Here is a 56,312-nt window from a genome sequence, read left to right as displayed (position 1 = left end):
GGACATCCTCAAGGCGGGCGAGCACTTCCAGCGCAACATAGAACTGCTGGGCGGCAACGGGGAACCGCAGCGCGTCCCCGACCTCGGGTACAGCTTCACCTTCGAGTTCGTCGACAGCGCGGGACTGCGCTGGAGCCGGCGGGACGACGCCGAACCCCAGCGCGTCCTCGCCGCTACCACTGGTTGACGTGCAGCACCTCGTCGAGCGGCTGACGCGGGGCGGGCTTGAACGTGGTGCCCGTGTAGTGCGCGGTCGGGAGCAGCACGCCCTGGTGCACGTCCTCCGGGATGCCCAGGACGTCGGCGACCTCGCGCTCGTAGGTCAGGTGCAGCGTGGTCCACGCCGTGCCCAGACCGCGCTCGCGCGCCGCGAGCATGTAGCTCCACGCCGCGGGCAGCACTGAGCCCCACAGCGCGGACTGGTTGCCGGGGGAGAGCGACGCGGAACCCGTGCGTGCGCACGCGATCACCTGCACGGGCACCTGGCCCATCACGTCGGCGAGGTACGCGACGCTGTCGTGCACGCGCTGCTGGACCTTCGAGCGCTCCGCGTCCTCCGCGTGCAGCTTGCCCGCGGCGCCGGGGCCGTCGAGGTACTGGTGGCAGGCCCGCTGGTAGATCTTGCCGATGGCGGCCCGCTTCTCGGCGTCGGTGATCACCACGAAGTGCCAGCGCTGCGCGTTGGACCCGCTCGGCGCCTGCAACGCGATCTCCAGGCTCTCCCGGACCAGCGCGAGGTCCACGGGCCGTTCGAGGTCGAGCCTGCGCCGCACCGACCGGGTCGTCGTCAGCACCTCGTCGGCGGAAAGCCGCTGGTAGGTCATGTTCTCGCCCATCTCGAAACGATATTGTCAGACCCCCTGTCTACCGTTGTGGCAGTCGCGTCGGACAGCGTTTCGGGAGGGGAATATCCGTGGGACGCAGGGTGTTGAGCCTCGTTCTCGCACTGGTGCTGGGCAGCGGTCTGCTGACGGTCCCGGCGGCCGCGAGCCAGGGCGTGTGGCTGGGCACGTGGTCCGCCGCGATGCAGCGGCCCACCACGGGTTTCGCGCCGAACTGGTCGGAGAAGGGCTTCGCCGACCACACGGTGCGGCAGGTCGTGCGGACCAGCGTCGGCGGCGCCCTCGCCCGTGTTCGACTGTCCAACCACTTCGGTGCGAAGCCGTTGCGCGTCGCGGGCGCCACGATCGCGCGCACGGCCGAGGGGGCGGCGGTGCGGCCGGGTTCGGTGCGCCCGTTGACGTTCCGGCTGTCCAAGATGGTGGAGATCCCGCCGGGCGGGCAGCTGCTGAGCGACCCGGTGCCGCTGTCCGTCGCGCCGCTGGAGCGGCTGACCGTGACCCTGTACCTGGCCGAGCCGACCGGCCCGGCGACGACGCACCTGTTCGCCACGACCACGAGCTACCGCGCGAGCGGTGACCACGTCGGGGACGTCGGCGCCGCGGCGTTCACCGAGAAGGCCACGTCCTGGTTCTACCTCGCCGGTGTCGAGGTGACCGGGCCGCCGCTGAGGCGGGACGCGGTGGTGGCTTTCGGCGACTCGATCACCGAGGGCGCCATGTCGACGGTCGACGGCTTCAACACCTATCCCGACGAGCTGGCCGAACGGCTCGGCAACGCGCGGGCGGTGCTCAACACCGGCATCGGTGGCAACCGCGTGCTCAACGACTCCGCGTGCCTGGGGGAGAGGGCGGGCAAGCGGTTCCAGCGCGATGTGCTCGACCAGCCCAGGGTGCGCACGGTGATCGTGATGGAGGGGATCAACGACATCGGGATGAGCGAGATCCCCGGGGAGGCGTGCGTGACGCCGAACCCGAAGGTGACCGCCGCGGAGCTGATCGCCGGGCACCACGATCTGGTGAAACGCGCGCACGCCAAGGGAATCCGGGTGATCGGCGCGACGATCACGCCGTTCAAGGGCGCTGGCTACTTCACCGAGCGCGGCGAGGCGGTGCGGGACGAGGTGAACACCTGGATCCGCACCTCCGGCGTGTACGACGCGGTGCTCGACCTCGACCGCGTGATGGCCGATCCGGCGGACCCGGACGCACTCCGCCCGGCCTACGACAGCGGCGATCGCCTGCACCCCAGCGACGCCGGCTACCGCGCGATGGCCGCCGCCGTCGACCTCAGCACCCTCTGACCCGGCTCCTCCGGCGGACGGGGCACGTGGGTTGGCCGGTCTTCAAGTACCCCCAACCCCGCCCTCAGCGGTCGCAAACGACCCCCAACCCCGCCGTTCCTCGGTGAGCCACAGAAGCAGCCGTCCAGGCCCTGTCCCGCAGATCCTTCAAGCACTCGCACACCAAGTAAACTGTGCTCATGCATCCCAACCGCCCCCAGACCCAACGCAGGGCGGCCGCAACCTAGAGAGCCCCGTTTCGTACTCATAACGGGAAAAAGAGCGCTCCCAAAGCCCGTTATGAGTACGAAACGGGTTCTTTGGGCTGCGCTGGTGATGTTTCGGGGGAGGGCGAGTGCGGGTGGCGTCTGCTAGTGCCTGATGCTGAACTCACGCGACTCGGCGAGGACCTTGCTCCCACGGCTCTCGACGAATTGCAGACGGAAGTTGGCGCCGACCGGGAAGCCGCCCTTGCGGGGATGAATGCGAGTCTTGAGCAAGGTGCCGTCGACGTTCACCGCCACGATGTGCGCGTACGGCGGTGACGAGCGCTTGAGCACGATGTCGAACGTCGGCGGATCGGTGGCGGCGCGTTTCCAGGCCACGTCCTTGGGGGTGAACGGGCCTTTCCAGTCGATGCCGGGCCGTGTCACCTCGTAGGCGTTGGCGACCGGGGTCATGACGAACATGAGCAGGACCGCTGACAGGAGTGCTGTGCGCACCGGGCATCTCCTTCGGAGTGGTTCAGTGGTCGGCCGCGTCAAGCGCGGGGGCCACGTGGCCGAGCGCCTCGCGCATGAGCTCGGCCAGGGAGCCTTGGGGGACAACGAGAAGCGGGTTCCCGGGGGCGGGGCTGACCCAGTTCTCCAGTGCCACGCGGGCCGCCGCCGAAACTGCCGCGGCGAGCACGGTGGGGGCGAGGCCGCGCGTGCCGGTCCTGGCTTCGATAGCGGCCGCCAAGGGCTGCTCGATCTCGGTGAGGGTCTGCACGAAAGCCTTGCGCAGCGCGGGATTCGACGTGATCAGCGTGAGCGCGTCACCGCTGGGCTCGTCGGTGGACGTGCACAGGTCGAGCACGGCGGCCACCACGGCGTCGGCGAGGGGTTCGTCGGCGGGCCGAGCGCGGAGCGCGGCGCCGACGCGGAGGGCTCGTTCGGCGGCGAGCGCGGCGACGATCGCCTGTTCGCGACTGGAGAAGTAGTTGTTGTAGGTCCGCGGTGAGACGCCCGCGGCCTCGGCGATGTCGTCCACGCGCACGTTCTCCGGGCCGTGCTCCAGGGCCAGGCGCAGGGCGGCGGCGCTGAGGGCCTCGCGGGTCGCGAGCTTCTTGCGTTCGCGCAGCCCACCGGGCTCGTTCGGGCTCATGCGGGCCAGTCTAGCGGCTGAGTTGCGTGCGCGCATTTTTGCGTGCACGCACTTTTGTGTACGCTGCGGTTGGCACTCGGGACGTGCGAGTGCCAGGCAGGGTGGTCGGCGCCGGTGGTGCAACGCCGTCGCGGGCGGCGGCGCCGATCACCCCTGAGCAGCAAGGGAATCCGCAATGGCCAAGATGATCGCGTTTGACGAGGAAGCCCGTCGCGGTCTCGAGCGGGGCATGAACACCCTCGCCGACGCCGTCAAGGTGACGCTCGGGCCCAAGGGTCGCAACGTCGTTCTTGAGAAGAAGTGGGGCGCTCCCACGATCACGAACGATGGCGTCTCCATCGCCAAGGAAATCGAGCTTGAGGACCCGTGGGAGAAGATCGGGGCTGAGCTCGTCAAGGAAGTTGCCAAGAAGACCGACGATGTCGCGGGTGATGGCACCACGACCGCGACGGTGCTGGCGCAGGCGCTGGTGCGTGAGGGTCTGCGTAATGTCGCGGCGGGTGCGAACCCGATCGCGTTGAAGCGGGGTATTGAGAAGGCGACTGAGGCGGTTGCCGAGCAGTTGCTGAAGAACGCCAAGGAGGTCGAGACCAAGGAGCAGATCGCTGCCACGGCTTCGATTTCCGCTGCTGACTCCACGATCGGTGAGTTGATCGCTGAGGCGATGGACAAGGTCGGCAAGGAAGGTGTCATCACCGTCGAGGAGAGCAACACCCTGGGTCTTGAGCTGGAGCTCACCGAGGGCATGCGCTTCGACAAGGGCTACCTGGCCCCGCATTTCGTCACCGACACCGAGCGGCTGGAGGCGGTGCTCGACGATCCGTACCTGCTCTTCGTCTCCGGCAGGATCGCGGCCGTCAAGGACGTGCTTCCGGTGCTGGAGAAGGTGATGCAGACCGGTCGGCCGCTGTTGGTCGTCGCCGAGGACGTGGAGAACGAGCCGCTGGCCACGCTCATCCTCAACAAGCTGAAGGGCACCTTCAAGTCCGTCGCGGTCAAGGCGCCGGGCTTCGGTGACCGCCGTGAGGCGATGTTGCAGGACATGGCGATCCTGACCGGTGGTCAGGTCATCTCGGAGAAAGTGGGGCTGCGCCTGGAGAACGCGGACACCACGTTGCTCGGCTCCGCCCGCAAGGTCGTCATCACCAAGGACGAGACCACGATCGTGGAGGGCTCCGGCGACGCCGAGGCCATTCAGGGCCGGGTCAACCAGATTCGCGCGGAGATCGAGAAGTCGGACTCCGACTACGACCGCGAGAAGCTGCAGGAGCGCCTGGCCAAGCTGGCCGGTGGCGTGGCCGTGATCAAGGCGGGCGCGGCCACCGAGGTCGAGCTCAAGGAGCGCAAGCACCGCATCGAGGACGCGGTGCGCAACGCCAAGGCCGCCGTCGAGGAGGGCATCGTCGCGGGCGGCGGGGTCGCGCTCGTGCAGGCCGGGGCGGCGCTCGCCGGGCTCTCCCTGGACGGCGACGAGGCCATCGGCGCGCAGATCGTGAAGATCGCCCTGGACGCTCCGCTGAAGCAGATCGCCCTGAACACCGGATTGGAGCCGGGCGTGGTCGCGGAGAAGGTGCGCGGCCTGCCGCCGGGGCACGGCCTGGACGCGGCGGCCTCGCGCTACGTGGACCTCGTCGAGGCCGGGATCATCGACCCCGCCAAGGTCACCCGTTCCGCGCTGCGCAACGCCGCCTCCATCGCAGCCCTCTTCCTCACCACCGAGGCCGTCGTCGCCGACAAGCCCTCGCTCCACGCGCCCGCAGACCCCGCCGCCCCCGACTTCTGACCCCCATCGTCGCCCGCCCGCCAATGCCGTGTTTGGGGCGTTGAGCGCCCTGAACGACCCGTTCAGGGAACCCAACGCCCCTAACGACCCGTTCAGGGGGAAAGCGGGGGGTGGGAGCGGCCGTGGGGGGTGAGACCCCAGGGTTTGCGGACGGAGAGCACGGCGACGGCGACCGCGAGGGCGGGGGAGATCAGCGAGAGGTGGGGGACGGCGCCGAGCGCGGCCTGGACCGAGCCGAGGGAGGCGCCGTCGGCGAGGAGTTGACTGCCGTGCTCGGGGACGTCCTGCCAAGCGATGACGGGCAGCATCATCAGCACGAGCACCACGCCGAACTTGACGGCGAGCCACCACCTCCGGAACAGCCCCCAGCGGGTGCCGAGCGCGAGCGCCAAACCGGAGAAGAACGCCAGGAACGCCATGGGGCCGAGGAAAACGCCGTCGATCACGAGCATCGCGGTGAACATCGACTCGGCGATCGGCCGCGAGGCGGTGGTCGCGGCGGTCACGCCCAGCACGCCCTGAACGGTGATCATCCCGATCCAGGCGACGGTGGTGACGGTGTGCAGGGGAAGGAGGATTCCGCGCAACCGCAAGGAAATCTGCCCGCGCGTGACCGGAGCGGGCAGCAGCGCCAGCACCGCGCCGATGACGTGCAGCGCGACCGCGGTCAGCATCACGTCCACAACGACGGCGGGCCGCTCGAACGGCTCGATCAGACCGGGGGAGCGGTGGACGAGCACGGGCAGCTGGAGCAGCACGAGCCCGACGAGCGCCGCGAGCGTCACCCGTCCCCACAGCCTGCCCTGGAACGTCATGGCGGCGAAGAACCCGAGCAGCAGTGCCCAGAACGCGGGCCACCCGACGTGCCGCAGCGGAGCACCGGCGGCCTGCTCGATCAGCATTCCCGTCAGCAGGAGCGCGGCGGCTGCCGTCGTGCACGCGGCGGCGGCCGTCAGCGTGACCGGTCGCCGCCGCACCTCATTGATCACCATGCCGCGACGCTAGGGAGCCCGACCCGAGCCGGGCTTGGAGAAATGTGCTCAGAACGGGACGACGAGCCCGGTCGCCCGGCGGAAGAACTCACCAGGCGCGCAGCCCGCGATGGCCCGGAACTCGGCGTTCAGGTGCGCCTGGTCGTAGTAGCCGGAGTCGGCGGCGACCCGTCCCCACGACACGCCGGAACCCGCGAGGCGAAGCGCGGAGCGGAACCGGAGAACGCGGGCGAGGCTCTTCGGAGCGAGACCGACCTGATCGTGGAACCGCCTGCTCAGGTGGTGGCGGCTGATGCCGATCTCGGAAGCCAGCGAAGCCACCCTGATCCGCCCGGTGCTCTCCCGCAGCCGCCGCCACGCCCACGCCACGGCCGGATCGGGCACCGCGCGCCTGGTCAGGAACCCGCTCAGCACCCGGCGCCGCGCTGCCCACGAATCCAGTGCCGCCAACTGCTCGACGAGGAGGTTCACGTGCGGCCCGAGCACGTCCGCGAGGTCGGTGACGCGGTGGCTCAGCTCGCGCATCGGAACGCCGAGCAGCTCGTAGGCGGCGAGCGGGGTCAGGTGGAGCTGCATGCTGTGCAGGCAACCGTGGTGCTGAGTCGATCCCGGCCGATCCTTGATGCCGACGACGAGCGCGTGCGCGGTGGTGGGCACCGGCGAGCGCAGGGGGCCCGCCACGGACCGCAGCGGGTCGCCGAACCGGAAAACGATCTTGACGGTGCCGCGCGGGACCCGGTGCCGCCACGTCGGCTCGGCCGCGAACCCCTCGTACCCGAAACACCGCAGGGCCATCAGGTCGGTACCGGCAGGGGTTGCTGGGGGAGTTCGTCCAGGATGAGCACGGTGTGGCTGGACACGACGTCCGGCATGGTCTGGAAGCGGTTGAGCACGAGGTCGCGCAGGCTGGACGCGTCGCGCGCGCGGACCAGCAGCACCAGGTCGTGCTCGCCGGAGACCAGGGCGCCGTGCCACACCTCCGGGATCTCCAAGATCCGCTGGCGGACGGCTTTCCACGAGTGCTGGCTGACCTTCAGGTGCACGTAGGCCGCCACGCCGAAGCCGTAGCGCTCCGGGTCCACCGTGGCGCTGTAGCCGGTGATCACCCCGTCCCGCTGCAACCGCTCCACCCGGGCGTAGGCGCTGCCGCGGGAGATGTGCAGCTTCTCCGCCAGCGTGCGCATGGACATCCGGGCATCGGAGCGCAGCTCGGCCACGATCCGCCGGTCGGTGTCGTCGAGCGGGGAGACCGGTGTGCGCTTTGCGGACACTTCACTGGACATATGGCCGACTCTAACCGTTTGCGTGAGCCATCTGCACAGAGAAGTGGCTCCCATCTGGAAGATCGGCCCTGCAAATTTCACCATGGAGGGAGACGACGGAGTCAGCCAGGTCACACGGGAGGTCCCATGTCTGTCACCGACCTTTCCGCGCGGGAGCGCTCATTGCTGCCCACCGAGCTCCCGCTGGCCCTGCTGGACAAGAACGGCATACCCGTTGACGACCCGGCGCTGGAGATGCCCGCCGACGACGTGCTCCTGGAGCTGCACCGGCGCATCGTGATCGGCCGCCGCTTCGACACCCAGGCCACCGCGCTGACCCGGCAGGGGCGGCTCGCGGTCTACCCCTCCTCGCGAGGGCAGGAGGCGTGCGAGGTCGGGTCGGTGCTCGCGTTACGCGAGCAGGACTGGCTGTTCCCCACCTATCGCGACTCGGTCGCCCTGGTGACCAGGGGAGTGGACCCGGTGCAGACGCTCACGCTGCTCCAGGGCAGCTGGCACCTCGGCTACGACCCGTACGCGCACAAGGTCGGCCCGCAGTGCACTCCGTTGGCCACCAACACCCTGCACGCGGTCGGCCTCGCGCACGCGGCGCGGCTCAAGGGCGAGGACACCGTCGCGCTCGTGCTGCTCGGCGACGGCGCGACGAGCGAGGGCGACACGCACGAGGCGCTGAACTTCGCGGCCGTGTGGAAGGCGCCGGTGGTGTTCCTGGTGCAGAACAACGGCTATGCGATCAGCGTTCCGATGAGCAAGCAGAGCGCCGCGCCTTCCTTGGCGCACAAGGGAGTCGGCTACGGCGTGCCGTCCTGCCTGATCGACGGCAACGACCCCGCGGCGGTCTACGCGACCGTGCGCGAGGCGATCACCGCCGCTGCGGCCGGTGGCGGTCCGGCGCTGATCGAGGCCAGGACCTACCGGATCGAGGCGCACACCAACGCCGACGACGCGGGCCGCTACCGCGACTCCGACGAGGTGGCCGCCTGGCTGGACCGCGATCCGCTCGACCGGATCGAGCGCTACCTGACCGGGCGCGGCCTGCTCGACGACGCCCGCCGCGCGGAGATCCAGGCCGAGGCCGAGGACTTCGCCGCGTCGGTGCGCGACGGCATGAACGCGGAGCCGGAGCTGGACCCGGCCGACCTGTTCGCCCACGTCTACGCCCAGCCGACGAAGGCGCTGCGCGACCAGGCCGCCCTGCTGGCCGAGGAGCTGTCGTCATGACCACCGCGGTGCGCAACCAGGAGCTGTCCATGTCCGCGGCGCTGAACCGCGCGCTCGCGGACGCGCTCGAGGCCGACGAACGCGTGCTCGTGTTCGGCGAGGACGTGGGCCCGCTCGGCGGCGTCTTCCGGGTGACCGACGGGCTGACCGCGCGCTTCGGCGAGCACCGCGTCTTCGACACCCCGCTCGCCGAGTCCGGCATCGTCGGCACCGCGATCGGCATGGCCATGAACGGCATGCGGCCGGTGGTGGAGATGCAGTTCGACGCGTTCGCCTACCCCGCGTTCGAGCAGATCACCAGCCACCTCGCCAAGATCCACAACCGCACCCGCGGCCGGGTCGAGCTGCCCGTGGTGATCCGCGTGCCCTACGGCGGCGGGATCGGCGGCGTCGAACACCACTGCGACTCCTCCGAGGCGTACTACACGCACACGCCCGGCCTGCGCGTCGTCACGCCGGGCACCCTCGGCGACGCCTACCAGCTGCTGCGCGACGCGATCGACTCGCCGGACCCGGTGATCTTCCTGGAGCCCAAGCGGCGGTACTGGTCCAAGGGCCCCGTCGCGCTCGACCGCTCCGGCCCGGCCATGGACCGCGCGCTCGTGCGGCGGCCGGGCAAGGACGTCACGCTGATCGCCTACGGGCCGATGGTCGCCACCGCGCTGGAGACCGCGGCGGCCGCGGCCGAGGAAGGCTGGGACGTCGAGGTGGTCGACCTGCGCAGCCTTTCCCCGTTCGACGACGAGACGGTCACCGAGTCCGTGCGCCGCACCGGCCGGGCCGTGGTCGTGCACGAGGCGGCCGGTTTCTCCGGCTACGGGGCCGAGGTCGTCGCGCGGGTGACCGAGCGGTGCTTCCACCACCTGCACGCGCCGATCCTGCGCGTCACCGGCTTCGACATCCCGTACCCGCCGCCGAAGCTGGAGGAGCACCACCTGCCCGGCGTGGACCGGATCCTCGACGCCATCGCCCGGTTGCAGTGGGACGACGAGGTGGTGGGTTTCGGTGGCTGACTTCCTGCTGCCCGACCTCGGCGAGGGGCTGACCGAGGCGGAGATCGTCAGCTGGCTGGTCGAGATCGGCGACACCATCGCGGTGGACCAGCCGGTGGTGGAGGTCGAGACGGCCAAGGCGGTCGTGGAGGTGCCCTCACCGTTCTCCGGTGTGGTCACCGCGCGGCACGGCGCGCCCGGCGAGACCCTGTCCGTGGGTTCGGTGTTGATCAGCGTCGGCTCGCAGTCCTTCGCCGAGCCCGGCGTCGTGGTTCCCGCTCCGGCCGGACCGGTCGACGAAGGCAGCGGCAACGTGCTGATCGGCTACGGCACCTCCGCGGCTCCGCGGCGCCGTCGCCGGGCACGCGTCCGGCAGTCGCAGGAAACCCCGAGGGCAAGCGCGAAACCAGGGGTGATCTCCCCGTTGGTTCGCCGCATGGCCAAGGACAACGGCGTCGACCTCGCGGTGGTGCGGGGCAGTGGGCCCGGTGGGGTCGTGCGGCGCTGCGACGTCGAGCAGGCGATGGCGAAGCCGGTTGCCTCCGGTGAACGCCGGATTCCCTTGAAGGGACTGCGAAAGACCGTCGCCGACAAGCTCAGCGCCTCGCGCCGGGAGATCCCCGAGGCGACGGTGTGGGTCGACGTCGACGCCACCGAGCTGATGGCCGCGCGCGCCGCGCTCGACGGGGTCGGCCTCCTGGCGTTGTTCGCGCGCTTCGCCGTGCTCGGGCTGCGCCGCTTCCCGGAGCTGAACTCGCGCGTCGAGGGCGACGAGATCGTGGTGCTGGACGACGTGCACCTCGGCTTCGCCGCGCAGACCGATCGTGGACTCGTCGTCCCGGTTGTGCGGGACGCGAACAAGCTCACCACGAAGGAGCTGTCCTCGGCGCTGGCCGATCGCACCGCCGCCGCGCGGGACGGTCGGCTCGGGCCCGCGGAGCTGACCGGTGGCACCTTCACGGTGAACAACTACGGAGTGTTCGGAGTGGACGGTTCGGCGGCGATCATCAACCACCCCGAGGCCGCGATCCTCGGGCTGGGGCGGATCATCGACCGGCCGTGGGCGGTGGACGGTCAACTTGCGATTCGCAAGATCACCGAACTGACGCTCGCCTTCGACCACCGGGTCTGCGACGGCGCGACGGCGGGCGGATTCCTGCGCTTCGTCGCGGACTGCGTGGAATCCCCGATCAGGGCGCTGGCCGACCTGTGAACCCGCCCAGCCCGTGTCCCACAAGCTCCGCCCGCACTCCGCACACCAAGTAAACTCTGCCCATGCACTCCACCCGCCCGTCCACCCCATCCACGGCGGGTGCCGTCTAGAGAACCCCGTTTCGTACTCATAACGGGAAAAAGAGCGCTCCAAAATCCCGACAAGAGTACGAAACGGGGATTTGGGCTGCGCTGGTGATGTTGTGGGGGAGGGGACGGGGGGCGTGCGGTCGTTGGTGACGGCGTGTGGGACGTGGCCTAGGTCCATCCGGCGGGGATCCGCCTGAAATCCTGATCTTGTCGGAGGAGGCCCGCGGCGCAGGCCCTAAGCTTGTCAGGCATGGACGACCTTGCCTGCCTGAGCCCGCCGGAGCGAGTGCGACGGTGGGCCCAGTTGCTGGAACAGGTCGATTCGCGGATCAGGGAGCGCGCGGGCGGGCGGGTGGACTGGGTGCGGCTCAAGCTGAACCTGATCCGCAAGGGCCGCGCCATGGAGGTGTACTCGGCGGCGGAGGCCGCGGTGCGCACGGCGGGGTTCGTCGCCGAGCTGCACCGCGGGGGCATGGCCGAGGAGGTGGCGGAGGTGCTGCCCTCGGCGGAGGAGCTGGTCCGCGCCTGCCTCGCGGAGATCCCGATCCCGCCTGAGCGCGCGCTGACCAGGGGCGTGCTCGACGACCTCGACGTGACCGCGATCCGCAACAGCAGGCAGGCGAGGATCTTGGTGGACGCGGCCGAGCAGCACGCCGCCCGGCTGCGCGATCCCCGGATCGCCGCGCAGCTGCGCCGGTGGACCGCGCTGAAACCCCGGCTGGTCTAACTGTCCACAGTGGACGAAATGGTTGCTGGCAACCTGTCAGCTCCGATCTGCGTACCCTGGCGCGGTGACCGATGTGCAGCCCTCGCCGCCGGCGGAGGACGAGAAGCCCGAGACGACCGAGCAGCCGAGGAAGAAATCCTCCTTCTGGCGTGAGCTGCCGATCCTGATCGTCACCGCCCTCGTGCTGGCGTTCCTGATCCAGACCTTCATCGCGCGGGTCTACGTGATCCCGTCCCAGTCGATGGAGACCACGCTGCACGGCTGCCCCGGCTGCACCAACGACCGGGTGCTGGTGGACAAGGTGGTGCACCGCTTCACCGATATCGAGGCGGGCGAGGTCGTCGTCTTCCGCGGCCCGGACTCCTGGGCGGGCAACCACCTCACCGAGCCGGACTCCGGCTGGGGCTGGCTGCGGGACCTGGGCTCGCTGTTCGGCCTGCCCGCGGCCAACGAGCGGGACTTCGTCAAGCGGGTGATCGCGCTGCCCGGCCAGAAGGTCGAGTGCTGCACGGCGGACAACAAGGTGAAGGTGGACGGCAAGCCGCTGACCGAGCCCTACGTCCACTACCAGGACGGCTTCGGCGACCAGCAGATCGCCTTCGGCCCGGTCGTCGTCCCGCCCGGCCACCTCTGGATGATGGGCGACAACCGCAACAACTCCCGGGACTCCCGCGCGGCGGGCCAGGGACCGGTGCCGATCGAGAACGTGATCGGCAAGGTCCGCGCCATCGTGCTCCCGCCCAGCCGCTGGCAGGGCATCGACCACCCGAACCCGCAGGCGGTGGCCCTCGGAGCGCCCGCGTGGCAGGCCGCGCTCCCGCTCGGGCTCGGCCTCGCGGGCGCCTGGCCCGCGCTGTGGGTGTCGCGCCGCACGAGTCGATCCCTGCGCTCGCGCATGCTCGGCTTTCCTGGAAACTGGCGCGCCCCCTGAACCTGTGACATGGGACCGGGTAGTCCGGTAAGGACATCATCCGGTTCAGGGGCGTGCTCCAGGCTTTTCTGGGGAACTTCACAGGATTCACCGGTAGTTTGCGGCTGCGGTTTCCGAATCGCATTCCACGAAATCTGTGAATTACCTGTGAGAGGTGAACGATCTCCGTGGCACATCGCGAATTCTCCCGCCGCGCCTTCGGGGCCGGTGCCGTCGCGGCGGCGGCGAGCCTGTCGCCGACCGCGGCGCACGCGAGCCAGGAACGGCCGTTCCGCGCCGCGCCGCAACGGCGGTCCGCGCGGCCGAACGTGCTGTTCATCCTGGCCGACGACCTCGGCTGGGCCGACCTGTCCTGCTACGCCTCACCCCACATCAAGACGCCCAACCTGGACGGGCTCGCCGCCCAGGGCCTGCGCTTCACCAGCGGTTACGCGGGGTCCTCGACCTGCTCGCCGACGCGGCTGAGCCTCTACACCGGCCGGTACCCGGGCCGCATCCCGGCTGGTCTCGAAGAGCCGATCAGGGGTGACGGGCCCGGTCTGGAACCCGCCCATCCCACGCTCGCCTCGCTGCTGCGCGACGGCGGCTACACCACGGCGATGATCGGCAAATGGCACTGCGGCTCACTGCCGGACCACAGCCCGACGAAATCAGGGTGGGGGGAGTTCTTCGGGAACTTCGGTGGTGCTCTGGAGTACTACTCGAAACTCGCGGGCAACGGGAAGTACGATCTTTACGAGGGCGAGACGCCATATCAGGATCTGCGTTACTACACCAGGATCATCACCGAGCGGGCGAGCGAGTTCGTCCGGCGCGGCCATGACAAACCGTGGCTGTTGAACCTCAATTTCACGACTCCGCACTGGCCGTGGATCGCCGAGGGGGACACCCAGGAGGCGGCGCGGCTGGCGAAGCTCATCAGCTCGCTCCCGCCGGAGCAGGCGGCCCTCGCGATATCGCACTTCGACGGCGGATCGCTGAACAAGTACCGGCAGATGGTGCAGGACCTGGACAGCTCCATCGGCACGGTCCTGCGCGCCCTCGAACAGACCGGCCAGCACCGCGACACCCTCGTGGTGTTCTCCAGCGACAACGGCGGCGAGCGCTTCTCCTGCACCTGGCCCTTCAGCGGCGCGAAGTCGTCGTTGCTGGAGGGCGGGATCCGCGTTCCGACCATCCTGCGCTGGCCCGCGCGCGTCGACGGCGGCCAGGTCAGCGACGTCCCGGTGTTCACCCCCGACTGGACCGCCACGCTGCTCGAGGTCGCGGGCGCACGCCCGCACGCCGCCCACCCGCTCGACGGCGTCAGCCTGGCCGGTCACCTGCTGCGCGGCGAGGCGGCTCCGGCCCGGGACCTGTTCTGGCGCCAGAACGGCCAGCGCGCCCTGCGCCGGGGCAAGTGGAAGTACTACCGCGCGGAGCGAGCGCGAATCCCGCTCCACAACGGCAAGGACGTCCTGTTCGACCTGGAGCAGGACCAGCACGAGGGCGCCGACCGGTCGGCGCACGAACCGGCCTTGGTGGCCGAGCTCAAGGCGGCGTGGGAGAAGGTCGACGCCACGCTGCTGCCTTACCCGAGGAGGTGAGCTACCTCGCGTAGTGCGCGCCGAGTGCCTGGCCCGCGGCGGACAGGGTGCGCTCGACGAGGTCGGTCGAGGTGCCCTTCCGCCAGCGCTGCGCCCATTCGGCGGCATAGTCCAGGTAGTCGCCGTACTGCTCCGGCGACCACGGGCCGTCGATGCCCCAGTCCGAGCCGCGCAACGCGTTCATCGCGATCACCACGTGCTCGTCGAGGATCAGCGGACCGGTCTTGCCGTCGAACGCCGCGAAGTACAGGACCTTGGTGAAGCCCGGGGCGGGCAGCCTGCCGAGCGCGTGGCTGCCCTTCCTGGTGAGCATGCCGAACCCGGCGACCGGGCCGTCCTCGCGCGTCCTGCGCACCGCGGCGGAGAGGTTCGGGCCGACCAGGCCGGGATTGTGGTCGAAGACCATGCCGAGCTTCACCGCGCCGCGCTGCTTCGGCCCGGACGTCCAGACGTAGGCCGCCACCAGCGTGTGCACGGCGCCGAGATCGTCGTCCGCGCGGCCGGCGATCTGGAAGATGGTGCGCCGGTCCACGGTCCCGGCGTCGAGCTCCGGCGGCCAGAACGCGGCGTCCGGCAGGTGCGGCAGCCAGTGCAGCTTGCTGAAGCCGACCCGCTGGCGGAGGAGGTAGACGCTGTCGCGGGCGGGCGGGGTCCCTCGGAAGACCTTGTCGAAGTCCAGGACGCTCACCGCCGCACGGTACCGAGGCGCACCGGCAGATCGCGTTCGGCCCACTCCGCCATCGTGTCGAGCACTTTCCGCAGCCGCGTCCCGGCCTCGGTCAGTTCGTACTCCACCCGCGGTGGCACCTCGGCGTAGGCGGTCCGCGTCACCAGACCCGTTTCCTCCAGCCGCCGCAGCCGCGCGGACAGCGTTTTCGGACTGATGCCGGGCAGTCCGGCGCGCAGTTCGGTGAAGCGCTTCGGGCCCGGGAGGAGGTCGCGGACGATCAGCGTCGCCCAGGTTCCTTCCAGGACGGCCAGGAACCGCGCGACCCCGCACTCCGGCAGATCGTGATCCAGATCACTCACGGCAGCCCCAATAGTTCATTTGAGGTAACTGATTCCCTGTCGGAAGCATAGGGGACATGACCTACATCGTTCATGGCGCGACCGGCGCCCAAGGCGCTCCTGTCGTCAAAGCCCTCGAAGCCGCTGGTCTCCCGGTGCGCGGCCTGTCCCGTGCCGAGGGCGACCTCGACGACCGCGACGCGCTCACCGCCGCTTATGAAGGCGCGACCGGCGCGTTCATCCACTTCCCGATCACGCCCGACCCGGCAGCCCCGGCGCGCTGGGCGGAGAACCTGGCCGCGGTGGCCCGCCCGGCCCGCGTGGTGATCTCCACCAGCGGCGGCGTTCCTGGCGACGCCTCCTCGCCGTTCGGGGCGCAGCGGCTGACGGCGCTCGGCGACCTCGCCGAACGGCTGCGCGAGGCCGGAGTCCTGGTGACCGTGCTCGCGCCGCGGTTGTTCCTGGAGAACCTGCTGCTGCCGCCCGTACAGGAAACCCTTGCCGCGGAAGGGGTTCTGGCCTACCCGGTGGCGGCCGACCGGCCGGTGGCGTGGGTCAGCCACCTCGATGTCGCCGAGGCGGCGGTGGCCGCGCTCACCCACGCCACCCCACCGTCCTTTGTGGACGTCGGCGCGGTTCCCGGCCTGACCGGGGCAGAACTCGCCGAACAGCACGGGGCCGGTTACCGCGCGATGCCGCCGACGGAGTTCGGCGAACTGCTCGCCCCGATCCTCGGAGCGGGTGCCGCGGCCGGTGTTCAGGGGCTCTACCAAGCGGTTGCGGCCCGGCCGGACGCGTTGGCGTTCACCGCCGAGACCGGGGCCGAGAAGCTGCTCGGGGTGCGGCCGCGGTCCGTGCGCGAGTGGCTGGCGGGATTGAGCGGTACCCCGGTCGGGTAGTCCGGACCGGTGAGTCGGCCGGAGGAGTCCGAGCAGCGGCAGCTCGCCCGCAACCTCAGCGAGCTGCTCCAGGAACTGCGCGTCGCCCAGGGCGGCGTGCAGATCCTGTTCGGGTTCCTGCTGTCCATCGCGTTCAGCGATCGCTACGAGGACGTCAACGGCTACATCCGGGTGCTGCACCTCATCACGGTCGTGCTCGCCGCGGCGGCCGTCGCGCTGCTGACCGCCCCGGCGTCGTGGCACCGGCTGCTGTTCCGGCAGGGCATGCGCAAGGAGATCATCGAGACCGCCAACGTCTTCGCCATCACCGGCATGGTGTTCCTGGCGCTGGCGATGATCGGCACGGTGCTGCTGCTCGGCGAGGCCATCGTGGGCGGCTGGCTGGCGATCGCCATCGGGGTGCTCGCGTTGGTGGGGTTCGCAACGCTGTGGTTCGTGCTGCCGCTGTTGCGCCGCAAGGACTCGTAGTCGCCAGTCCGGCAGCACTGTTGCAATGATTCCAAGAGTGAGGCTCAGCCGTTTCCGCTAGTCAGCGTCGGCATCGTTGTCAGGGTCGTCGTCGCGGGAGATCGCCCAGGCGATGCCCGCGCCGATGCCGAGCACCACCAGCGACGGCAGGATCAGGTCAAGCAACACCCACATGCGTGGTTCTCCTCTTCGGGGATTCGACAGGAATCACGCCTGCGGGGAGGAGGAGGTTGTCTGACCCGGATCAGGTTTTTTGACGTTCAGGCCGGATGCGCCGAAATCAGCAGGCTCGCCGTGCGCAGCTGTGATCACAGCGTTCGGCGCGCTGGCGGGCGGCGCGCTGATCCCTCAGCCCGCGATCGCCGAGACGGTGTCGCGGTAGATCTGCACCTCCTCCCTCGGCTCCACCACGAGCACGCGGATCTTGCCGAGCACGCCGAGCCGGTCCACGATCGCCTCGCGCACTTCCGGCTGGTCCCAACCGATTTCCCCGGTGAAGACCAGCGCGTCGATCCGGTCCAGGCTCGTCGCCGCGGCGGCCAGCTCGCGGCTCGCCCGGTGCGCGAACACCCGCAGCGCCAGGTCGGCGTCCATGTCTCCCTCCGCCGCCGCCTTCACCAGGTCGCGGGTGTCCGGGGAGCCGCCCAGCCCGAGCAGTCCGGAGCGGGTGTGCAGCCCCTCGGACAGTTCGTCGAGGCCGAGCTTGTTCTCCCGCAGCAACCACAACAGCATCCCCGGGTCGACGCTGCCGCTGCGCTTGGCCATGGGCAGACCCTCAAGCGGAGTGAAGCCCATGGACGTGTCGACACTGCGGCCGTCGCGGAAGGCGCACACTGAACTCCCACCGCCGAGATGGGCCAGCAGCACGCTCAGCTCCCGCGCAGGCCGCCCCAGTTCCTCCGCGGCCCTGCTGATCGCCCAGCCGTAGGAGAGGCCGTGGAAACCGTAGCGCCGCAACCCGAAGCGCTCGCGCCATTCCTTCGGCAGCGGGTAGGTCGCCGCCACCTTGGGGAGTCCACTGTGGAATGCCGTGTCCGGGCACAACACATGTGGCACAGCAAGCTTTTCTCGCAGCTTGTCTAGCAGGGTCAGGCTCGCGGGAACGTGCAGCGGGGCGAGTGAGGCGAACTCCCGCACTGCGTCGACCACCGAGTCGGAGACGATTGTCGGCGCGATGACATCGGGGCCGCCGTGCACGATTCGATGGCCGACAGCCTCGATGTTCGTGTTGCGGGACAACAGCTCCTCGAGTTCACGCACCGCGTCATCGGTCTCCGGGCGTTGCTCGACGTGCATGGAGTCGATCACGTGATCGTCGTCGATCACGTGTGCCTGCAAGCTGGACGAGCCTGGGTTGATCGTCAGCACGGTGCTCATGCCGACCACTCCCACTCGGTGATCTCCGGGGAGTCCGTGCCCTCGCGGTAGGCGTAGTCCTTGAGCTCGTCCCGTTTCTCGAGCAGCTCCGGCACGATCCCACCGCCCCGCGAGGACCATCCGGGCGTGCGGCCCACCGCGTCGGCGGCGAGGTCGTACCGGCTCATCTTGTTGCTCACCAACAGGTCGAAGGGCGTGGTCGTAGTGCCCTCCTCCAAGTAGCCGTGCACGTGGAAACGGCTCGGATCGGGCCTGCCGTGCAGCACCTCGTGCACGGCCGAGGGGTAACCGTGGAACGCGAAGATCACTGGGATGCCCTCGCCGAAGCACGCGGTGAACTCCTCGGCGCTCATCCCGTGCGGATGCTTGTCCGGAGTGGACAGTGTGAGCAGGTCGACCACGTTGACGACGCGCACGCGCAGCTCCGGCGCGTGCCTGCGCAACAACCACGCCGCCGCAACGGTTTCCACGGTCGGGATGCCACCGGCGCAGGCGAGCACCACGTCCGGCTCCGCGTGGCTCGCCCACTCCCAGACGCCCGCGCCCGCCCGGCAGTGCCGCTCCGCCTCGGCCAGGTCCAGCCACTGCGGCGCCGGGTTCTTGCCCGCCACCACCAGGTTGATCCGGTTCGTCGTCGCCAGGCAGTGCCGCATCGTCACCAGCAGCGTGTTCGCGTCCGGCGGCAGGTAGACCCGGCTCACCGAGGACTTCTTGGTCAGCAGGTTGTTGAGGAAGCCGGGGCCCTGGTGGCTGTAGCCGTTGTGCTCCTGCCGCCAGCCCTCGCTGGTGAGCAGGTAGTTCAGGCTGGCGACGGGTGCCCGCCACGGCACCTCGCCCGACATCTTCAGGAACTTGGCGTACTGGTTCACCATTCCGTCCACAATGGACGCGAATGCCTCGTAGCAGGGGCACAGCCCGTGCCGACCGGTGAGCAGGTAGCCCTGCAACCAGCCCTGGCACAGGTGCTCGGAGAGCACTTCGAGCACCCGCCCGTCCGGGGCCATGTGCTCGGAGTACTCGGTGAGCGGCCAGGTGAACGCGCGCCCGGTGGCGTCGAGGACGGCGCCCAGCTTGTTGGACTCCAGCTCGTCCGGGCACATGATCCGGAAGTCCCGCCGCCGCTCGGTGACGCGCATCAGCTCCGCGAGCCAGCCGCCCGTGGTCTCGGTGGCGCTCGCGGTGGCACCGCCCGGTTCGGGCACGTCGACGGCGAACTCCGCCAGCTCCGGCAGCGGCAGATCCCGGCGGAGCTCCCCACCGTTGGCCTGCGGCACCCGGCCGAGCCGCAACTCTTCCACAGGCAGGCATTCCAGGAGGTCCTCCATGGGCCTGCCGTCGTCGTGGAACAGCTCCTCCGGGCGGTAGGACCGCAGCCACGCCTCGATCTCGGGGAGCTGGTCGGCGCTCAGCGGCACCTGGTGGGCGTGGAAGGTCCCGCCGCCCGCGTCCTCCGGCAGGCCCCAACCCTTGGGACTGCGCAACAGGATCATCGGCCGACGCTGCTTGATCTCCTTGTGCGCCAAGTCCAGTGTGTCGGCGAGCACCTGATCGGGATCGTCGGTCCGCTCGACGTCGACGATGTGCGGAGTCCAGCCCGCGCCGCGGAAGTACTGCGTCAGCTCGTCGTCGGACATGGTGGCGTAGATGGTCGGCGAGGAGATCTTCGCGCCGTTGATGTGCAGCACCGGCAGGACCGCGCCGCAGGTCCGCGGGTCGAGGAACTTGTTGGCGTGCCACGAGGCCGCGGTCGGCCCGGTCTCCGCCTCGCCGTCGCCGACGATGCACGCCACCAGCAGCTCCGGGTCGTCGAGGGCCGCGCCGAACGCGGTCGCCAGCGCGTACCCCAGCTCGCCGCCTTCGTGGATCACGCCCGGCACCTCGGGGGAGAGGTGGCTGGGGAATCCGCCGGGCCAGGAGAACCCCTTGACCAGGTCGGGGAGCGTCATGCGGGGGTCGACGGCGGAGTGCGTGCCCTCCAGCCACAGGTTCGCGTGCACGGCGGGCGCCCCGTGGCCGGGACCGGTGACCAGCAGCGTCCGCTGCCCGGTGCGCCGCACGAGCCCGTTGAGTCCACTGTAGACAAACGTGATCCCGGGACAGGTGCCCCAGTGGCCCAGCAGCCTCGGTTTGAGGTGTTCGGGGCGCAGCGGCTCGCGCAGCAGGACGTTGTCGCGCAGGTAGATCATGGCCGCCGCGAGGTAGTCACAGGCCCGGCGATAGCGCCGCGAGGTCTCCGTAGCAGATGTCCGCACTGCTCCCGGTTACCCAGTGTTTTCTCCGCCGATGCGCGGGTATCGCATCAGGGAACACGAATCCGCGAGACGACAGGAGACCACATGAGCGTGATCGAGGAACAGGTCGAAGTCCACGTCCCGGTGCGCACCGCCTACGACCAGTGGACCCAGTTCGAGTCGTTCCCGCACTTCATGGAGGGTGTCGAGCGGGTAGAGCAGCGGACGAACACGCTGACCCACTGGCACACCTCCATTGCCGGGGTCGACCGCGAGTTCGACGCGGAGATCCTGCACCAGGTGCCCGACGAACGGGTGTCGTGGAGCGTGCTCTCCGGGCCGAAGCACCGCGGCACGGTCTCGTTCACCCCGGAGGACGCGACGCACACCAAGGTGTCGCTGCGGATCGAGTACGAGCCCGAGGGCGTCGTGGAGAACGTCGGCGACAAGCTCGGCATCGTGCGCGGCCGGGTGAAGGGCGACCTCAAGCGCTTCAAGGAGTTCATCGAGGAGCGCGGTACCGAGACCGGTGCGTGGCGGGGCGAGGTCAAGCCCGGGGACTCGCGGCTGTGACCGAGGTCTGCGGCCGGACCGAGGTCGTCGCCCCGGTCGACTTCGTCCGGCCGCACTGGCACCGCGTGGAGTCGTTCCCCGAGTTCATGCGGGGCGTGCGGGCCGTCCGCCGGACCCTTGGCGAGCTGACCCACTGGCAGCTGGAGGACCAGGAGGTCCCCGTGCGCGTGCGCACCAGCCGCCGGGGGATCTCGTGGTCCACAGTGGATGGACCGAGGTACGAGGTGGTCGTGCTCTGGCGCGCCTTGCCCGGCGGCCGGACGCGCATCACCTGGCGCATCTGGGTTGACCAGGACAGCGAACTGGGCACCCCGAAGGAACTCGCCCTTCGGTTCCAGGGCGACTTGGAGCGCTTCGCCGATCGCATGGTCTCGATCAGGGGACTGCGCATCGACCACGGTGAGGCGTGGCTGAAGGACCCTTACGGCGGACGCCAACCGGTTGCGCTGTGAGGAAGGCCGTTCTGGAGGACGGGGCGCGGGACAACCGCGCCCCGCCCGGCACTCTTCACCCGGAAACCGTTGTACGATAAGCACACCCCGCTTCTCTCCCGCCCGCCCCCATCCTCCGCCAGCGTGGTCGGGAGAACCCCGTTTCGTACTCATTACCGTGAATTAGAGCGCTCCAAAAGCCGTTAAGAGTACGAAACGGGAGAACTCTAGGTGGGTTGGGTTGGGGGGTGGAGGAGGGTGATGAGGGTGGGGAAGTCCTGATCCGCGGCGCGGGGGCCGAGCAGCGCGCGGAGCGGGATGAGCAGGTGGCCCAGGAGGTCCGGGTGCACGCCCTGAGCGGTGCTGGCGGCGCTGATGTTGCCGATGGCGACGGCCTGCATGTCGGACGGGGAGTCGGAGTCGTCACCGCCGGTAGCGGACAAGCCTGCCGTCGCGCTCAGCCATGAGGGCAGGAGTGCGGACAGGGCCTCTGCGTGATCCGGGCCGACCAGGGCCAGCGCGTGGCTCACCCCGGAGAACTGGCCGTACATCGCGCTGAGCAGGGCCAGGTCGTACAGCGAGGCCAGCCCGGGATCAGCGCCCACGAACTGGGCCGCGCCGAGGCCGTCGAGTGCCCGCGCGTGCTGGTCGAACGAGGACCGCGAACCGCTGTAGAGCACCAGCGACCCGGGCTGGCCGATCATCGGCGGCACCGCCATGATCCCGCCGTCGAGGTAGTCGGCGCCGATCTCAGCTGCCCACGCCGCGGTCTCGCGGGCCTGGTCAGGGGTGCCGTTGGTCAGGTTCACCACGGTGCGACCGGCGAGCGCGGCACCGGCGCCGCCGAGGACGTCGTGCAGGGTCGGGTAGTCGAGAAGGCAGATGACCACCAGCGGGCTCGCGGAGATCGCGTCCTCGACGGTGGCGGCCCGCACGGCGCCGTTCGCGACGAGGTCGTCGGCCTTGCCAGCGGTGCGGTTCCAGACGGTCGTGGGGTGTCCGGCTTTCAGGAACGCGGCGGCCAGCGCCTTGCCCATCGAGCCCAGTCCGATGACGGTCACCGGGACGTTGTTCGTATCCATGGCGCCCACTCTGCGAAAACCCGGTCTAGGTCCGGTCTAGGTACGGTGTTGCCGTGCGTTTCGGAGTGCTCGGTCCGCTTGAGGTGTGGACGGCGGACGGGACTCCGGTGGTGGTCCCGGAGTCCAAGGTCCGCGCGTTGCTCGCCGACCTGCTGCTGCACGAGGGCGAGTTCGTGTCGGCGGATCGGCTCATCGACGACCTCTGGGGCGAGCGGCTGCCGGTCAACCCCGCGAAGACCCTCCAGACGCGGGTCTGGCAGCTCCGGCGCGCGCTGGGTGATGCACGAGAGCTGGTCGTCTCGCGCCCGTCCGGCTATGCGTTGCGCGTCGAGCCGGGCATGGTGGACGCGGGGCGGTTCGAGGCCCTTCGCGGGCGAGCGCGGGCGGTGGACGATCCCGGCGCCAAGGTGAAGCTGTTGACGGAAGCGCTGGAACTGTGGCGCGGTCCGGCCTTCGCCGAGTTCCAGGACGCGGAGTTCGCGCGCCACGCCGTCGAACGCCTCTCGGAGAACCGGTTGGCCGCGCTGGAGGACCGGGCCGAGGCGTGGCTGGCGGCGGACGGGCACGACGCGGTGGACCTCCTCGGTGAGCTTGGCGAGCTGGTGGACCGGCACCCGCTGCGGGAACGCTTGCGCGCCGTGCACATGCGAGCGCTCTACGGGGCCGGGCGGCAGGGCGAGGCGCTGGAGGGCTACGACCGGCTGCGCCACCGGCTCGCCGAGGAACTCGGCCTGGACCCGGGGCCGGACCTGGTGGCGCTCCGGCAGGCGATCCTCGAACGCGATCCCGGGCTGAGCGCCGAGCCGCCGACGAACCTGCCCGCCCCGCTCACCGCGCTGATCGGCCGCGTGGCGGCGGTGGCCGAGCTGCGGGCCCTGCTCGGCGACAGCCGCCTGGTGACGCTGACCGGGCCGGGCGGCGTCGGCAAGACCCGCCTCGCCGTCGAAACCGCCAGGCAGCTCACGAAAGCGTTCCCGGACGGCGTGTGGCTGGTCGAACTCTCCGGGGCGGACCGCGGGGTGGCCGACCTCGTGTCCACTGTGGTCGGACTCCGCGAGGACACGCCCGGACCTGGGTTGGAGCAGCGGCTCGCGAGCATGCTGCGGACGAAACGACTGCTCCTGGTGCTGGACAACTGCGAGCACGTGGTCGAAGCCGTCGCGGAGCTGGCCGAGCGGCTGTTGCGCGCCGCGCCGGGCGTGCGCGTCCTGGCGACGAGCCGTCAACCCCTTGCCGCGGAAGGCGAAGCGGTGTGGCCGGTTCCGCCCCTGGACCCACCCGAAGCCGCACAGCTCTTCGCGGCGCGTGCCGCTCCGGGGTTCGTCCTGGACGAGGGCGACGCCGAGGCCGTCGCGACGATCTGCCGCAGGCTCGACGGGATTCCGCTGGCCTTGGAGCTGGCGGCGACCCGGTTGCGCGCGCTCGGCGTGCGGGAGCTGGCCGCGCGGATCGACGACCGGTTCGCGTTGCTGGCCGAGGGACGGCGCACGGCACCGAGCCGCCAGCGGACGTTGCGCGCGGTGATCGACTGGAGCTGGGAACTGCTGACGGAGACGGAGCAGACCGTGCTGCGGCGGCTGGCCGTGCACGCGGACGGCTGCACCCTCGACGCGGCGGAGGCGGTGTCCGGCGGAACGCTCGACGTCCTGGCCCGCCTGGTGGACCGGTCGCTGGTCGTGATGATCGAGACGGCGGACGGGCCGCGGTACCGGCTCCTCGAATCCGTCGCGGCGTACTGCCTGGAACGCCTGGACGAAGCAGGGGAGACCGAGGAACTGCGAGCGCGGCACCGGCACTACTACACGGAGTTCGCCGAGCAGGCCGAGCCGCATCTCCGTGGCCGGGACCAGCGACAGTGGCTTCGGCGGCTGGACGCGGAGAGCGCCAACTTCCACCGGGCGCTCGACGGCGACTCCGCGCTGCGGCTGGCCAACGCGCTCGGGTGGTACTGGTTCCTGCGCGGCAGGCTGGGGGAGGCGCGCCGAGCCCTCGACGCGGCGCTGGACCTGGGCGGCCCGGCGCCGGTTCGAGCGAAGGCCGAGGTCTGGCGCGCGGGCTTCGCGTTGCTGATCCGCGACGCGGCCGACCCGGACTCGGTCGAGCCCGGCCCCGCGTTGCTGGACGCCGTCGAGGACCGCGCACAAGGCGAATGGTTCTTGCGTTTCACCCAGAAGGGATTTGGCGCACGTGCTTCCGGCGAAAGACTGCTCGCCGATCTCCGTGCGGCCGGGGACCAGTGGGGCATCGCGGCCGCGCTGAGCACGGAGGCGTTCGCGCTGGCCGCGACCGATCTCGCGCAGGCGCGGCGGATCGGCGCGGAAAGCCTGGCCCTCTTCGAGGAACTGGGCGACCGCTGGGGACAGGTGAAAGCCGGGCAGGTGCTGTCGCAGCTGGCCGAGGTGGCGGGCGACTACGACACCGCGGTGCGCCTGCGCCGGGAAGGGCTGCGCAATGCCGAGGAACTCGGATTGTGGACCGAGGCCGCCCACGAACTGGCCGGGCTGGGCCGCAGCGCGTTGCTGGCCGGCGATTACCCGGAAGCGGAGAAATTTCACACCCGATCGATGCACATGGCCGAGGAGCAGTCCTATCGATGGGGCGTCCAGCACGCCGAGATCGGGCTGGCGCTGGGCGCCCGGCGGCAGGGCAGGTTCGCCGAGGCGGAGCGGCACCTGCTGAACTGGCTCGACTGGTGCAGGCGGTGGGGCGGGGCGCACGGCCTCGCGTTCATCCTCGCTGAACTGGGCTTCACCGCCGAACAGCGCGGGGACGCCGCGACCGCGTTCGCCCGGCACCTCGACTCCTACGCCACCGCGCGCTCGACCGGGGACCCCAGGGCGGTCGCCCTCGCGCTCGAAGGGCTCGCCGGGGCGCACGCCCTTTCCGGCGATTTTCCGCACGCCGCCCGGATGCTGGGCGCGGCGAGCGCCTTGCGGGAATCCGCGGGCGCGCCGTTGCCACCAGCAGAAAGCGCCGACATCGACCGGATCTCGACCGTCATCCGGCGGGCCGTGGGCGAGCCCGCCTTTGCCGAGGCATTCCGGCTGGAAGGCGAATTCGATCCGGACTACATCGTCCGGGTGGGGCAAGGGTTGGAGTGAGTTCTTCTTTTTTGCTAGGGTTGTTTCGTACCTGATATTCAGACAACTTCTTCTTGGGTGATGTCGCATGGCGCAGCGCACTGTTGTGCAGTTGATCGATGATCTGGACGGCACGAGCAGCGAGGACATCTCGCGTATCGAGTTCGGCCTCGACGGTCTGACCTATGAGATCGACCTCAATGAGGAGAACTCGGCGAAACTCCGCGCCGTCCTCGAACCGTTCGTCGCCAGCGCCCGCAGGCTCGGTGGCCGGGCCAAGCGCGGTACCCGCCTCGGCGCGCCCGCCTCGGGCCGCAGCAAGGACGAGACCAGGGCGATTCGTGAGTGGGCCAAGGCCAACGGGCACGAGGTCTCCGACCGGGGCCGCATCCCGAGCACGGTGATCGAGGCCTACGAGGCCGCGAACCCCGCCGCCGCCTGAGCTCTTTTGCGCCGGCCGACCCGGCGGGTGCCGGAGGGCTTTCTTTACCGAAAGCCCTCCGGCGTCCGCCGGGTTTTCGGGTGAGCGGCGTCAGCCGGTGGTGACGCGGATTGTCCCGATGTCCGGATCGGCCGGGTGATGACCTCACCAGGCAGGATCGCCGGAACACCGGGCTGATAGGGACTGATTGTCTCGGCCGCGATACGACCGACCGCCTTATCGGCGTCGACATGCCCGGCCGGGCCGAAGAACGCATCCCTCGGCGACAACGCCTGCTCAAGCTCCAATTCGCCCGGATCGGGCAAGTCGGTCGGTTTCGCCATCGGCTGGTCATCGGCGCGCTGGACCACCGCGCGCGCGGCCGCCACCAGTCCCCCAACGCGGACTCGTCGTCGGCGACCGTGATCTGCGCAGCAAGCTCTTCGTCATCGCCCGGTCGTCGAGGCCGTTCATCAGGATCACATTGGAGACGAAGACGTCCGGGCGCGGGCGGTCACCAGGCCCAGCAACACCATCGCCGCGCCGAGTCCGAAGTGGAGCCAGTCCGCGGCGGCGTTGAACGGTACGAAGTTCGCCGCGCTCGTGTCCTCCGTGAGCAGGCCGTAGCCCCACAGCGCCAGGCACACCGCGCCGCCGCCGATCAGGTACAGCCGCGCCGACGCCGGATTCCGGCCGAACACCAACCCGCCGACGCCGAACAGCAAGTGCACGACGTTGAGCAGCACGGACACCGCGAACACCCCGAACAGCAGTGCGGCAGAGTCCTGCCCCGCCATCCGCAACTTCTCGTAGCCGGTCGTCGCACCCGGGACGAACCCGAGAATGCCCAGCGCCAGGAAGACCGCGCCCACCCATGCCGCGACAGGCTGGACAGGAGCACGGATCTCAAGCGTCATGCGCTTCGGCTACCCGGGCCCCACCACCGCAAACGCCCCCGCTTACGTGCTGAATGAGTCATTGCTGCCCTCATTGCTGACCGACACGAACGGTGCAGCCGGAGCGTGAGGGGCCTGACATGGGGTTCAGCGTGTCTAGGGTGGTTGGGGACGACGTTGAGGGGGGTGGCGTGATCATGGCTAAGCGTGCCCCGAAGCGGTCGGCCAAGCGTGCCCTGAAGCGGGTGCGGGCGGAGAAGCGGCCTGAGATCCCGTTCACGCCGGACAACGACGCGGCGTTGATCTATGCCCGCGAGTCTTACACCCAGGATGGTTCCACGGCGGAGGAAGTTCAGTTCGAGAAGGGCACGCGGTGGGCTAACGCGTTCGATATCCCGATCGTGGACACGATTTCTGACCTGAGTGTGTCGGGTGCGCTGTCTGCGTTCGAGCGTCCTGAGTTGGGGCCGTGGCTGGGCGAGAATCCCCCGGCGCATTGGAAGACCTTGATCGTGACGAAGCTCGATCGGGTGGGCAGGGACACCGAAGATATTCTTGCGTTGTTTCGGTGGGCGCGTGAGAACGGCAAGCGGATTGTGTTCGTGTCTGAGGGCATTGACACATCGATGGAGCTTGCCAAGCTCATTATCACGGTGCTTGCGGCTATCGCGGAGATGGAGCGCGGTCGGATTGCCGAGCGGATTGCCGATGCGAAGGCCAAGCACCGGGAGAACGGTCGGTGGACGGGCGACCGGTACGTGTACGGCCTGATGCCGGTGCGCCGGGAGAACGGTGAAGGGCTCGAAATCGCGGTCGACCCGGTCGCCGTTGAGGTGCTACGGGAGCTGTCCGCCAAGGCCCGGAGTGGCGCGCGGCAGGCTGACCTCATGCGCTGGCTGAACGATCGGGAAATCCCGACTCCGATGGAGCGGACACGGCAGCACAAGGCGGAACGGGAGAACCTTCCGATGCCGTCGCTGGGGGCGACGTGGGCTCTACCGTCCGTGCGGGACATTTTGACGAACACCCATCTTGTCGAGTGGGGAATCTACAGCGAAGCGGAACACAAGGAGATCAAGGCGAACATTCTCCGGCCGGAACTTCAGGCACGGGGAGCGCGCCGGATCATGCCGTTCTCCGGGTTGTTCGTCTGCCCCGAGTGTGCCGGACCGTTGTGGCTCAAGCAGCGAACGAATAAGTACACCAAGAAAGACGGCACGGTACAGGTGTATGCGTCGAAGGCGTGGCACTGCCCGAAGAAACACATCACGTGTGCCGATGTCGACGGCCTTGAGGCGCTGGCGATGGCGGAGTTCACCCGCGCGTTCTCCGCTGTGATTGTCCGGGAGCGTCGGGTGGTGCCACCGACCGATCACGCCAATGACATTGCGAGGCTGGAACGCCGCTATGCCGAAACTATGGCCTCGGTGGTCAAGGCCCAGCCGGACGAGCGTGCGGTGATCATCGCGAAGGCTGAGGCGATGATGGCTGACGTGGACCGTCTTCGGGCGTTGCCGATCGATCCGGGCGGCCTGCGGTGGGTGGACACCGACACCGTGTGGTCGGACAAGGTGCGCGGCCTTGACCCGATGGTCAGGCGGGATGTGTTCCTGTCCTTCGGGGTCCGGTTCGTGGTCATGGCGGCTGATCGTGTCGTGCCCGTGATCGAGGTACCGACCGGGGCACGTGATCGGGACGTGCCGAACATCAATACGCGGGGTGGTGCCGTGATCGAGATCAGCACCGAGACCGGGGCACGGTTCGTCGGGGTGGCGCCCGGCGTGACCGTGACGCCAGATTCTGAGTCCCTGCCTGAGCACGTGGAGATGTTCGAGGAGACGCCGGAGGTCTGGCGGGACGTGGCACGCCGCACCAACCCGATCTAGAAGGGCTGTGGCCCTTGCGCACGGTGCGCAAGGGCCACAGTTTGCCGGGACTGGCCTAACACGGGGTTCGGTGTTGCGGCCATACCGCGTCGATTCTGGCGAACACCTCCTCAAGCGTGGCGCCGCTGACGGCGAACCACACGCCGCAGTCCTGTCCCGCCGTGAGCGTCACCCGAACCCGCCCGGCAACCGGTTCGGTATGCCCGCCGTCAGCTCCGGTGGTGCTCGTCCGTTCCGGATGCTGGTGGGCGTCGGGATCGGTGTCGTTGTCACGGCCGTGCTGGTCATCGTCGCTGCTTTCGTGATCGGTGCGGGTGGATGGCGGTGCGGGTGCGCTAGCTGTCATCGGCACCCCCGCCCGGCTGGGGGAGGGTGCCCGGCGACGGTGCCGGATCACCCGGTTTTCCGGGGTTTTCGGTGCTCGACCGGTTGCGCTGGTTCCGCCTCCCCCGACTGTGTTTCGCCTGGTCAGGCGGGGGAGTTTGCTGGGGGAGTCGGGTGGGGAGAACTCCCCCGCTCCCCCTGGCCTCCCCCGCTGCTTCCCCCTGTGTCTGCGCGCTCGTGTCGCTGTCGCGTCGGGTGATCGCGCGGGCCACTTCCTCGGCGATGACGTACATGTGTCCGCGAATCTTGCGCGGCCGTTCGCCGTGCGTGCCCATCTCCGCTTTCAGGTCGGAGAAGCCCCATGTGCCGTAGACATCCGGGTTACGCGCGGCCAACCGGCTGAGCACGGTCTGAGTCCTCGCACGGGTGTCGCCGTCGAGCACGGCGGCGATGTCGGCGAGATGATCGACCGGTGCGGCTTCGATCACCGGACGGCTAGAGGCCGTGATCTCACGCCCGGTGTGTTCGATGGCAGACAGGGCGCGCGCGATGACCGGGGACACCATGTCGGTGCCGTCCTCGAACGGGATGTAGAAGCCGCGCACCAACTCGAACACGTTGTCCGTCAAGCCGACCGCGACGGCGGTCCCGCGATCCTTGCCCATCCGTAGTTCGGTCGCGCGGATACCGGCCTTGTACTTGCCGGAGCCCAGCAATCCGTCATTCGCTACCTGGTCGGCGACGCTGAAGGCGGCGCCGCACATGACGTTGCGGGTGATCTCGCGGGGGATGCTGTCCTTCGTCGGCGACTGCGTGGCCAACAACAGGACGATCCCGTACTTGCGTCCGCGCTTGACCAACCGCACCGCGAGTACGGCGGCCTGCTTGCCGTACTTCTCGTGCTGGAACAACTCGTGACACTCGTCAATCGCGATGATCAACGGATGCAGTCCGAGCGAACGGCGGTCGGCGAGCTTGCGCGAGACCTTCGGCGGACGTCCCGGCTGCTCCCCGAGCACCTTCCCCCGGCGCTCCATCTCCTCGACGAGGTCCGAGAGGGCTTGCACGGCGGCTTCGGCCACCGTGTCGTCCATGCCCATCCGATAGCGGGTCAGGCGCGGCGCGAACGGATCGAAGTCCGGGGACTCGCCCATGACGAACACCCACAACTCCGCCGTGGGATCAAGAGCCGCACCGAGCAGGAGCGTCCGCAGGGCGGCGGACTTGCCCTGTCCGGGTCGGCCACCGACCAACCAGTTCGCGCCGATCAACGGCGCGTTGATGACCGCTCCGCGCTGGGAGAGTCCGAACGGGACGCCGTCGAACACATCCACGGTGCCGTCGTGCTGCAACGGCCATTCCCCGGCGCCACTGGACAACGCGCCCTTGTCGGCGATCCAGAGATCGAGGATGCACGCCTCATCACCCATGGTCGGCCACACTTCCAGGGTGGCGCGGCCGATGTTGGCGGCCAGGCGGTCCCGCCGATCCGCGACATGATCAGCCGTGACCCCGACCGCTGGGAGCCGGATTTGCATGGCGGTGCCGTCTCCGTCCTTGCGCGCGGCGATCGTGTAGTGCAGTTGGCCGCCGGTCTTGAAGAACTGGGCGAGCGGCGCGATTCCCAAGTGTGCCAACGCTTTCGACACCATCCGCTCATCCACCCACGAATCCGCGTCGTCACGATCCGGTCGCACCAACCAGCCCGCACCCGGTGAGGTGTCCCGCCCCTCCACGGTCGCGGCCACCAGCACCCCCACGAGTCCGGCGAAGGCCAGCCACGGGCCAACGGTGGCGGTGATCAACACGAAGGCATCGATCACCTCGTACACCGTCGCCAACCAGTCCCACATGTCGGCGCGATCGAGGAACGAATCGATCAGCCACAACAATCCGCCCAGCACGGCCAGTACTGCGGCCGTGGTCAGGCCACGGGTGAGCACGAGCCCGAGCCGCGCCCATCGCGCTTGCGCGTCGGCACGGATCAACTCCTGAGCCTGACGGCGTGCCTCCGCATCCCCCGCGACACGAGCGGTTCGGGCGTCGGCGCGGAGGTCGCCGTAGGTGAACCACGTCCACGCCTTGGCGGTCCACCGCCACACACCCCGCACCGTGAACCACACCAACCGCACCGCATCCACCGGGGCCTTGCGCACCCGGTAGACGGCCACTGACCACGCGTGCCGGACCGTGTCCGATGTGGACACCGCCGCAACCGCTCGCCTCCACTGCGCAGCGAGCCACATCCACGCCGCACGGCTCAGGTACCGAACCAGTGGGCGTTGTGCACTCGCGCGCGGCTCAGGCGCACGGGAGCCACTGACGAACTCAGCGTCGAACACCTTGCGCACCAACCCGTTGCACGCGTTCACGTCGCCGTTCACGGCCCGGTTGTTCTCAGGAGTCTTCACGGGCACCCCCCGCGACGTCGGCCGCGAGAGCGGCAGCCAGACGGGAGGACAGGCCACGGGAGCAGTTCGTCACCGACCGCACCCACGCCGGAGTGACCTCTGTACCGGGCGTCCACGCCTGTCGCGCCTGGTTGAGGTAGTCCGCGAACGACGTCCGTGGGGACGGGCGTTCACGGCGCGGTTGCGCCGGTTCATGAACGTCCGCCTGGTTCACGGCCTCGATGTAGGCGACCTGCACGGCTTCGGTGAGCTTGTCCCGCACGTCGGTGACCGCTTCGGCGGCCACGAACACCACCAACGGCGGCACCGAGTGCAGCACCACCCCCGCCGCAGACCCGGCAGCCCACGACGACCACGTGTTCATCACGTACGTGGCAGCGAGGGTGAACCACTTCGCGCGGCGCACCCACGGCCCAGTCCGAACCTGGTACCGGGCGGTCACCTGCTCCGCTCGCAGAATCGCCAACAACACCAGGGACACGGTCGGATCGAGCAGCCACGCGGCCAGCCACGGCAGCGACCAGGCCGCCGAACCAGCGGCGGCGAAGTGCTGCACGTTGGACATCGTGAACGCCAACCCGAGCACGATCCCCGCCCAGCACAACCGGTCCACCTGGGCGCGGATGCGCTCCACGCGCATCGCCACCACGTCCGGATGGGCCAGATACGCCCGGAATTGAGCTGCTTCGGCGGCGTCCGCGGCTAGCCGCGGAGCGCGTGATTGTGTTGTCTGCCAGGCACTTTCACTCTGTCCAGTGTGGACATAATCGACAGTCGGGGTCATCGGCGACCACCCCGCCGAGGGTCCAGCGCGGTCACCGTCAACGACCGCACCAACACGAACGAGGCCAGCAACGCGGGCAGTCCCAGCGCGGCGACCACGGTCCAGAAGTTCCGCCCCGGATGCGTGATCACCACCCACTGCACCGCCACGATCAACGCGGCCGTGAAGAACACCCGCCCCGCCAACGACAACAACCGGACACCCGACCGAGCAGCCTCCCGAGCCGCACGCGCCTTGCGCACACCCGTCAGCCACAACACGAACAGCGCGAGCAACACCACGCCAGCAACAACAAGCTGAGCGCTCGTAACGTTCATCGGCGTCACGGCTGCTCACCCCCGCCCCGGCGATCCGCCCAGGACAGGAACACCCGACGCCGGTCGTCCTCGTCGAGTACGCCCCAGATCCCGGACGTGGTCTCACCAGCGGTGCGCAGCTCCCACTCCAGACACTCGGCGGAGACCGGGCATTCCGCGCAGATCCGCGCCGTCTTCAGCCGGTCCGCCCGGTCGTCGCCGGACCACTCCGGGGCCTGCCCGGACGTGTACAGCCACTGACACAACCCATCCCGCGACACCGCATCCCGCAACTCGCCGGTGGACGCATCGGCGAACCGATCCCAACCGGCCGCCACCTCGTCGGCGAACTCCTCATGCTCGTTCACAGCGACACCCCGCCTTCAGCGGCGGCGGTGTCCACGGCCACGTGAGCCAACGCGTGCGCCGGAACCAGCATCCGGGACCGACGCCGCACCACCGGCAGACGACCGACCCGGATCAACTGGCACACATGCGAGTTATCAACACCCAGAAGCCACGCGACCTCTGCGATAGACAGCAACACAGAATCAGAGGAATTCATCATTGTTTGGTCCTTTGCTCGATGACTGCGACTCGTCGAAGTGCGAGCCGCTGCCATTGAGTTAAAGACCAAGCAACGGGCGAACCCAGTAAAGTCGCGCATAGCTTCCATGCGCGACTGGGATCAAATTAGTGCAGCCCGCGCATAGCAACTATGCGCGGGCTACATGGAGGCCAAAGCAGGGACTTACGCGGTCATCAGTTTGAGAGAGTCATTGAATGTCTCAGCTAGACTTTCAAGCGCTGCCGCGCCCTTTTCTGCGGTTGCAAGGGACGGCTTTCCGATTATTCCGTTGTCGGTGTACTCGCGCATGCCCAGCATGAGCAGATGCGGCCGATCGGGCGCATCATGGTCATTATGTGCATAACTTTCACCAACGAGGTCCGGGAAGGAATGCAGAAGTATGGACGTTTCCCATTCGCCGCCGTGCATGTCATCGCTGGCAGTCGTTAACATTCCAGCGCGCGCCCGCGCACGATCGATGTCCTTACGGGAAGGGAAGAGTGCCAAGCACGTCTCGCGCACATTGGCTTCTTGGGCTATATTAGATAGAACATAGTTGCCGCCATGGCCATTTACCATAACCAAGCGATTGACGCCGGTCCGGGCAAGTGATTCTCGAATATCCGAGATCGTGTCGATCAACGTGCGCGCCGTAATACTTACCGTTCCGGCAAATCCTTCGTGCTCATGAGAGCATGAAATCGTGATGGGCGGAAGCAGGAGCAGGGAGTATTGATTAGCTATTTTTTGTGCAATTACGCACGCCACGATAGTATCTGTCGCAAGAGGCAAATGGTTGCCGTGTTGCTCGAAACTGCCAACGGGCAGTACGGCTACCTTTGCAGCACGCTCTGACTCTTCTACTGACGTAGCGACGGTCAGCAAATGCACAGTTCTCCGGCCTCCGTTCTATTTTCGTAGAGACTTCACCCAAAGGTCGAACTGTCGCGCCTCGTCCGTGGCACCGTGGGCAACAAGAATGGACGGTATTCGAGCGAGCTGCTTTTCTGTCCTGAATGAGCCAGTTTCCCGCGCAATCTGAAGAGCATGCCCGGCGACATCTATGGAGTGCTCAACTTGTTCTCCGGCTGCATAGGCGACGGCGAGTCGCGCTAGTCCTAGTCCCAAATCGCGACGAAACTCGGATGGCCAGGTCGATAGGCCGCGCTGCAACGCGTCAATTGCCTTTTGCGCCTGCCCTAGCTCTATCCAGCAATGCGCGGCTTCCATCTCGATGTACTCAGGAGTGCAGTACTGTGCAATGTCGTTGTCATCCACTATCTCGCTACCGGCGCACTCATGCGCTTCCTCTAGCGCACGTGTGCACGCGTCCGCGTTGCCAAGTAGGGCGTGGGCATGTGCGCGCTGGCGGAGTGCAACCGCCCGCTGGCGCGGCGAAAGTTTGCCCGATTCAGCTAGGGCCTCATCTGCCAGTTTTAGCGCCAATTCAGGGCGACCGGCATCAGTGGCGATGTTACTTCGCCGCATGAGAACATAAGACGAAAGACTCGCATCTTCGCTTTCCCGGGCATAATCGAGAGCCGCGCTCGAAATCTGCATTGCACTATGAAGAGATCCAGTGTCCTGATAAATCCAGCCAGCAAACTCCGCGTATCGTGATCCTGCCCACAAAAGTCGAACTCGATCCTTGCCACGCGCGGTGGCAACAAGCTCGTCAATAAACCGCAGCTGCTCCGGTACTATATTGACAAGCGACTGAGGTCCAGCAAGATTGTCGGTCGCAGAATAGCGATCCAATGTTCCTAGAAGCGAATTTGCAAGCTCGGAACCTAGATGAAGACTTGCCGCAGGAACAAGGGGACCGCCTGGCAGCGGTATAACGCCACTCGCGGGTTTCAGGTTACGATCGGCGAAGCTTTCCGGAAACTTGAACCACAGAAGGTCTTCCGGCATTTTAAGCGCTTGCGCGTAATGAATCAGCTTCTCAAGCGTATCGACTTTATTTCGACCGGACTCGATTCGGCTCAGCTGAGACTGAGTGACAGTTCCCAGCCATCGACTCAAAGTCTCTTGAGAGAGAGGTCTGTGGCCGTGAGTGGGATGATACCTGTAAGCCCTTAGTATTTCTCCCATATCGCGAGTAGCGAATACATCCCGCATCTGATCCGTGTGCCAGAAGTCCGGGCCGAAGTTGGGGGCGTGATCAGAGCCCACCCCGTTGAGCTGGCGGCAGCGGGCGCAGAGGCTTGGGCGGCTCTCATGACTCAGGCGCCCGCCACACTTCATGCAGTAGCGACCGGTCAAGGCCATCGTCGACACCCCCTGTGGCCAGGCGACACGTACACGTCCAGCCTCCATGATAACTCTGTAGAGATCAGTATGCGCGCCGCGCATAAAGATCATGCGCGGCGCGGGCAACTTTCTAGGTTGAGCTTTCGTAACGTCCTGTCACGCCAGCGGTATACGGGCCGCACCCCGCATCGCAGTGACAGGAAGAGCACCAATGCCCGATAAGCTTGTGGAAATCGAGCGACGCGCCATCGCTGACTATCGGTTGGCACTAGGACTTGAGCTGAAGGCGCGACGCATGGCCGCCAGATACACCCTTGCCGAGCTGTCTACGCGCACCCTCATTCCGGCTGAGACTTTGCGGGGCTACGAACACGGTGGTTCTCAGCCGCAGCTAATCAGACTTGCCAGCATTGCCGACGTGTTTGGGGTATCGGCGCTAAGCATTCTGACTTCAACGGCAGAGTGCATATATCGGGCTAACGGTGCACCAATCCCCACCCCGGAGAATGTACCGAAAGACAAGATCGTACTTCGCGCGATCCTGTTCTATTGCGGCGTTCTTCCGTCGCAACTCGCGAAGATCGAAGCCGTTCCGCTAGCGCGACCTACTGGCACTCCGGATATCGACCTTTGACCCGCTGAGTGCCGATCACAAGCTTGACCTTGGTTGGACAGAACGGAATTCGCACAGCGTCTTGATCGTTCGGATTTCTTTCGTCCTCCCATATTACTAGCAACGGACACCCACTCTGCGAGGGTTGCGATGACACAAGAGGGATGGTGGGCATTGGCCCCACTAGCGCTTGTCGCACTCGCAACCGGAACGTGGATACTGATCGATGTTATTCGTGCAGTAGCCCAGCGTGCGAAAGTATCCGAACCCGCGCAGTCAGCGGAGCGGATTTATTGCAACGCGATCACGTGTAGCAAGGACAGGCTAGAGCACCGCGTTACGGATACTGATTTTTACCAGGGACAGCCTAGCGGGCGCTATGCCGCCTTGTGTGGGCATGTCGTAGAACCATTGCCTATGGCGGCGCCGTCTGGCCACCCCTGTGCGGCTTGCCTGGGGGTTCTGCGCACCTTCTCGGATGGTGCGTAATGAGAAGCCCTCTGCCTGATGACCCGAGCGCGCCGAATCAGCTTGCCAAGCCTGTGATCGACAGTCGGGCGAGTGCCGCCCGCGCTCTGTTCGGGTTGTTTATGTCCAATGTGGATGCAGGGAACGACGCGGCTAACGACGAGTTGATAGCGCTCATGGATCAGCGCCGTTATCGCACAGTTGACGATGCGTAGAAAGACAGGCGACGTGAAGCGTGTGGAAGTGACCAGGGGCCAACTGTTGCGCGGTGCGGTTCTCGTGGTTGTTATCGGGATTGAGATAGGTGTCATCGCGGGCGTGGGTATTGCGGTTAGTTTGCGGACTGTTGACGTGTGGGTGGGTGATCGGGATGTTCTGGGCGCTGTCACTGTGGTTTTGCTGATCTTGTTTGGCGCGTTCTGGACGGGATGGCTTGTGCGGCGGTGGTCGGCTCAGCGGCGCGATGCTGTGGGTGGCGGGGGCGAGCCGTCGTGATCCCGTCCTTGTTTGTTGCGGGGGAAGGGTTTCCCGCGCGCACGGTTACTCCTTTCGGTCGTGCGAGCGGGGAAGAAAGCCCTGTCGAATTGGGTGTCGGCAGGGCATGGCGCTGTTGCACGTGCGGCGCCGCGAAGGACACGCGGGCCGCGACGCGGCCAAGATGGGTGGATGGTGGCGTGGCCCGCGTGTCCGTTGTTCGTGCTCGGGATGGCGCTGCCGGAAGCCGCGTGGTGTCCCGAATGACGCGCCCTGTCTGGGCTGCGCGTGGTGCGACAGGGCAGTCAACGAATTCGTGCCCTGTCGCACTCCGCTCGGGCGCCGACTGGTTGGGGCTGTGCCCCTCGTGCGGCGGCACGGTCCAGTGGAACGGCAAGACGGGTATCTGCGAGGACTGCGGTAAGCGGTTCTCCATGCCCAAGTAACACCGGCTCTCGTTCTTCGGCGTACGCCGAGAAGACGTTTCCCGCTCCTGCGGTGAAGCGTCTTTTCGTCGCAGATAAGGGGATTCAGGTATGGGCGATGTGGTGGAAGGGCCTGTGCGCCTGCGCGGAGAGGAGTTGAGTCAGACGGTTGAGCGGTTGTGGGTGACGAAGCGGACCACGGTAGAAATCGCGGTGTTGGTGGGGGTGTCGGCTTCTCACGTCGGCGCGCTCGTTCAGCGATTGAGCTACCACACATGCGCGTGTCGGCACTCGTGCGGGCATGAGCGTGGCGTCATGACACCCCCGGTGGATGCCGCACGAATACGGCGACTGGTCAACGCGGTACCGAAGGTTCCCGAGGGCGAGCGCTACCGGTTCGCTGAGCGGTTCCCGGCGACGGTCACGGCCATGGCGGCAGCGACCAGCGCGGGCGCGACGGCGGAACAACTCGCCGAACGGGTCGGTGTCTCGCGAACGACGATTTCCGCCGCGCTCGCGCGCGAGCAGGTCCAGAGATGCGTGTGTCAGTGCCGGGTTGACCAATCCGACACTCTGCGACACCCCCGCAGACGGCGCCTGAGTCCAGACAAGCGCAACCGCATGGTCACCGAAGCTGGCGAGCTGTACGGGCAAGGGTGGCCACTGCGCGATCTCGCCGACCGCTTCGGCGTCTCCTACACCACCATGCACAACCTGATGAGAGAGGCGGGCGTGCCACTGCGGCGCCCCGGCGGCGACGTCCGGCGACGTCCGGCGACGCAACCGCACATGCCCGTGACGCCGTCATCCGATCGCCCCTCCATGGGCTCGTATTCGTTGCTATACAAGGGATCTGAGACTGTGAACGACAACGCGGACGACAACAACGACGCTGCCACATCGGTCCGCCAACACACGGAAGACAGGGCAATGGCGGCATTCCATGCCTGTGAGGCGGAGCGAGGGGCGAACGAGGAAGAGCGCGCCTACTTGGCTTCGTCGTGGTCATGCTGCTCGCGGCCCTTGCTCCGGTTCTCCGGGTGGTGGGCGGGGTGCGCCCGGTGCGACAAAGTCTCGGCGGTGCAGCCAAAGCGGTTGTGGGAGACGGACCACTCCACCGAAACCGGCGATGAACGAGCACACGACGAACTGTCCGCTACGGGCCTAGAACCGTTGGGGGACAAGCAGACATGAGCAGCGAGCTTGACCCGACGGCATACGCAAAGCTCAGCCGACCGCAACGGATCGTCAGTGCCTTCTACGACTGCGGTCGCAAAGCGTTCGTGGTGGCGAAGGCGTTCGACCTACCCCCCAAGACGGTCGTCAAAGTGTTGACCGCCAACGGTGTGCACGTGTGCGCCTGCCGGTGCAAAAACCACCCGGACAGCGTCGCCGCCCCGCCCGCCCAGCGCTCAGAAAGGACCCTGGTCGGCATCCCGCGCGGGATACACCTAGCCTCGATGTCAGAGCCGAGCGTGCGTCTGTTGGTGGCCGCGAGCATGGTCACCGCGCTCGCGGACGAACACCCCCGCGACGTGATCGCGATGCGGGCGGGCCTCAACCGCACCAACGTCGACGCACTTCTTGCCGAAGCCGCAGAGAACGGCGTGCGCCCCTGCGCCTGTCGTTGCCTGAACCCGGCTCGCTACCCGCCCGCGCCACGTGAGGATGTCAGTAGCGGCCCGGAAACGGTCAACCAAGCGCGGTACGCGATCGAGCAACAACTACGCGACCGCGCAGCACGCCGAATCGGCTTCTAGCGGAAGCCCAGGGGGACCATCTAGGTAGTTCACCGAAGCTAGACGTTCTGAAATCACATGCGGGCGCCCCCAGGGGAATTTTCCTGGGGGCGCCCGCATGTTTCTACCGGGACCACAACCCGGGGGATTCTCCGGTCCCGAGCAGCGGCGGCAACCGCACGAACGGCCTGCGGCGGTGCGGTGCGGCTCTACATGGGGGTGCAGTCGCGGAAGTCGACGATGGACCAGCCAACGCCGTAGCTGGTGCGGCGCGCGTGCACTTCGCCGATCACGATGCCGAACGGGTGCCGAACACGAGAGAAGATGTCGCCGATCATCGCTTCGCACAGAGGCATGACCGCGTTCGGGCCGGATTCCTGAACGGACAGACGCGGCCATGTCGGCCACGTCCAATCGGCGGTAATCGGCATCGGCGTCTTCGGCAGGTTCGCCCGCTCATGGAGCACGCGGATTGCCTCCATGCATCGCGTCGTGCCTCGATCCTGCTCATCGTCGGCGAGACCGTCGCGGCCGATGCCCGCGCGGTCGGCAAGGACGTGACGGGCGTGCGGGGTGATGATCTCCGGTGGGGCACTGCGGCACACCATCGCCCCGGCGTCTTCCTTGATCGCCGCGAGCAACACGTGTACGGCGTGCTCCGGGGACACCGAAAGCCCCTTCGCTCGCTCATAAGCCCAATCGAGGCGGTTCCGGTCAGCCTCAAGCTGTTGCTGCGCGACAAACCGCCACGCGTGCACGCCACTGGAGGTGAGGACCAACACCGCGCCGAGAACGAGGATGTACCAGCGCCCGGGGTACTGGCCAATGCCGACACCGAGCAGCACCAACCCCGCCACAAGGGCGCTTTGAGTCAGCTGATCTTCCGAAGCCCAGACCAAGGTGGCGTTGACCACGGCCAGAGTGACCACGGCGCCGTGGGTCTTCCACCACTGGCCTTGCCCCAGCACCGCCACGCCCAGCCGGAGCACAGCCACCACCACAACCGTGCCCACGGCAGCGGTGAACAACGCCGTCGCGTGCGGGACAAGCGCGAGCAGACACACCAGCGTGAGCAACAACGCGCCACGAAGCAGCGGCAGCGCTGCCCGATACCCGGAACCGGCGTCCGTGCTGTTCACAGCATCGATCGTGCGCCTGACCGGCGCATTCCGCATCCCACGCCTGCTCATCCCGGTCCCAGACGACCACCGCCACCAGACGGAGCCAACCAGGAACCGCCCCACCAGCCCCGCGATCAGTTGATCGCCTGACACGTGCCCACAGCGTTTCCGCTGGTCGCTCGTTTGTGTCCATCAGGGATGATTGCTATGGGGCAGTTGAGCTCCCTCAATGACTCATTCGCTCCGTTGAAGCCCCCAATGACTCATTCAGCACACTGGGGACCGTGAACGCCCTGGTCAGCGCGGTGGAGTTCCCTGAACGGGTCGTTAGGGGCGTTAGGTTCCCCGAACGGGTCGTTGGGGGCGTTGAGGTCCCTGAACGACCCGTTCAGGGCGTTGACGGACCTCAATGACCTGTTCGGGGCGGACGTGCACCTCAATGACTCATTCAGGGCGCTCAGCCACGCCAATGACTCGTTTGGGGCGTTGGGTTCCCTGAACGGGTCGTTCGGGGCGCTCAAGTCCCTGAACGGGTCGTTCGGGGCTTAACCGGCGAGGAGGTGGCGGGGTTGGTAGCTGTAGGGGCTGAGCGGGATGGAGACGCGGGGACTGGTGGTGGACAAGGGTTTCCGCGGTGGGACGAGGCGGGATTCGAGGGCGGTGAGGGTGGCCAGGTGGATCGAGGTGCGGTCCCACGCGCCGCACGGCCAGGCGACCGGGCGGCGCAGCACGGGGGTCCGGCAGCTGGGGCACGTGTAGCCGCGGCTGGGGTGGTCGACGGGGCGGTGGCCGTCGAGGATCGAACGCCACCAGGTGATGCCGAAGCGCAGCTGCTGCCGCAGCGAGGTCACCTCGGGGTCGGTCAGCACGGATCGGTCGGCCAGGGCGTTCAGGGTCGTGTAGACGGCGGCGACCAGGGTATCGAGGTAAGGGACCGGTGGAGTGGACCCGGGGCGATCGGACGAGACCGTCATCGTGCCTCCCTCTGCGGCGGTGCTCCCTGTCGGGATTTCCCGTCACCAGGGGAAAGAATGTCGGAGGAAGGCTGCGAAAGTGTCGCGGCCCCGTCACCGATGGCTAGTCGTAGCGGATCGCAGCAACCTCGGTGAGGCCGGACAGCGTAACGACCTGCTCCACTCCGCCGCCTCGGCGCAGCACCAGCTCCAGCCGCCGGGTGCGCGCGTGCGTGAAGAGCACGCGCAGCCCGGCGCTGTCGAGGTATTCCGCGCGGTCGAGTTCGACGACGATGCGCGCCCCGGCTCCGGTGAGCGCGGTCTCCAGTTCGCCCGCGTTGGCGACGTCGACCTCGCCGACCACTGTGACGGTGCGGATCTCGCCGTCGTCACGGCCGATGAACTTCGCGGTCATGTCGAGCGCCTCCTCCACATTCGGACCGTGGTGCCGTTGTTCCCGCTGTCGATCACGACGTCGTCCATCAGGGCGCGCATCATCCGCACGCCGCGCCCGCGTTCCCTCGGCGCGGGGTCCGGGGTGAGCCACCGGCCCGTGTCGGTCACGACGACCTCGACGCGCGACCCGTCGAGCCGGACCGTGACCCGGACGCGCCCGTCGGGGTCGGCGCTGTAGCCGTGCTCCATGGCGTTGGTGACGGCCTCGCACGCGGCGACGACGATCGGCTCCGCGGCGTCGGCGGTCACGTCGGCCCGGGCCAGCCACGCCCGCAGGTCGGTGCGCATCGATGCCAGCTTCTCGGCCAACGCGGGCAGCTCAAGCGCAAGCGGTGGCGGGGGATGCCGGTAGACGAGCACGGCGACGTCGTCGTCGTGGCCCACCGGGGGCAGCAGCTCGGCCAGCAGGCGGTCGGCGAGTTCGCTGGGCCGCAGCGCCGTGGAGTCGAGCACGAGCTGCTGCGCGGCGCCGATCCCTTCCAGCACAGGCACATCGCGGCGTTCGATCAGCCCGTCGGTGTAGAGCAGCAGCGTGGAACCCGGGCGCAGCTGGGCTTTCGTCTCCTGGCGCGAACGTCCTGGCATCACGGCGAGGGGCAGCGAGCGCTCGGACAGCAGCTCGTGCGTCCCGTCGAGGTGGGCGAGCACCGGCGGCGGGTGACCAGCGTTGCTGTAGCGGAGGGTGCCGTCAGCGGGGTCGATGACCGCGCAGAACAGCGTGGTGCACAGCGCGCCGGGGATCTGCGCCGCGAAGGTGTCCAGATCTTCGAGCGCCTGCGCGGGACCGTTGGCGCGCAACAACAATGCGCGCGCGGAGCTGCGCAGCTGGCCCATCACCGCGGCGGCTTCGAGGCCCCGCCCGACACAGTCGCCGACCACGACGCCGATCCGCCCGTCCGGCAGCCGCGCCACGTCGTACCAGTCGCCGCCGACCTCCAACGGCTGCACGGCGGGCTCGTAGCGCACGGCGAAGCCGGGCGGCAGGTCGGTGGGGCCGAGGATCGCGTGCTGGAGGGTCAGCGCGACCTCGCGGGCCCGTTCGTAGTCCCGTGCGCGGTGCAGCGCCTGCGCGAGGTGGCTGGAGAGCAGGCCGAACAGCGCCTCCTCCTCGGCGGAGAGCAACCGGCCGGTGCCGAGGCCGAGCCACACCGCCGCGTCGTTGCCACCGAGCGGGGCTGCGACGCCAGGCGTTTCGCTGAGCGCCACCAGCACGGTCGCCACCGGACGCGACTTCGCCGCAGTGAGGGCTTCCCGGGCTGCCTGGTGCAGGTCGCCGACCACCAACTCCGGGGCGCCGTCGGCGGAGAAGATCGCCGCGACCGCGTCCGAGACGCCCAAAGCCAGGCGCAGCGCGGCGATCCCCGAGCCCAGGACCTCGCCGACGTCGGTCGCGGCGGCCAGCACCGCGGCGAACCTGGTGATGGTGGTGTCCCGCTCCGCAGCCAGCTTCTCCGCGGTGACGTCGCGCAGCGTGCACACGAACAACCGTTCGCCGCCGTCGTCCGGCACGGTCGTCGTGCTCACCGCCACCCAGATCCGGTGCCCTTTCCGGTGCCGCAACGGAATCCGGAACTGGCCGCCGCTCTCGGCGAGGAACCGCTCGAACGCCTTCTGCTGCGCGCGGTGCTCCTCCGGCCACTCCTCCGCGTCGAAGAGCCACGGGTGCGGCCACGAGGTGGGCAGCTCGCTCGCCGGGTAGCCGGTGATCTCGGTGAACGCCGAGTTGATCTCGATCACCGCGCCGCGCCCGTCGGCGACCAGGAACCCCTCCTGGAGGGAGTCCACCAGCGCCCGCCGGAACCGCGACTCCCGGCTGCGCAGCCGGGCCAGCTCCAGGTTGGCGCGGACCCGGGCGACGAGCTCGTTGCTGGAGAACGGTTTCGGCAGGTAGTCGTCGGCTCCCGCGGCCAGCCCCTCGACGGTGTCGATCTCGCCGGAGCGCGCGGACAGCACCAGCACCGGGATGGGTGCGGTCGCCGGATCCGCCCGCAGCTCCCGCACCAGCCCGAACCCGTCCAGCCCCGGCGTCGTCACATCGCTGAGCACCAGGTCGGGCTGGTGCGTGCGGGCCATCCGCAGCCCGGTCGTGCCGTCTGCGGCCAGCAGCACCCGCCAGTGCGGCTCCAGCAGCCGGAGCAGGAACCCCCGCATGTCGGCGTTGTCCTCCACCACGAGCACGACGGCCGAGTCCTTGACGCCCACGGAGGAGGGCATCGGTTCCGGGGCGCTCCACCGCAACGCCTCTTCCAGGTACACGGTGGAGCCCCGCGGACGGTGCGTCGCGGCGCGGTCCGCGTCGGAGAGGGGGAGCAGCACGCTGAACTCGCTGCCGACGCCGGTCTCGGACGTCGCGCTGACACTGCCGCCGTGCAGCCGGACCAGTTCGTGCACCAGCGCCAGACCGATCCCCGTGCCCTCAGGCGAGCGTCCGCTGCTGCCCTGTACCCGGTGAAAGCTTTGGAACAGAAGGGGAATCTGGTCCTCGGGGATACCGACCCCGGTATCGGAGACGGTCAGCCGCGCGTGGTCGCCGGTGGCCAGCAGGCTCAGCTCGATCCCGCCGGAGCGGGTGTACTTGAGCGCGTTGGACAGCAGGTTCAGCAGCACCTTCTCCCACATGTCCGGGTCGACCCGGGCCGCGCGCGGCAGCGGCGGCGCGGACACGGTGAACTCCAGGCCCGCCCTGCGCACGGCGGGCCCGAAGGACTCGGCGACCTCCCTGGTGAGCGCGGCCAGATCGATGTCGACGGCGTCCGGCTGCAACCGCCCGGCCTCGATCCGGGCGAAGTCCAGCAGGTCGTCGACCAGCCTGCCGAGCCGCCCCGCGTTGCGCCGGATGATCCGCAGCCGCTCCCGCTGTCCCGCCGCGAGCGGTTCCGCGGCGTCGGCGAGCGCGTCCTCGGCGGGCCCGGCGATCAGCGTCAGCGGCGTGCGGAACTCGTGGCTGACGTTGCTGAAGAACTCGCTCTTGGCGCGGTCGAGCCGGGCGAGGGCCTCCGCCCGTTGCCGTTCCGCCTGGTAGTCCAGCGCGTGCGCGAGGATCTGACCGACCTGCCCGGCGACCAGGTCCAGGAACAGCCGGTAGTCAGTGTCCAGCGCGCGCCGTGGGCTGATGCCGAGGACCAGGGCGCCGATCGGCGCGGGCCTGCCGCTCGCGACGAGGGGCTGCACCACCACGTCGTCGCGCCATTCCGCCCGCCCGGACACCATGACCCTGGCCGCCGCGCCGCTCTCCGCGGCCACGTGGATCTCCGCGTGCGGGATGTCCGCGGTGAACTCGCCGAGCACCCGCCTGATCGCCTCGCACGCCGCGTCCGGGTCCACCGCACCCCGCGCCGCGGCCAGCTCGTGCAGCGCCCGCATGCGGCGCTCGCCGAGGACCTGGCGGGTGGTGTCGGTGGTGGCGACGAAGATCCCCAGCACCTCGCCCGCGCGGTCCAGCACCGGGCTGTAGGAGAAGGTCCAGTAGGTCTCCTCGACGTAGCCGTGCCGGTTGAGCAGCAGCGGGTGGTTGTCGGAGTAGGTCGCGCCCTCCCCGTCGAGCACCTTCCTGGCCAGCGGGCCGAGATCGGCCCACGCCTCGGCCCAGCACTCGGCGGCGGGCTGGCCGAGCGAGCGCGGGTGCTTGTCGCCGAGGGTCGGGACGTAGGCGTCGTTGTAGATCTGGAGCAGCTCCGGGCCCCACCACAGCAGCATCGGCACCCGGGAGGGCAGGCAGGTGTTGATCGCGGCGACCAGCTCCGGCGACCACCGTCGCACCGCCCCGAGCGGGGTCGCCGACCAGTCCTTGGCCGCGATCAACCGTCCCATCTCCCCCAGGGAGGCGAGCCGAGGTCCGTCGCGCACGCGCCATCGATACCCCGATCACCGGAAAACCAACCCTGCGGTTCACGACGAACGGCGGGGGTAGCCAGAGGGACACGTTCACGCGCGGCGAAGGAGCCCAGTCATGGATCTTCAACCGGACGACCCCGGACCGCTGCCCGTGGTGGTCAGCGCGATCGGCATGCTCCGCACCGGCGCGGTCGAGGGCACCTCGGATCAGCTGGACGCGTTGGTGGAGCAGGGAACCGACTGGGTGCGCGCGGCCACCGGGATGCTCGCCATCGCCGACGCGGACATGCTCTGCGGGCTGGCCGACAGCACGGAGGACGCGGGGCTGGACTCCGGTTTCGTCGAGGTGCTGGCCGCAGACGGAGAGCAGGTGGCGATCGACGAGGTGGCCCCGCCGCTGCGGGCCGCGCTGCGCACGGTGCTCGCCCACGCCTACGGCGACCCGGAGTCGGCCGACGAGCAGATGCGGCTGGCCTTCCTCGACGGCGACCCGGCGACCGGCAAGCACGTCCTCGCGCACACCGTGCTGTGGACGGCTCAGCTCATGGACGTCTGCGAGGAACGCGCCGTGCCGGTGCCGTCGTGGCTCAAGTCCGGTGGGTTCGCGTGATCTTCTGCTGGTGCGCGGGCTCCAGGATGATCCGCTGCGAGCGCCGCCCGGTGGTGACCAGCCACGCCCACTCGATCAGCACCGCGGCCCGGTTGCGCCAGCCCACCAGGAAAGCCAGGTGCACCACCGCCCACGCGAGCTTGCCCGCGAACCCGGTCAGCTTCAGCCCGCGCACGTCCGCGACGGCGTCGCCGGGGGAGACGGTGGCCATCGTGCCGCGGTCGTTGTAGCGGAACGGCCCCGGCGGCGGGCTCCCGGCCAGCCGCGCGGCGATCGCCTTCGCCACGTACCGGCCCTCCTGGATGGCGGGCGCGGCGACGCCGGGGATCTCGTTCAGGCTGATCATGTCGCCGATCGCGAAGACCTCGGGGTGGCCGGGGACCGCGCAGTCCGGCCCGACCAGGAGGCGGCCCTTGCGGTCGGACTCCGCGCCGGTCGCCTTCGCCAGCTCCTCGGCCAGCGGCGACGCCTTCACCCCGGCCGACCAGATCACGGTCCGCGCGGGCAGCCGTTGCGCCCCGGGCTCGTACACGACACCGTCGCCGTCGACACCGGTCACCTTCTTGCCGAGCCGGACCTCGACGCCGAGCTTCTCCAGCTTCCGCCGGGTGTGCTCGCGCAGCTTCGGCGGGAACGGCGGCAGCACCGAGTCCACGGCGTCCAGCAGGACGACCCGCACGCGGGTGGGGTCGAGCAGCCCCTGGAACTGCTTGCGCAGCGTGCGTTTGGCCATCGCGGCGACCTGCCCGGCGAGCTCGACCCCGGTGGGCCCCGCGCCGACGATGGCGATCGTCATCCAGCGGTCGCGCTCCGCGGAGTCCTCGGCGGCCGCGGCGTTCTCGAAGGCCGACAGCAGGCGGGAGCGCAGGTCGACCGCGTCGGCGAGGGTCTTCATCGGCCGCGCCACCTCGCGCCACTCGTCGTGGCCGAAGTAGCTGTCGGTGGCGCCCGCGGCGACGATCAGCGTGTCGTAGCCCAGTTTCCGGCTCGCCCCGTCGGAGAGGACGACCTCGACCTCCTTGCCCGCGGTGTCGAAGCCGACCACCTCGCCGAGCAGCACCTTCGCGTTGCGCTGCCCGCGCAGCACGTCGCGAATCGCGGGGGCCACGTCGCCCGCCGGCAGCAGGGCGGTCGCCACCTGGTAGAGCAGCGGCTGGAACAGGTGGTGGTTCATCCGGTCGACGACCGTGACCTCGACGGGAGCGCCCTTGAGCGCCCGCGCCGCGGCCAGCCCTCCGAAGCCCGCTCCGACGATCACGACCCGGTGTGCGGCAGCAGTCATGCCACGCTGGTTACCCGTGCCGCTCCCTGCTACTCGTAGTGCGTCTCCAGATCATCCAGCCCGAGTGGATCTGGCGGACGGCCGTTTCCCGACAACCCAAGGAGATCCCGTGTTCACGCTCCGCCGACGACAGCGTGGCCTGGCGGCTGTGGCCCTGGCCCTGGTGGTGGCGTCCGCCCCGGCGGCGTCGGCCGCCCCGGCCACCTTCCAGCTCCCGGCCCCGACCGGGCGGCAGCAGGTGGGCGTCGTCGACCTGCACCTGGTCGACGCGAGCCGCCGCGATCCCTGGAAGCCCGAACGCGCGCGCGAGCTGATGGTCAGCGTCCGGTATCCCGCGCGGGACGCCGATCGGTTCCCCCGAGCACCGTGGATCACCCCCGGTCTCGCCGAGGTGCAGGACGGGTTCGGCGTGGGACTGGGGATTCCCAAGGGTTCGGTCGACTGGACAGCGGCGCGGACGCACGCGCGCTCTGGCGCACCGGCCGCGCACGGCAGGCATCCGGTCGTGCTCTACACCCCCGGTCTCGGCTTCCCGCGCTCCGCGCAGACCGCGATCCTCGACGACCTGGCGAGCCGCGGCTACGTCGTGGTCTCCGTGGACCACACCTTCGAGACGAACGTCGAGTTCCCCGGCGGGCGGGTCGAGGCGCCGGTGCGCTTGGAGATCGTGCCGGAGACGATGAAGAAGATCCTCGACGTCCGGGTCGCGGACACCCGCTTCGTGCTGGACAGCCTGGCGGCTGGGCCGTTGCCGCGGGGTCTCGGTGGCGCGCTCGACCTCGACAGGGTGGGCGTTTTCGGGCACTCCTACGGCGGTTTCACCGGTGGCGAGACGATGGTGCACGACCGGCGCGTCGACGCGGGCGTCAACCTCGACGGCTCCATGGCGTACGGGTTCGGCGAGCTGATGGGCCAGCCCTACCTGCCGGGCGAGGTCACCAAGCGCGGCCTCGACCGCCCCTTCCTGCTGATGGGCTCGGAGGCGATCGACCCGGCCACCGGCGAGCTGGTCCGGCACACCCACCTCAACCAGCACGACCGTTCCTGGCCGGAGTTCTGGGCCAACCAGCGCGGTTGGAAGCGGGATCTCCTGCTCGGGCGCAGCGGTCACATCGCATACACCGACTACCAGGTCGTCCTCCGGCAGCTGAAGCTCCCGGAAGAGCAGGTCAAGAAGCTGGTCGGAACGGTCGACGCCGGTCGTTCCGTCGCCGCGCAGCGGGCCTACGTGGCGGGCTTTTTCGACCTCCACCTGAAGAAGCGCGATACGGGCCTGTTCGCCGGTCCCTCGCCGACGCACCCGGACATCGCCTTCATCACTGATTAGAGCCCGTGCGAGCAGTCCACTGTGGACAGGGGTTGCGGAGAGGAGCGATGGGTATACGGGGTGGAGTCGCGGCACGGGGAGGAGCATGGAGATGGCGGAGATCAGCAGGTTGCCCGCACCGGTGGTCGAGGAGTGGGACTGGCAGCGGTACGGCTCCTGCCGGGGCACGGAGAGCGCGGTCTTCTTCCACCCCGACAACGAACGGGGGATGGCGCGGCGGCGGCGCGACGAGGCGGCGAAGAAGGTCTGCGCGCTCTGCCCGGTGATCGTCCGCTGCCGCGAGCACGCACTGGCGGTCGAGGAACCGTACGGGGTGTGGGGCGGGCAGGATGAGGACGAGCGCCGCGCGGAGGTGCTGGCCCGCAAGGGCCGGAGCCGGACCAAACGGCGGCACCACGCCGCGTGAGCGCACCCGTGCCCTAGGATGTGACACCGGCTGACGATCATGTGGGCTAAGTGTCACATCTGGAGGGTTTGTGGCTGGTCAGCGCGTTGTCGTCGTGGGTGCGGGCATCGTCGGCGCGAGCGTCGCGCACCACCTCACCGAGTGCGGGTTCACCGACGTGCTGGTGATCGACGCCCGCTCGGAGGGCACGCTGCCGGGTTCCACCGGCCTGGCCCCCGGACTGGTCGGCAGGCTCAGCTCCGACCGCGACCTGGCCCGGCTGGCGCTGGACAGCGTCGAGCTGTACGCGCGGCGCCCCGGCCAGTTCCACCCCGTGGGCTGCCTGGAGGTGGCCACCTCCGAAGCGCAGCTGACCGGCTTCGCCGACGACGTGCGCGACGGTGCCGCGTTGGGCATCGACGCGCGGGTGATCACCGCGTCCGAGGCCGCCGCGCTGGCCCCCGGCCTCGTCGACGATTCGGCGGAGGGGGCGCTGTTCATCCCGGGCGACGGAGCGGTGGACCCGGTCGCCGTGACCGCCTCGTTGATCGACTCCGCGCGCGGGCGCGGCGCCCAGTTCCGGTGGAGCAGCCCCGTTCGCCAGCTGGAGGAGCAGAGCGGCCGCGTCACCGGTGTGCGCCTGGACAACGGGGTCGTCCGCGCCGACACGGTGGTGCTCGCGGTCGGCATCTGGGGGCCGACGCTCGCCGCGACCGCGGGCGTTCAGGTGCCGATGGTCCCCGTTGAGCACCCGTACGCCTTCACCGCGCCGAGCGACGACCTCACCGGCGAAGCGCTCACGATGCCGATCGTGCGCTACCCGGAGCACGCGGTGTACTGCCGCACCCACGGCACGCGTTACGGCTTCGGCAGCTACGACCACGAGCCCGTCCCGGCCGCGCTCGGGGCCACGGCCGGGCGGAGGTTCCGGGACAAGGTGTTCGAGCCCGCGCTGACCCGGGCGCGCAAGCTCGTGCCCGCGCTGCGCACGGCCGACGTGGAGAAGCGGATCAACGGCGTGTTCGCGCTGACCCCGGACGAGCTGCCGCTGGTGGGTCCGGCGCCGGAGGTGCGCGGCCTGTGGCTGGCGGAGGCGAGCTGGGTGACGCACGCGGGCGGCGTCGGCAAGCTGCTGGCCGAACAGCTGCTCGGCCTGTCCAGCGGCCTGGTCGACCCCGCGCGCCTCGCCCCGGCCCGCTTCGCGGGCTGGTCGGCGGATCGCGTCGCCAAGGCGGCACTGCCGCACTACCGGGGGATCTACCTCACCCACTGAGCCCGTTCACGGCGAGCGGCGGCAGAGCTGGTCGGCCAGCCGCGTCGTCTGCGGGACGCGGTACTTCGGAGTCAGTCGCAGCGTCAACGCGCACGCGCTGTCCAGGTCCGTCCGGTGGCCGACCGAGACGAAAACCGGCTTCACACCGTCCTGCGTGCGCAACGCGGCGCCGACCTCGCCGCCGTCGTCGTGCAGCAGCGGAGCGCGCTCACCCCGCTTCGGCCCCGGCATCTCGAAGCGGCCCAGCGGGGTCTTCGCGACGCCGATCGCGGCCAGTCCGGTGATCACTCCGAGGTGGCACGCCAGCCCGAACCTCCTCGGGTGCGCGAGTCCTTGACCGTCGCAGACAAGGACATCCGGTGCTTCGTCGAGCCCGTCGAGCGCGGCCAGCAGCGTCGGGATCTCGCGGAACGCGAACAACCCCGGGATGTAGGGGAAGGTGGTCTCGCCCTCCGCGACGCTGGTCTGCACCACGTCGAGGGTGGCCACCTCAAGCACGACCGCCGCCGCGACGATCCGGTCCCCGGTGTAGTCGACGTCCAGGCCGACCGCGGTGCGCGCCGCGCTCACGTCCGGTCCGGCCAGCTCCACCCGGTGCCGCAGCCGCTCCTGCACTTCGACCGCCTCGGCCACGCTCCCCGGCGCCCGCACTCCGCCCACCACTTTTGCCCGTTTCGTACTCATAGCAGGAAAGAGAGCGCTCCCAATTCCCGCTATGAGTACGAAACGGGATTGGTTTGGACCATTGGGCGGGGGAGGGGTGGGAGCGATGTGGTGTGCACGGGGGGATTTTAGCCGGTCGAGGTGCTTCGCGTGGGGCCGAAGGGGCGGCGGTGGGACGTGCGGGCCGCGTTGGATGGAGCGCATGTGGGTTGATCTTCCAGAGGCCGAGCTGCGCGCCTATCGCAGTTCGCAGACCGATCCGGCCGACTTCGACGCGTTCTGGGAGCGCACGTTGAGCGAGTCCCGGCGCTACGACCTGGCGGTCGACGTCGTGCCGGTGGAGTCGGGGCTGCGCACGGTGGACGTCTTCGACGTGACGTTCCCTGGCTTCGACGGGCAACCGGTCAAGGCGTGGCTGCGCCTGCCCGCGCACCGGGACGGCCCTCTGCCCGCGGTCGTGGAGTTCCTCGGCTACGGCGGTGGGCGGGGGCATCCGTTGGAGAGCCTGTTGTGGTCCTCGGCCGGGTTCGCGCACCTGGTGATGGACACGAGGGGGCAAGGCTCCACGTGGACGACGGGTGACACGCCGGATCCGGTCGGCAGTGGCCCGGCGTTCCCGGGCGTGATGACGAGAGGCATCGAGAGCCCCGACACCTACTACTACCGCCGCGTGTTCACCGACGCGGTCCGCGCCATCGAAGCGATGCGGAGCTTGCCGGAGGTCGACAGCGAGCGAATCGCCTTGTACGGCAACAGCCAGGGCGGCGGCATCGCGATCGCCGCGGCGGCGCTGGACGGAGCGGTGTCGGCGCTCGTGGCACGCGTGCCGTTCCTGTGCGACTTCCCACGAGCGCCCGTCATCACCAATCGCGCGCCGTACCGCGAGATCGCGCAGTACCTGAAGATCCACCGGCACGCGGTGCAGCGAGTGCACGACACGCTCAGCTACTTCGACGGCGTCAACTTCGCGCGGCGCGGCACGGCGCCCGCGTGGTTCTCCGCGGCGTTGATGGACGCGACCTGCCCACCGTCCACTGTGTTCGGAGCCTTCAACGCTTACACCGGACCCAAGACGATCACCGTCTGGCCGTACAACGAGCACGAGGGCGGTGGCGTCGAGGACGAGGCGATCGCGCTCGCCGCACTCCGCGAGGTCTTCAAGTACACCTGACCCCCGGGCGGTTCCCCCGTCTTCAAGTACCGCCCACCCCCGCTCCCGACGTCGCCAACCGCAGCGAACCCGGGGGTTGGGGGTGGTTCGCGATGCGCTGGGAGGGGGTTCGGGGGACTTGAAGACCGCCCTACTCCGGGTGATGGGAGGCGTGAGCGTCACTAGCTCGGTGGACATGTGGCCGTGGCGGAGCTGCCTGAAGCTGTTTCACGACCCATCATGGTGGGCACGCAATTGTGGAGGGTTCGCGCGCTAGGGAGGCTGGGATGGCTGGTAAGCACGCCAAACCCGATCCCACCTTGCTCGACGGCCGCTACCAGCTCGAAGAACCGATCGGCCACGGCTGCGGCGCGGACGTCTTCCGGGCCACCGACACGATGCTGGACCGGCCGGTCGCGGTGAAGATCTTCCGCGGCGGCGCGCGGCAGCGGTTCCGCACCGAGTGCTCGGTGTCAGCGCGGCTGAGTCATCCCAACGTGGCCACGGTGTTCGACGCGGGCACGGACAACGGGCGGGACTACCTGGTGCTGCGCCTGGTCGAGGGGCGCACGCTGGCCGACAAGCTCGACTGGGGTCCGCTGGAGCCCGGGTGGGTCTGCCGGATGGGCGGGCTGGTCGCCGAGACGCTGGCGCACGTGCACGCCAACGGTTTCGCGCACGGCGAGGTCGAGCCGACCAACATCCTGCTCGGCCCCAACGAGCAGCCGTACCTCGCGGGCTTCGGCAGCGCACGGTCCACTTCGGACTCCGCTGTGGACAACGCGGCCGATGTCCGCGCGCTCGGGCTGGTGCTGCTGGAGGCGGTCGGTCCCCGGCCGCCCGAGGTGATCAAGGCGATGCTCGCGGAGCAGCCGCCCGGCGCGGCCGAGTGCGCGCGGCGGTTGAGCGCGACCGCGCGGAGGCTCGGCGCCGCCCCGATGCTGCCGGTGTGTTCGGTGCGTCCCCCGTCGGCTGCCCCCGCGCCCCCGCCGGAGCCGGCGCGGCGGCGCGGGCTCGCGATGATTCTGGCGAGCGGGTTCGCCGTCACGTCATTGTTCGTCTTTCCCGCCGGAGTGCTCGACGCGACCACTCCCGCTCCCGTACCGCCGAGTGTCGTAATGCGGTAAAAGACCTGGTCAGAGCGATAATTGTCAGCTCGGTGAGTAATGCGTGACGCGCATTTTGTCATTGTTCTGATAATGCTTTATCGGTAATTTGCCGGTAACCTACCGACGAGTAGATAACCCTGTGCTCTTCTCGCCGTTGGGAGTTCTCCCGTGAACAGACCAGTGATGGCGCTCGGTGTCGTCGCCGGGCTCGGTGCCGCCCTGCTCGGGATCGGCGGGGGCGTCGCGGTCGCCGGCCCGGTCAGCACGACGCTCACCTACAGCTGCGACTTCCCGTTGATCGGCCCCTACGACGTCAGCACCAAGATCGATGTCACGCTGCCCGACTCCGGAACTGTCGGACAGCCTATCCAGGCAACGGATCTGAAGGTCACCGTCACCGTGCCCGAGGACGTGGTGGCCGCGCTCGCGATCTTCGAGGCCGCCACCGTCGCGGGCTCGGCCACCGCGGGCGCCGTGGTCACCGACAGCGGTGGCCAGGCGCAGGACCTCGTGCTCGCGCTGACCGTGCCCAGCGCGGTGATCCCGCCGACCGGTCCGCTGCCCGTGCTCGCGACCGGCACCGTGCCGCCCGCGACCGTGACCAAGGCGGGCACCGCGACGGTGGCGGTCGCCCCGACCTACAAGGCGACGCTGACCCCGAGGAAGGCCGACGGCTCCGAGACCGACCTCGGCACCTTCGACCTGCCCTGCACCGCCAACCCCGCCACCCAGGACCGCACCCTCGGCACCATCGCGATTGGATGAGGACCGCGGTCCTCGCGGTCGCCCTGGTCGCCGTCCTGGTGACCGCGTCGGCCTCGGCAGGCGGCGCCACCCGCCCAGTACCAGTGGCGCCCGCCTGCCCCTCCTGCGAAGCGCTCACCCCGATCGACTTCAAGATCGTCGGGAAGTCGACGATGGCGAAGCTCAGGTCCGACCTGGCGATGGGGCCGGGGGAGATGCGCACCCTGCTCGACGCCAAGACCGGCGACGTCACCGGCGATCTGATCCTGCCGCCGTCGCCGGGCTACTTCATCGTGTTCGGCTTCACCCCTGCTACGTCCACTGTGGACTTCATCCCCGAGGGCAGGACGGTCGGCAAGATCGTCCGTGGCGTGCTCAACACCGTCTCCAAGGTCACCATCCGGCTGCGCGAAGTGAAGGTGGCGGGCGTGCCATTGGACGTCGGCCCGAACTGCCGCACCGCGACGCCCGTGGTGATCGAGCTGACCAGCGGCCCGTCACCGCCGCCGTTCGTGCCACCGCGCCTGCTCAAACCGCTCTACGGCACCTTCACCATGCCGGCCTTCACGGGGTGTGGCGCGAAGGAACCCCTGGACTCGCTGTTGACCGGGCTGATCTCCGGGCCTGGCAACGCGATCCGCGTCGAGCTGACCCACATCCCCCGGTGAGGAACCATGTTCCAGCGGCTGCTCGGCCTGGTGCTGCTGATCGTGTTGGTCGCCGTGCCCGCGCTGACCGTGGCGGTCTACCGCGACGCCTTCACCACCTCCGTGACCGTGACCCTGCGGACCGACCACACCGGCAACCAGCTGTCCGTGGCCTCCGACGTGAAGGTCAACGGGTTGCTGGTGGGAGAGGTCCGGCGGGTGTCGAGCCGCGGCGACGGTGCGGAACTGGAGCTCGCACTGCACCCGGACAAGAGCATTCCCCGGGACTCCACCGCTCGGCTGCTGCCCAAGACGTTGTTCGGTGAGCGCTATGTGGCGCTGCGGCCCGGAACCGGCGCGCCATTGCTTGAAGGGGACGTGATCGGGCAGGACCGCAGCAGTTCCGCCATCGAGCTGGAGCAAGTGCTCGCAGGTGTCATGCCGACCCTGCGAGCACTCCAGCCACAGAAGCTCGCGGTCACGCTGAGCGCGATTTCCCAGGCGCTGCAAGGACGTGGCGCGCAGCTGGGGCGGACGCTGGTGCAGCTGGACGCCTACCTGAAACAGCTGAACCCGCATCTCCCGGAGTTCACCGACGGGCTCGGCAAGCTCGCGGAAGTGTCCACTGTGTACTCAGAAGCCGCGCCGGATCTGCTGGAGGCGTTGCGGGAGTTGACGGTCACCAGTACGACGCTGGTCGAGCAGAAGGCCAACAACGACGCGCTCTTTCGCAGCGTCACCACCGCGTCCAACGACTTCGCGACCTTCCTCGACCGCAACGAACGGAACCTCATCCGCCTCGCTGCCGCGAGCCGTCCTCCGCTGGAGCTGTTCGGCCAGTACTCGCCGTCCTTCCCGTGCACGTTGGAGACACTGGTCAAGCTGAAACCCGTGCTGGACAAAGCTTTCGGCAAGGGGACAGTAAAACCGGGACTGCGCGTGTCGGTCCGGCCCGCGTCATCGAGGGGCGCGTACGTGCCCGGCAAGGACACGCCTCGCTACGACGCCAAGGGTGGACCGAAGTGCTACCCGTTCGGCCAGTCGCGGTTCGTGCCGATCTCCGCGGACGGTGACCTCGGCGTGCCGAACTCGCCGCAGGAGCGGGATGTGGTCGCCGTGCTGGTCGCTCCGTCGTTGGGTGTTACGCCGTCCGAAGTGCCGAACTGGAGCAGCGTGCTGCTCGGACCGATGCTGCGCGGAACGGAGGTGGCGGTCGGATGAGGGGAGTGGCCGCGCCGCTGGTCAAGCTCGCGATCTTCGCCACCGTGACGATCACCATGACCGTGGTGCTCGCGGTGACGATCAACGGGGCGAGCGTTGGGGACGGTGTGGGCTACCGGGCACGGTTCTCCGATGTCACCTCGCTCAACGAGGGTGATGACGTGCGGATGTCCGGTGTCCGGGTTGGACAGGTCGACTCCATGTCCCTTGTGGACGATCGTGTAGTCGAGGTGCGGTTCTCCGTGGCCGCCCGACGAAAGCTGCCCGCGTCCAGCCGTGCGGTGATCAAGTACCGGAACCTGGTTGGGCAGCGCTACCTCGCGCTCGAACCGGGCGACGGCGAACCCGGTGCGCTGCCGCCGGACGCGACGATCCCGCTGGAGCGCACCACGCCCGCGCTCGACCTGACCCTGCTGTTCAACGGGTTCAAGCCGTTGTTCCAGGCGCTGTCGCCCGAGGACGTCAACAAGCTGTCGATGCGGATCATCCAGGTGCTGCAAGGAGAAGGCGGGACCGTCAAGAGCCT

The 56,312-nt window shown here is 68.8% G+C and carries 55 protein-coding genes (2 of these 55 running past the window's edge); 29 read left to right on the top strand and 26 right to left on the bottom strand.

The genetic code is table 11. The features are described from left to right. On the top strand, positions 1 to 187 hold the final stretch of the coding sequence (locus NLX83_RS32065; protein ID WP_254238967.1) for a hypothetical protein. 443 nt of this gene lie to the left of the window's left edge; the window shows 187 of its 630 coding nt (coding positions 444-630); the start codon falls outside the window, past its left edge; it ends in the stop codon at positions 185 to 187. On the opposite strand, the gene NLX83_RS32060 is transcribed toward NLX83_RS32065, so the two are convergent. Continuing rightward, entirely contained in the window at positions 174 to 836 is a 663-nt protein-coding gene (locus NLX83_RS32060; RefSeq protein ID WP_254238966.1) for a nitroreductase family protein, read from the bottom strand. The two genes, NLX83_RS32065 and NLX83_RS32060, sit on opposite strands and share 14 nt — an antisense overlap. A gap of 77 nt (positions 837 to 913) precedes the next feature. Between NLX83_RS32060 and NLX83_RS32055 the strand changes: the two genes are divergently transcribed. Next, positions 914 to 2,143, top strand: a complete 1,230-nt coding sequence (locus tag NLX83_RS32055; RefSeq protein ID WP_254238965.1) for an SGNH/GDSL hydrolase family protein — start codon at positions 914 to 916, stop codon at positions 2,141 to 2,143. A 350-nt stretch (positions 2,144 to 2,493) separates the two neighbouring features. Here the strand turns inward: NLX83_RS32055 and NLX83_RS32050 are convergent, their stop codons facing one another. After that, complete coding sequence (locus NLX83_RS32050) at positions 2,494 to 2,844, bottom strand: GPI anchored serine-threonine rich family protein (protein ID WP_254238964.1); 351 nt, start codon at positions 2,842 to 2,844, stop codon at positions 2,494 to 2,496. Positions 2,845 to 2,866: 22 nt separating this feature from the next. Beyond that, entirely contained in the window at positions 2,867 to 3,487 is a 621-nt protein-coding gene (locus NLX83_RS32045) for a TetR/AcrR family transcriptional regulator (protein WP_254238963.1), read from the bottom strand. A gap of 175 nt (positions 3,488 to 3,662) precedes the next feature. Between NLX83_RS32045 and groL the strand changes: the two genes are divergently transcribed. Continuing rightward, entirely contained in the window at positions 3,663 to 5,270 is a 1,608-nt protein-coding gene (gene groL, locus NLX83_RS32040; RefSeq protein WP_254238962.1) for a chaperonin GroEL, read from the top strand. A gap of 92 nt (positions 5,271 to 5,362) precedes the next feature. On the opposite strand, the gene NLX83_RS32035 is transcribed toward groL, so the two are convergent. From NLX83_RS32035 to NLX83_RS32025, 3 genes are read right to left on the bottom strand one after another with little or no spacing between them, the layout of a single operon-like run. Next, positions 5,363 to 6,262, bottom strand: coding sequence for a hypothetical protein (locus NLX83_RS32035; RefSeq protein WP_254238961.1), 900 nt, complete (start codon positions 6,260 to 6,262; stop codon positions 5,363 to 5,365). A 48-nt stretch (positions 6,263 to 6,310) separates the two neighbouring features. After that, the gene (locus tag NLX83_RS32030; protein ID WP_254238960.1) at positions 6,311 to 7,057 is read right to left on the bottom strand and encodes a helix-turn-helix domain-containing protein; all 747 of its coding nucleotides are present in this window, start codon (positions 7,055 to 7,057) and stop codon (positions 6,311 to 6,313) included. Beyond that, positions 7,057 to 7,545, bottom strand: coding sequence for an Lrp/AsnC family transcriptional regulator (locus NLX83_RS32025; protein ID WP_254238959.1), 489 nt, complete (start codon positions 7,543 to 7,545; stop codon positions 7,057 to 7,059). Before NLX83_RS32025 ends, NLX83_RS32030 begins: the two co-directional genes overlap by 1 nt. Before the next feature lie 126 nt (positions 7,546 to 7,671). Between NLX83_RS32025 and pdhA the strand changes: the two genes are divergently transcribed. The 6 genes from pdhA (at position 7,672) to NLX83_RS31995 (ending at position 14,304) form a co-directional block, all read left to right on the top strand. Then, positions 7,672 to 8,766, top strand: a complete 1,095-nt coding sequence (pdhA, locus tag NLX83_RS32020; RefSeq protein WP_254238958.1) for a pyruvate dehydrogenase (acetyl-transferring) E1 component subunit alpha — start codon at positions 7,672 to 7,674, stop codon at positions 8,764 to 8,766. Further along, positions 8,763 to 9,779 (top strand): alpha-ketoacid dehydrogenase subunit beta, encoded by a 1,017-nt coding sequence (locus NLX83_RS32015; protein ID WP_254238957.1) that lies wholly within the window; start codon positions 8,763 to 8,765, stop codon positions 9,777 to 9,779. Before pdhA ends, NLX83_RS32015 begins: the two co-directional genes overlap by 4 nt. After that, the gene (locus tag NLX83_RS32010) at positions 9,772 to 10,971 is read left to right on the top strand and encodes a dihydrolipoamide acetyltransferase family protein (RefSeq protein WP_254238956.1); all 1,200 of its coding nucleotides are present in this window, start codon (positions 9,772 to 9,774) and stop codon (positions 10,969 to 10,971) included. Before NLX83_RS32015 ends, NLX83_RS32010 begins: the two co-directional genes overlap by 8 nt. Positions 10,972 to 11,310: 339 nt before the next feature. Next, on the top strand, positions 11,311 to 11,787 hold the full coding sequence (locus NLX83_RS32005; RefSeq protein WP_254238955.1) for a hypothetical protein: 477 nt from the start codon (positions 11,311 to 11,313) through the stop codon (positions 11,785 to 11,787). Positions 11,788 to 11,851: 64 nt separating this feature from the next. Beyond that, on the top strand, positions 11,852 to 12,718 hold the full coding sequence (lepB, locus tag NLX83_RS32000) for a signal peptidase I (protein ID WP_374118833.1): 867 nt from the start codon (positions 11,852 to 11,854) through the stop codon (positions 12,716 to 12,718). Positions 12,719 to 12,885: 167 nt separating this feature from the next. Then, a complete protein-coding gene (locus tag NLX83_RS31995) occupies positions 12,886 to 14,304 on the top strand; it encodes a sulfatase family protein (protein ID WP_254238954.1) in 1,419 nt (472 codons plus the stop codon). Between the two features lies 1 nt (position 14,305). Here the strand turns inward: NLX83_RS31995 and NLX83_RS31990 are convergent, their stop codons facing one another. Both NLX83_RS31990 and NLX83_RS31985 read right to left on the bottom strand, forming a co-directional pair. Then, positions 14,306 to 14,992, bottom strand: coding sequence for an 8-oxoguanine DNA glycosylase OGG fold protein (locus NLX83_RS31990; protein ID WP_254238953.1), 687 nt, complete (start codon positions 14,990 to 14,992; stop codon positions 14,306 to 14,308). Next, positions 14,989 to 15,333, bottom strand: a complete 345-nt coding sequence (locus NLX83_RS31985) for a winged helix-turn-helix transcriptional regulator (RefSeq protein WP_254238952.1) — start codon at positions 15,331 to 15,333, stop codon at positions 14,989 to 14,991. The genes NLX83_RS31990 and NLX83_RS31985 overlap by 4 nt, the downstream gene beginning before the upstream one ends. Before the next feature lie 56 nt (positions 15,334 to 15,389). On the opposite strand from NLX83_RS31985, the gene NLX83_RS31980 reads away from it, so the two are divergent. Next, positions 15,390 to 16,211 (top strand): SDR family oxidoreductase, encoded by an 822-nt coding sequence (locus NLX83_RS31980; RefSeq protein WP_254238951.1) that lies wholly within the window; start codon positions 15,390 to 15,392, stop codon positions 16,209 to 16,211. A 9-nt stretch (positions 16,212 to 16,220) separates the two neighbouring features. After that, positions 16,221 to 16,679 (top strand): DUF6328 family protein, encoded by a 459-nt coding sequence (locus NLX83_RS31975; protein ID WP_254238950.1) that lies wholly within the window; start codon positions 16,221 to 16,223, stop codon positions 16,677 to 16,679. A gap of 348 nt (positions 16,680 to 17,027) precedes the next feature. Here the strand turns inward: NLX83_RS31975 and NLX83_RS31970 are convergent, their stop codons facing one another. Both NLX83_RS31970 and NLX83_RS31965 read right to left on the bottom strand, forming a co-directional pair. After that, complete coding sequence (locus NLX83_RS31970; RefSeq protein WP_254238949.1) at positions 17,028 to 18,056, bottom strand: acetate/propionate family kinase; 1,029 nt, start codon at positions 18,054 to 18,056, stop codon at positions 17,028 to 17,030. After that, positions 18,053 to 20,308: a phosphoketolase family protein gene (locus NLX83_RS31965; RefSeq protein WP_254238948.1), complete on the bottom strand. Its 2,256-nt coding sequence runs from the start codon at positions 20,306 to 20,308 to the stop codon at positions 18,053 to 18,055. Before NLX83_RS31965 ends, NLX83_RS31970 begins: the two co-directional genes overlap by 4 nt. Positions 20,309 to 20,392: 84 nt before the next feature. Here NLX83_RS31965 and NLX83_RS31960 point away from each other — a divergent pair, with 84 nt between their 5' ends. Beyond that, positions 20,393 to 20,860 (top strand): SRPBCC family protein, encoded by a 468-nt coding sequence (locus tag NLX83_RS31960; RefSeq protein WP_254238947.1) that lies wholly within the window; start codon positions 20,393 to 20,395, stop codon positions 20,858 to 20,860. Beyond that, a complete protein-coding gene (locus NLX83_RS31955; RefSeq protein WP_254238946.1) occupies positions 20,857 to 21,312 on the top strand; it encodes a hypothetical protein in 456 nt (151 codons plus the stop codon). Before NLX83_RS31960 ends, NLX83_RS31955 begins: the two co-directional genes overlap by 4 nt. Positions 21,313 to 21,518: 206 nt before the next feature. Here NLX83_RS31955 and NLX83_RS31950 read toward each other — a convergent pair whose 3' ends face one another. After that, a complete protein-coding gene (locus tag NLX83_RS31950) occupies positions 21,519 to 22,373 on the bottom strand; it encodes an NAD(P)-dependent oxidoreductase (protein ID WP_254238945.1) in 855 nt (284 codons plus the stop codon). A gap of 53 nt (positions 22,374 to 22,426) precedes the next feature. Here NLX83_RS31950 and NLX83_RS31945 point away from each other — a divergent pair, with 53 nt between their 5' ends. Both NLX83_RS31945 and NLX83_RS31940 read left to right on the top strand, forming a co-directional pair. Beyond that, entirely contained in the window at positions 22,427 to 25,474 is a 3,048-nt protein-coding gene (locus NLX83_RS31945) for a BTAD domain-containing putative transcriptional regulator (RefSeq protein WP_254238944.1), read from the top strand. Positions 25,475 to 25,541: 67 nt separating this feature from the next. After that, positions 25,542 to 25,895: a histone-like nucleoid-structuring protein Lsr2 gene (locus NLX83_RS31940; protein ID WP_254238943.1), complete on the top strand. Its 354-nt coding sequence runs from the start codon at positions 25,542 to 25,544 to the stop codon at positions 25,893 to 25,895. Positions 25,896 to 25,939: 44 nt separating this feature from the next. Here NLX83_RS31940 and NLX83_RS42100 read toward each other — a convergent pair whose 3' ends face one another. Both NLX83_RS42100 and NLX83_RS31930 read right to left on the bottom strand, forming a co-directional pair. Continuing rightward, entirely contained in the window at positions 25,940 to 26,263 is a 324-nt protein-coding gene (locus NLX83_RS42100) for a hypothetical protein (RefSeq protein ID WP_308209415.1), read from the bottom strand. 90 nt (positions 26,264 to 26,353) lie between these two features. Beyond that, on the bottom strand, positions 26,354 to 26,791 hold the full coding sequence (locus tag NLX83_RS31930) for a DUF4383 domain-containing protein (protein ID WP_254238942.1): 438 nt from the start codon (positions 26,789 to 26,791) through the stop codon (positions 26,354 to 26,356). Between the two features lie 176 nt (positions 26,792 to 26,967). Between NLX83_RS31930 and NLX83_RS31925 the strand changes: the two genes are divergently transcribed. Next, the gene (locus tag NLX83_RS31925; RefSeq protein ID WP_254238981.1) at positions 26,968 to 28,656 is read left to right on the top strand and encodes a recombinase family protein; all 1,689 of its coding nucleotides are present in this window, start codon (positions 26,968 to 26,970) and stop codon (positions 28,654 to 28,656) included. A 335-nt stretch (positions 28,657 to 28,991) separates the two neighbouring features. Here NLX83_RS31925 and NLX83_RS31920 read toward each other — a convergent pair whose 3' ends face one another. The 7 genes from NLX83_RS31920 to NLX83_RS31890 form a co-directional block, all read right to left on the bottom strand. After that, positions 28,992 to 31,391, bottom strand: coding sequence for an FtsK/SpoIIIE domain-containing protein (locus tag NLX83_RS31920; protein WP_254238941.1), 2,400 nt, complete (start codon positions 31,389 to 31,391; stop codon positions 28,992 to 28,994). Then, complete coding sequence (locus tag NLX83_RS31915; RefSeq protein ID WP_254238940.1) at positions 31,378 to 32,175, bottom strand: hypothetical protein; 798 nt, start codon at positions 32,173 to 32,175, stop codon at positions 31,378 to 31,380. Before NLX83_RS31915 ends, NLX83_RS31920 begins: the two co-directional genes overlap by 14 nt. After that, positions 32,172 to 32,492: a hypothetical protein gene (locus tag NLX83_RS31910; RefSeq protein WP_254238980.1), complete on the bottom strand. Its 321-nt coding sequence runs from the start codon at positions 32,490 to 32,492 to the stop codon at positions 32,172 to 32,174. The genes NLX83_RS31915 and NLX83_RS31910 overlap by 4 nt, the downstream gene beginning before the upstream one ends. Positions 32,493 to 32,497: 5 nt before the next feature. Next, positions 32,498 to 32,839: a WhiB family transcriptional regulator gene (locus tag NLX83_RS31905; protein ID WP_254238939.1), complete on the bottom strand. Its 342-nt coding sequence runs from the start codon at positions 32,837 to 32,839 to the stop codon at positions 32,498 to 32,500. Continuing rightward, positions 32,836 to 33,036 carry an excisionase family DNA-binding protein gene (locus NLX83_RS41395; RefSeq protein ID WP_256564768.1) on the bottom strand — a complete coding sequence of 67 codons (201 nt, stop codon included), beginning with the start codon at positions 33,034 to 33,036 and terminating at the stop codon, positions 32,836 to 32,838. Before NLX83_RS41395 ends, NLX83_RS31905 begins: the two co-directional genes overlap by 4 nt. A 186-nt stretch (positions 33,037 to 33,222) precedes the next feature. Next, entirely contained in the window at positions 33,223 to 33,930 is a 708-nt protein-coding gene (locus NLX83_RS31895) for a creatininase family protein (protein WP_254238938.1), read from the bottom strand. Between the two features lie 18 nt (positions 33,931 to 33,948). After that, positions 33,949 to 35,310, bottom strand: a complete 1,362-nt coding sequence (locus NLX83_RS31890) for a helix-turn-helix domain-containing protein (protein WP_254238937.1) — start codon at positions 35,308 to 35,310, stop codon at positions 33,949 to 33,951. A gap of 193 nt (positions 35,311 to 35,503) precedes the next feature. Between NLX83_RS31890 and NLX83_RS31885 the strand changes: the two genes are divergently transcribed. The 3 genes from NLX83_RS31885 to NLX83_RS31875 all read left to right on the top strand — a co-directional run bounded on the left by NLX83_RS31885 (position 35,504) and on the right by NLX83_RS31875 (position 39,032). After that, a complete protein-coding gene (locus NLX83_RS31885) occupies positions 35,504 to 35,926 on the top strand; it encodes a helix-turn-helix domain-containing protein (RefSeq protein ID WP_254238936.1) in 423 nt (140 codons plus the stop codon). 1,457 nt (positions 35,927 to 37,383) lie between these two features. Beyond that, on the top strand, positions 37,384 to 38,466 hold the full coding sequence (locus NLX83_RS31880; protein WP_254238935.1) for a helix-turn-helix domain-containing protein: 1,083 nt from the start codon (positions 37,384 to 37,386) through the stop codon (positions 38,464 to 38,466). After that, positions 38,463 to 39,032, top strand: a complete 570-nt coding sequence (locus NLX83_RS31875) for a hypothetical protein (protein WP_254238934.1) — start codon at positions 38,463 to 38,465, stop codon at positions 39,030 to 39,032. The genes NLX83_RS31880 and NLX83_RS31875 overlap by 4 nt, the downstream gene beginning before the upstream one ends. Before the next feature lie 188 nt (positions 39,033 to 39,220). Here the strand turns inward: NLX83_RS31875 and NLX83_RS31870 are convergent, their stop codons facing one another. The 4 genes from NLX83_RS31870 to NLX83_RS31855 form a co-directional block, all read right to left on the bottom strand. After that, a complete protein-coding gene (locus tag NLX83_RS31870; protein WP_254238933.1) occupies positions 39,221 to 40,150 on the bottom strand; it encodes a hypothetical protein in 930 nt (309 codons plus the stop codon). Between the two features lie 527 nt (positions 40,151 to 40,677). After that, entirely contained in the window at positions 40,678 to 41,106 is a 429-nt protein-coding gene (locus tag NLX83_RS31865) for a hypothetical protein (protein ID WP_254238932.1), read from the bottom strand. Positions 41,107 to 41,209: 103 nt separating this feature from the next. Beyond that, positions 41,210 to 41,500, bottom strand: a complete 291-nt coding sequence (locus tag NLX83_RS31860; protein ID WP_254238931.1) for an STAS domain-containing protein — start codon at positions 41,498 to 41,500, stop codon at positions 41,210 to 41,212. Further along, entirely contained in the window at positions 41,497 to 45,387 is a 3,891-nt protein-coding gene (locus NLX83_RS31855; RefSeq protein WP_254238930.1) for a SpoIIE family protein phosphatase, read from the bottom strand. The genes NLX83_RS31860 and NLX83_RS31855 overlap by 4 nt, the downstream gene beginning before the upstream one ends. A gap of 103 nt (positions 45,388 to 45,490) precedes the next feature. Here NLX83_RS31855 and NLX83_RS31850 point away from each other — a divergent pair, with 103 nt between their 5' ends. After that, entirely contained in the window at positions 45,491 to 45,985 is a 495-nt protein-coding gene (locus NLX83_RS31850; protein WP_254238929.1) for a hypothetical protein, read from the top strand. On the opposite strand, the gene NLX83_RS31845 is transcribed toward NLX83_RS31850, so the two are convergent. Continuing rightward, on the bottom strand, positions 45,963 to 47,267 hold the full coding sequence (locus NLX83_RS31845) for an NAD(P)/FAD-dependent oxidoreductase (protein WP_254238928.1): 1,305 nt from the start codon (positions 47,265 to 47,267) through the stop codon (positions 45,963 to 45,965). The two genes, NLX83_RS31850 and NLX83_RS31845, sit on opposite strands and share 23 nt — an antisense overlap. 109 nt (positions 47,268 to 47,376) lie before the next feature. Here NLX83_RS31845 and NLX83_RS31840 point away from each other — a divergent pair, with 109 nt between their 5' ends. The 3 genes from NLX83_RS31840 to NLX83_RS31830 all read left to right on the top strand — a co-directional run bounded on the left by NLX83_RS31840 (position 47,377) and on the right by NLX83_RS31830 (position 50,252). Then, positions 47,377 to 48,594, top strand: a complete 1,218-nt coding sequence (locus NLX83_RS31840; protein ID WP_254238927.1) for an alpha/beta hydrolase family protein — start codon at positions 47,377 to 47,379, stop codon at positions 48,592 to 48,594. A 91-nt stretch (positions 48,595 to 48,685) separates the two neighbouring features. Continuing rightward, complete coding sequence (locus NLX83_RS31835) at positions 48,686 to 49,000, top strand: WhiB family transcriptional regulator (protein WP_254238926.1); 315 nt, start codon at positions 48,686 to 48,688, stop codon at positions 48,998 to 49,000. 70 nt (positions 49,001 to 49,070) lie between these two features. After that, positions 49,071 to 50,252: an NAD(P)/FAD-dependent oxidoreductase gene (locus tag NLX83_RS31830; RefSeq protein WP_254238925.1), complete on the top strand. Its 1,182-nt coding sequence runs from the start codon at positions 49,071 to 49,073 to the stop codon at positions 50,250 to 50,252. A gap of 6 nt (positions 50,253 to 50,258) precedes the next feature. Here NLX83_RS31830 and NLX83_RS31825 read toward each other — a convergent pair whose 3' ends face one another. Further along, positions 50,259 to 50,936 (bottom strand): endonuclease V, encoded by a 678-nt coding sequence (locus tag NLX83_RS31825; RefSeq protein ID WP_254238924.1) that lies wholly within the window; start codon positions 50,934 to 50,936, stop codon positions 50,259 to 50,261. A gap of 181 nt (positions 50,937 to 51,117) precedes the next feature. Between NLX83_RS31825 and NLX83_RS31820 the strand changes: the two genes are divergently transcribed. From NLX83_RS31820 to NLX83_RS31795, 6 genes are all read left to right on the top strand, one after another. Further along, positions 51,118 to 52,086 carry an acetylxylan esterase gene (locus NLX83_RS31820; RefSeq protein ID WP_254238923.1) on the top strand — a complete coding sequence of 323 codons (969 nt, stop codon included), beginning with the start codon at positions 51,118 to 51,120 and terminating at the stop codon, positions 52,084 to 52,086. A gap of 266 nt (positions 52,087 to 52,352) precedes the next feature. Beyond that, positions 52,353 to 53,192 carry a serine/threonine-protein kinase gene (locus NLX83_RS31815; protein WP_254238922.1) on the top strand — a complete coding sequence of 280 codons (840 nt, stop codon included), beginning with the start codon at positions 52,353 to 52,355 and terminating at the stop codon, positions 53,190 to 53,192. 150 nt (positions 53,193 to 53,342) lie between these two features. Further along, entirely contained in the window at positions 53,343 to 53,939 is a 597-nt protein-coding gene (locus tag NLX83_RS31810) for a DUF6801 domain-containing protein (RefSeq protein WP_254238921.1), read from the top strand. After that, positions 53,936 to 54,586, top strand: a complete 651-nt coding sequence (locus tag NLX83_RS31805; RefSeq protein ID WP_254238920.1) for a hypothetical protein — start codon at positions 53,936 to 53,938, stop codon at positions 54,584 to 54,586. The genes NLX83_RS31810 and NLX83_RS31805 overlap by 4 nt, the downstream gene beginning before the upstream one ends. 6 nt (positions 54,587 to 54,592) lie before the next feature. Next, positions 54,593 to 55,786: an MCE family protein gene (locus NLX83_RS31800; protein WP_254238919.1), complete on the top strand. Its 1,194-nt coding sequence runs from the start codon at positions 54,593 to 54,595 to the stop codon at positions 55,784 to 55,786. Next, positions 55,783 to 56,312, top strand: partial view of an MCE family protein gene (locus NLX83_RS31795; protein WP_254238918.1) — the 5' portion only. The gene runs 490 nt beyond the window's last position; only the first 530 of its 1,020 coding nucleotides appear in the window; the start codon lies at positions 55,783 to 55,785; the stop codon falls past the right edge of the window. The genes NLX83_RS31800 and NLX83_RS31795 overlap by 4 nt, the downstream gene beginning before the upstream one ends.

The organism is Allokutzneria sp. A3M-2-11 16 (assembly GCF_024213555.1).
Classification (GTDB): Bacteria; Actinomycetota; Actinomycetes; order Mycobacteriales; family Pseudonocardiaceae; genus Allokutzneria.
The sequence above is the reverse complement of the archived record's forward strand: the minus strand, read 5'-3'. Positions and strand labels throughout refer to the sequence as shown.

Coding starts and splice junctions, on each gene's coding strand:
- NLX83_RS32035 (WP_254238961.1), bottom strand. CDS start 6,262: ATGGTGATCAATGAGGTGCGGCGGCGACCGGTCACGCTGACGGCCGCC.
- NLX83_RS32005 (WP_254238955.1), top strand. CDS start 11,311: ATGGACGACCTTGCCTGCCTGAGCCCGCCGGAGCGAGTGCGACGGTGG.
- NLX83_RS32015 (WP_254238957.1), top strand. CDS start 8,763: ATGACCACCGCGGTGCGCAACCAGGAGCTGTCCATGTCCGCGGCGCTG.
- NLX83_RS31915 (WP_254238940.1), bottom strand. CDS start 32,175: ATGACCCCGACTGTCGATTATGTCCACACTGGACAGAGTGAAAGTGCC.
- NLX83_RS31845 (WP_254238928.1), bottom strand. CDS start 47,267: ATGACTGCTGCCGCACACCGGGTCGTGATCGTCGGAGCGGGCTTCGGA.
- NLX83_RS31805 (WP_254238920.1), top strand. CDS start 53,936: ATGAGGACCGCGGTCCTCGCGGTCGCCCTGGTCGCCGTCCTGGTGACC.
- NLX83_RS31850 (WP_254238929.1), top strand. CDS start 45,491: ATGGATCTTCAACCGGACGACCCCGGACCGCTGCCCGTGGTGGTCAGC.
- NLX83_RS31970 (WP_254238949.1), bottom strand. CDS start 18,056: ATGAGCACCGTGCTGACGATCAACCCAGGCTCGTCCAGCTTGCAGGCA.
- NLX83_RS31940 (WP_254238943.1), top strand. CDS start 25,542: ATGGCGCAGCGCACTGTTGTGCAGTTGATCGATGATCTGGACGGCACG.
- NLX83_RS31960 (WP_254238947.1), top strand. CDS start 20,393: ATGAGCGTGATCGAGGAACAGGTCGAAGTCCACGTCCCGGTGCGCACC.
- NLX83_RS31910 (WP_254238980.1), bottom strand. CDS start 32,492: ATGAACGTTACGAGCGCTCAGCTTGTTGTTGCTGGCGTGGTGTTGCTC.
- NLX83_RS32060 (WP_254238966.1), bottom strand. CDS start 836: ATGGGCGAGAACATGACCTACCAGCGGCTTTCCGCCGACGAGGTGCTG.
- NLX83_RS31825 (WP_254238924.1), bottom strand. CDS start 50,936: ATGAGTACGAAACGGGCAAAAGTGGTGGGCGGAGTGCGGGCGCCGGGG.
- NLX83_RS31875 (WP_254238934.1), top strand. CDS start 38,463: ATGAGCAGCGAGCTTGACCCGACGGCATACGCAAAGCTCAGCCGACCG.
- NLX83_RS41395 (WP_256564768.1), bottom strand. CDS start 33,036: ATGAATTCCTCTGATTCTGTGTTGCTGTCTATCGCAGAGGTCGCGTGG.
- pdhA (WP_254238958.1), top strand. CDS start 7,672: ATGTCTGTCACCGACCTTTCCGCGCGGGAGCGCTCATTGCTGCCCACC.
- NLX83_RS31950 (WP_254238945.1), bottom strand. CDS start 22,373: ATGGATACGAACAACGTCCCGGTGACCGTCATCGGACTGGGCTCGATG.
- NLX83_RS31890 (WP_254238937.1), bottom strand. CDS start 35,310: ATGGCCTTGACCGGTCGCTACTGCATGAAGTGTGGCGGGCGCCTGAGT.
- NLX83_RS31800 (WP_254238919.1), top strand. CDS start 54,593: ATGTTCCAGCGGCTGCTCGGCCTGGTGCTGCTGATCGTGTTGGTCGCC.
- NLX83_RS31885 (WP_254238936.1), top strand. CDS start 35,504: ATGCCCGATAAGCTTGTGGAAATCGAGCGACGCGCCATCGCTGACTAT.
- NLX83_RS32030 (WP_254238960.1), bottom strand. CDS start 7,057: ATGGCCCTGCGGTGTTTCGGGTACGAGGGGTTCGCGGCCGAGCCGACG.
- NLX83_RS31925 (WP_254238981.1), top strand. CDS start 26,968: ATGGCTAAGCGTGCCCCGAAGCGGTCGGCCAAGCGTGCCCTGAAGCGG.
- NLX83_RS31815 (WP_254238922.1), top strand. CDS start 52,353: ATGGCTGGTAAGCACGCCAAACCCGATCCCACCTTGCTCGACGGCCGC.
- NLX83_RS31820 (WP_254238923.1), top strand. CDS start 51,118: ATGTGGGTTGATCTTCCAGAGGCCGAGCTGCGCGCCTATCGCAGTTCG.
- NLX83_RS31980 (WP_254238951.1), top strand. CDS start 15,390: ATGACCTACATCGTTCATGGCGCGACCGGCGCCCAAGGCGCTCCTGTC.
- NLX83_RS31930 (WP_254238942.1), bottom strand. CDS start 26,791: ATGACGCTTGAGATCCGTGCTCCTGTCCAGCCTGTCGCGGCATGGGTG.
- NLX83_RS31865 (WP_254238932.1), bottom strand. CDS start 41,106: ATGACGGTCTCGTCCGATCGCCCCGGGTCCACTCCACCGGTCCCTTAC.
- NLX83_RS31835 (WP_254238926.1), top strand. CDS start 48,686: ATGGCGGAGATCAGCAGGTTGCCCGCACCGGTGGTCGAGGAGTGGGAC.
- NLX83_RS31860 (WP_254238931.1), bottom strand. CDS start 41,500: ATGACCGCGAAGTTCATCGGCCGTGACGACGGCGAGATCCGCACCGTC.
- NLX83_RS31880 (WP_254238935.1), top strand. CDS start 37,384: ATGGGCGATGTGGTGGAAGGGCCTGTGCGCCTGCGCGGAGAGGAGTTG.
- groL (WP_254238962.1), top strand. CDS start 3,663: ATGGCCAAGATGATCGCGTTTGACGAGGAAGCCCGTCGCGGTCTCGAG.
- NLX83_RS32025 (WP_254238959.1), bottom strand. CDS start 7,545: ATGTCCAGTGAAGTGTCCGCAAAGCGCACACCGGTCTCCCCGCTCGAC.
- NLX83_RS32045 (WP_254238963.1), bottom strand. CDS start 3,487: ATGAGCCCGAACGAGCCCGGTGGGCTGCGCGAACGCAAGAAGCTCGCG.